This window comes from Acinetobacter shaoyimingii (assembly GCF_011578045.1).
GTDB classification, from domain to species: Bacteria; Pseudomonadota; Gammaproteobacteria; order Pseudomonadales; family Moraxellaceae; genus Acinetobacter; species Acinetobacter shaoyimingii.
On record NZ_CP049801.1, the window covers coordinates 3,517,953 to 3,571,042 of the forward strand.

The 53,090-nt window shown below is 38.6% G+C and carries 41 protein-coding genes, 2 tRNA genes and 3 rRNA genes (1 of these 46 only partly in view); 15 read left to right on the plus strand and 31 right to left on the minus strand.

Annotated features, from left to right (window positions below):
* The 10 genes from tagF to G8E00_RS16105 all read right to left on the minus strand — a co-directional run.
* Positions 1-484, minus strand: the 5' portion of a protein-coding gene (gene tagF, locus G8E00_RS16060) for a type VI secretion system-associated protein TagF (protein WP_166012526.1). It extends 476 nt beyond the left edge of the window; 484 of the gene's 960 nt are visible here — the first part of the coding sequence; it begins with the start codon at positions 482-484; its stop codon lies beyond the left edge, outside the window.
* 46 nt (positions 485-530) lie between these two features.
* Positions 531-4,382 (minus strand): type VI secretion system membrane subunit TssM, encoded by a 3,852-nt coding sequence (gene tssM / locus G8E00_RS16065; RefSeq protein WP_166226286.1) that lies wholly within the window; start codon positions 4,380-4,382, stop codon positions 531-533.
* 62 nt (positions 4,383-4,444) lie between these two features.
* Positions 4,445-5,881, minus strand: coding sequence for a hypothetical protein (locus tag G8E00_RS16070; RefSeq protein WP_166226289.1), 1,437 nt, complete (start codon positions 5,879-5,881; stop codon positions 4,445-4,447).
* 3 nt (positions 5,882-5,884) lie between these two features.
* On the minus strand, positions 5,885-6,877 hold the full coding sequence (gene tssG / locus G8E00_RS16075; RefSeq protein ID WP_166012529.1) for a type VI secretion system baseplate subunit TssG: 993 nt from the start codon (positions 6,875-6,877) through the stop codon (positions 5,885-5,887).
* A complete protein-coding gene (gene tssF / locus G8E00_RS16080; protein ID WP_166012530.1) occupies positions 6,841-8,649 on the minus strand; it encodes a type VI secretion system baseplate subunit TssF in 1,809 nt (602 codons plus the stop codon). Before tssF ends, tssG begins: the two co-directional genes overlap by 37 nt.
* 15 nt (positions 8,650-8,664) lie before the next feature.
* Positions 8,665-9,138: a type VI secretion system baseplate subunit TssE gene (gene tssE, locus G8E00_RS16085; RefSeq protein WP_166012531.1), complete on the minus strand. Its 474-nt coding sequence runs from the start codon at positions 9,136-9,138 to the stop codon at positions 8,665-8,667.
* Between the two features lie 71 nt (positions 9,139-9,209).
* The gene (locus G8E00_RS16090) at positions 9,210-9,713 is read right to left on the minus strand and encodes an Hcp family type VI secretion system effector (protein WP_166012532.1); all 504 of its coding nucleotides are present in this window, start codon (positions 9,711-9,713) and stop codon (positions 9,210-9,212) included.
* Positions 9,714-9,764: 51 nt separating this feature from the next.
* Positions 9,765-11,246, minus strand: coding sequence for a type VI secretion system contractile sheath large subunit (tssC, locus tag G8E00_RS16095; RefSeq protein WP_166012533.1), 1,482 nt, complete (start codon positions 11,244-11,246; stop codon positions 9,765-9,767).
* Entirely contained in the window at positions 11,239-11,748 is a 510-nt protein-coding gene (gene tssB, locus G8E00_RS16100) for a type VI secretion system contractile sheath small subunit (RefSeq protein WP_166012534.1), read from the minus strand. Before tssB ends, tssC begins: the two co-directional genes overlap by 8 nt.
* 30 nt (positions 11,749-11,778) lie before the next feature.
* Entirely contained in the window at positions 11,779-12,408 is a 630-nt protein-coding gene (locus G8E00_RS16105; RefSeq protein WP_166226291.1) for a hypothetical protein, read from the minus strand.
* Between the two features lie 390 nt (positions 12,409-12,798).
* Here G8E00_RS16105 and tssH point away from each other — a divergent pair, with 390 nt between their 5' ends.
* The 7 genes from tssH to G8E00_RS16140 all read left to right on the plus strand — a co-directional run bounded on the left by tssH (position 12,799) and on the right by G8E00_RS16140 (position 21,718).
* Positions 12,799-15,486 (plus strand): type VI secretion system ATPase TssH, encoded by a 2,688-nt coding sequence (gene tssH / locus G8E00_RS16110; RefSeq protein WP_166012536.1) that lies wholly within the window; start codon positions 12,799-12,801, stop codon positions 15,484-15,486.
* Between the two features lie 25 nt (positions 15,487-15,511).
* Positions 15,512-16,642: a type VI secretion system protein TssA gene (tssA, locus tag G8E00_RS16115; RefSeq protein WP_166012537.1), complete on the plus strand. Its 1,131-nt coding sequence runs from the start codon at positions 15,512-15,514 to the stop codon at positions 16,640-16,642.
* 6 nt (positions 16,643-16,648) lie between these two features.
* Positions 16,649-18,013 (plus strand): type VI secretion system baseplate subunit TssK, encoded by a 1,365-nt coding sequence (gene tssK / locus G8E00_RS16120; RefSeq protein ID WP_166012538.1) that lies wholly within the window; start codon positions 16,649-16,651, stop codon positions 18,011-18,013.
* Between the two features lie 11 nt (positions 18,014-18,024).
* The gene (icmH, locus tag G8E00_RS16125) at positions 18,025-18,828 is read left to right on the plus strand and encodes a type IVB secretion system protein IcmH/DotU (protein WP_166012539.1); all 804 of its coding nucleotides are present in this window, start codon (positions 18,025-18,027) and stop codon (positions 18,826-18,828) included.
* A gap of 11 nt (positions 18,829-18,839) precedes the next feature.
* Positions 18,840-19,592, plus strand: coding sequence for a hypothetical protein (locus G8E00_RS16130; protein ID WP_166012540.1), 753 nt, complete (start codon positions 18,840-18,842; stop codon positions 19,590-19,592).
* Positions 19,593-19,598: 6 nt separating this feature from the next.
* Positions 19,599-20,558, plus strand: coding sequence for a M15 family metallopeptidase (locus G8E00_RS16135; RefSeq protein ID WP_166012541.1), 960 nt, complete (start codon positions 19,599-19,601; stop codon positions 20,556-20,558).
* A gap of 119 nt (positions 20,559-20,677) precedes the next feature.
* Entirely contained in the window at positions 20,678-21,718 is a 1,041-nt protein-coding gene (locus G8E00_RS16140; protein ID WP_166226294.1) for a TauD/TfdA family dioxygenase, read from the plus strand.
* Positions 21,719-21,825: 107 nt separating this feature from the next.
* Here G8E00_RS16140 and rrf read toward each other — a convergent pair.
* The 7 genes from rrf to G8E00_RS16175 form a co-directional block, all read right to left on the minus strand.
* Positions 21,826-21,940, minus strand: a 5S ribosomal RNA gene (gene rrf / locus G8E00_RS16145).
* 184 nt (positions 21,941-22,124) lie between these two features.
* Positions 22,125-25,016 (minus strand): 23S ribosomal RNA (locus G8E00_RS16150).
* A 472-nt stretch (positions 25,017-25,488) separates the two neighbouring features.
* Positions 25,489-25,564 (minus strand) — tRNA-Ala (locus G8E00_RS16155).
* Positions 25,565-25,638: 74 nt separating this feature from the next.
* A tRNA-Ile gene (locus G8E00_RS16160) sits at positions 25,639-25,715 on the minus strand.
* 61 nt (positions 25,716-25,776) lie between these two features.
* A 16S ribosomal RNA gene (locus G8E00_RS16165) occupies positions 25,777-27,314 on the minus strand.
* The 16S, 23S and 5S rRNA genes sit together here with 2 tRNA genes alongside, the layout of an rRNA operon.
* A 435-nt stretch (positions 27,315-27,749) precedes the next feature.
* Entirely contained in the window at positions 27,750-28,313 is a 564-nt protein-coding gene (locus G8E00_RS16170) for a peptidylprolyl isomerase (protein ID WP_166012797.1), read from the minus strand.
* Between the two features lie 350 nt (positions 28,314-28,663).
* Entirely contained in the window at positions 28,664-29,734 is a 1,071-nt protein-coding gene (locus G8E00_RS16175; protein ID WP_166226297.1) for an alpha/beta hydrolase, read from the minus strand.
* 199 nt (positions 29,735-29,933) lie between these two features.
* On the opposite strand from G8E00_RS16175, the gene G8E00_RS16180 reads away from it, so the two are divergent.
* Complete coding sequence (locus tag G8E00_RS16180) at positions 29,934-30,206, plus strand: hypothetical protein (RefSeq protein WP_166012799.1); 273 nt, start codon at positions 29,934-29,936, stop codon at positions 30,204-30,206.
* Between the two features lie 169 nt (positions 30,207-30,375).
* Here the strand turns inward: G8E00_RS16180 and G8E00_RS16185 are convergent, their stop codons facing one another.
* Positions 30,376-30,624, minus strand: a complete 249-nt coding sequence (locus G8E00_RS16185; RefSeq protein ID WP_166012800.1) for a hypothetical protein — start codon at positions 30,622-30,624, stop codon at positions 30,376-30,378.
* 778 nt (positions 30,625-31,402) lie between these two features.
* Here G8E00_RS16185 and grpE point away from each other — a divergent pair.
* The 4 genes from grpE to G8E00_RS16205 all read left to right on the plus strand — a co-directional run bounded on the left by grpE (position 31,403) and on the right by G8E00_RS16205 (position 34,809).
* Complete coding sequence (gene grpE / locus G8E00_RS16190; RefSeq protein ID WP_166012801.1) at positions 31,403-31,948, plus strand: nucleotide exchange factor GrpE; 546 nt, start codon at positions 31,403-31,405, stop codon at positions 31,946-31,948.
* A 121-nt stretch (positions 31,949-32,069) separates the two neighbouring features.
* Positions 32,070-34,013 (plus strand): molecular chaperone DnaK, encoded by a 1,944-nt coding sequence (gene dnaK / locus G8E00_RS16195; RefSeq protein ID WP_166226300.1) that lies wholly within the window; start codon positions 32,070-32,072, stop codon positions 34,011-34,013.
* 86 nt (positions 34,014-34,099) lie between these two features.
* Positions 34,100-34,462 (plus strand): MerR family transcriptional regulator, encoded by a 363-nt coding sequence (locus G8E00_RS16200; protein WP_166012803.1) that lies wholly within the window; start codon positions 34,100-34,102, stop codon positions 34,460-34,462.
* Between the two features lie 47 nt (positions 34,463-34,509).
* Positions 34,510-34,809, plus strand: coding sequence for a putative quinol monooxygenase (locus G8E00_RS16205; RefSeq protein ID WP_166226303.1), 300 nt, complete (start codon positions 34,510-34,512; stop codon positions 34,807-34,809).
* A 28-nt stretch (positions 34,810-34,837) separates the two neighbouring features.
* Here G8E00_RS16205 and G8E00_RS16210 read toward each other — a convergent pair whose 3' ends face one another.
* The 3 genes from G8E00_RS16210 to tyrS all read right to left on the minus strand — a co-directional run bounded on the left by G8E00_RS16210 (position 34,838) and on the right by tyrS (position 39,169).
* The gene (locus G8E00_RS16210) at positions 34,838-35,689 is read right to left on the minus strand and encodes a hypothetical protein (protein ID WP_166226305.1); all 852 of its coding nucleotides are present in this window, start codon (positions 35,687-35,689) and stop codon (positions 34,838-34,840) included.
* Between the two features lie 152 nt (positions 35,690-35,841).
* On the minus strand, positions 35,842-37,779 hold the full coding sequence (locus G8E00_RS16215; RefSeq protein ID WP_166226308.1) for an ATP-binding cassette domain-containing protein: 1,938 nt from the start codon (positions 37,777-37,779) through the stop codon (positions 35,842-35,844).
* 157 nt (positions 37,780-37,936) lie between these two features.
* Positions 37,937-39,169: a tyrosine--tRNA ligase gene (tyrS, locus tag G8E00_RS16220; protein ID WP_166226311.1), complete on the minus strand. Its 1,233-nt coding sequence runs from the start codon at positions 39,167-39,169 to the stop codon at positions 37,937-37,939.
* A 63-nt stretch (positions 39,170-39,232) separates the two neighbouring features.
* Here tyrS and G8E00_RS16225 point away from each other — a divergent pair, with 63 nt between their 5' ends.
* Positions 39,233-40,360, plus strand: a complete 1,128-nt coding sequence (locus G8E00_RS16225) for an anhydro-N-acetylmuramic acid kinase (RefSeq protein ID WP_166012808.1) — start codon at positions 39,233-39,235, stop codon at positions 40,358-40,360.
* A 63-nt stretch (positions 40,361-40,423) separates the two neighbouring features.
* On the opposite strand, the gene G8E00_RS16230 is transcribed toward G8E00_RS16225, so the two are convergent.
* On the minus strand, positions 40,424-40,726 hold the full coding sequence (locus G8E00_RS16230; protein ID WP_166012809.1) for a monooxygenase: 303 nt from the start codon (positions 40,724-40,726) through the stop codon (positions 40,424-40,426).
* Between the two features lie 10 nt (positions 40,727-40,736).
* Positions 40,737-41,474 (minus strand): DsbA family protein, encoded by a 738-nt coding sequence (locus G8E00_RS16235; RefSeq protein ID WP_166226314.1) that lies wholly within the window; start codon positions 41,472-41,474, stop codon positions 40,737-40,739.
* Between the two features lie 118 nt (positions 41,475-41,592).
* Between G8E00_RS16235 and G8E00_RS16240 the strand changes: the two genes are divergently transcribed.
* Together G8E00_RS16240 and G8E00_RS16245 are read left to right on the plus strand one after the other, a co-directional pair.
* Positions 41,593-42,504 (plus strand): LysR family transcriptional regulator, encoded by a 912-nt coding sequence (locus tag G8E00_RS16240; protein ID WP_166226317.1) that lies wholly within the window; start codon positions 41,593-41,595, stop codon positions 42,502-42,504.
* Positions 42,505-42,615: 111 nt separating this feature from the next.
* Entirely contained in the window at positions 42,616-43,461 is an 846-nt protein-coding gene (locus tag G8E00_RS16245; protein ID WP_166226319.1) for an alpha/beta fold hydrolase, read from the plus strand.
* A gap of 70 nt (positions 43,462-43,531) precedes the next feature.
* Here G8E00_RS16245 and erpA read toward each other — a convergent pair whose 3' ends face one another.
* The 8 genes from erpA to dnaN form a co-directional block, all read right to left on the minus strand.
* Entirely contained in the window at positions 43,532-43,867 is a 336-nt protein-coding gene (gene erpA / locus G8E00_RS16250) for an iron-sulfur cluster insertion protein ErpA (protein ID WP_166012813.1), read from the minus strand.
* A gap of 144 nt (positions 43,868-44,011) precedes the next feature.
* Positions 44,012-45,016, minus strand: coding sequence for a putative solute-binding protein (locus G8E00_RS16255; protein ID WP_166226322.1), 1,005 nt, complete (start codon positions 45,014-45,016; stop codon positions 44,012-44,014).
* 329 nt (positions 45,017-45,345) lie between these two features.
* Entirely contained in the window at positions 45,346-46,353 is a 1,008-nt protein-coding gene (locus G8E00_RS16260; RefSeq protein WP_166012815.1) for a putative solute-binding protein, read from the minus strand.
* Between the two features lie 242 nt (positions 46,354-46,595).
* Positions 46,596-47,594 (minus strand): putative solute-binding protein, encoded by a 999-nt coding sequence (locus G8E00_RS16265; protein ID WP_406741474.1) that lies wholly within the window; start codon positions 47,592-47,594, stop codon positions 46,596-46,598.
* Positions 47,595-47,785: 191 nt separating this feature from the next.
* A complete protein-coding gene (locus tag G8E00_RS16270; RefSeq protein WP_166226327.1) occupies positions 47,786-48,124 on the minus strand; it encodes a hypothetical protein in 339 nt (112 codons plus the stop codon).
* Positions 48,125-48,305: 181 nt separating this feature from the next.
* The gene (gene gyrB / locus G8E00_RS16275) at positions 48,306-50,777 is read right to left on the minus strand and encodes a DNA topoisomerase (ATP-hydrolyzing) subunit B (protein WP_166012818.1); all 2,472 of its coding nucleotides are present in this window, start codon (positions 50,775-50,777) and stop codon (positions 48,306-48,308) included.
* Positions 50,778-50,828: 51 nt separating this feature from the next.
* Complete coding sequence (gene recF, locus G8E00_RS16280; RefSeq protein WP_166226330.1) at positions 50,829-51,911, minus strand: DNA replication/repair protein RecF; 1,083 nt, start codon at positions 51,909-51,911, stop codon at positions 50,829-50,831.
* 24 nt (positions 51,912-51,935) lie between these two features.
* Complete coding sequence (dnaN, locus tag G8E00_RS16450) at positions 51,936-53,084, minus strand: DNA polymerase III subunit beta (protein ID WP_166226333.1); 1,149 nt, start codon at positions 53,082-53,084, stop codon at positions 51,936-51,938.
* Positions 53,085-53,090: the final 6 nt, after the last annotated feature.

Genomic DNA, 53,090 nt, shown 5'->3' on the forward strand with positions numbered 1-53,090 from the left:
TATGGTTTTCAAAGAAATCCCGTGTCTCTAAAGCATCTAAAATTTGAATTTCACCACTTAGCTTAGACAGTTTATCCAACAAAAGATCTGGGTCTGTAATACTTCGAATGACACGATTTTTCTGAAATAAATCAATTAATACCGGTTTATACGTATAAGGTGCATGCAATAAATTTTGAAATGGCTGTTCAACTTCAATCAAATGACTGAGCACCATTGGAAATTGGCGACCTGAACTGTCTTCACTGGTAATTAAATTCGCAGCGAGGAACATGTTTTCTTTTGGATTGGCAATGAAGAAATCGAGTGAAGCCAATGAATGATAAGTCTGATCAAAATCAGGATCATTCATAGCATGCTCTAAAGCTTCAGTAATCCATTGATCCAACAGTTGAATCAATGAATTTTGACCTTTGGTTTTCAAAAAGTCGCCACGGGCAGGGCTTTTCCCATAGTATAACGGTGTTGTTTTTAAAACTTGCATCGTTGCACTCCCTGCACATACGTAAATAAGTTAAGACTGCGACAGATCATGGTGTAGTTCCTCCTGTCGCTTGCTGTAATGCACCTTGAGCCGTTGTATTGGTCGCTGGCGCTGCAGAAGCAGGCGCTTGTTGAGCTGAAACGACACGTACAGTCGGTTTATTGGTTGTGACCTTATCGACTAACTGTAGACCTTCATATCCACGACCTGAACCCACATTTGCCCCACCTGCCGAATTCGAATTACCACTGATTAAACGGAAATTGACTTTTACGGCTAATGACGGTTGCTGACTACTTGCCCATGTCATTTCAACCACACCATTGGTTTCACGGCGCTGTGAATTATCAATAAGTCGGTTAATTCCATACTCACCTGGTGCTTCAAAGATGGTATGGGTTTTTCCTTCCAAGTCGACAGCAGTAATACGTGCACCTGGTACCGCCCCTGCATTCGGCCAAACGAAATTCACCCATTGTTGAATGCCATTTTCATAGGTCATACGCTGCCCATCGATATCGATGGTATATGACAACAATTGTGGATTCTGCAATGGATAGAACTGGAAGTTAGATTGATTAGCAGCTGCTGGTGCTGGTGTACCTGAAGATAAGCCACCCGTTGCAACCCCATTGGCAGGCGCAACATAACGTTGGAAATTGCTAACGAATTGCGGATTTAAACTAATTCCTTGATCCTTCCAAGTCTTAGACGTCAAAGTATAACCACGACGAATCACAAGTGGGTCTAAGGTCTCTTTCACAAAGTTAGCAATACTGCCTGTTTCACCAAAGATCTGCGCAATTTCACTGCCAGTAGCCTGAATGGTTGCCGAACTATTAAACGGTACTTTCTGACTTAAATTTTGAGTAAACGGTTGATACGCCTGCATCACCCAAAGTTTGTTAATTTCATCTTGTGCTGGCGGAATTAAACTTTCAAACGCTTGCGTCAATGGACTCACAAGTAAGCGTTGAATCAATTTATTGTCCATATCATTCAGCCCTACAGACAATTTTTCATCCACCAACTTTTGTGTGGTATTAAATACAGAGTTTTGATCACTAATCGTTTGCTTAACCAAAGCCATTGCACTTGGACCAATATCACCCGCATTACGTAAATCACTATACTTACTGCGGACTTGAGACATACTCTCTAAGTACTCATCAAGCAATGATTTGTTTTGCTGATCATCACGTTTACGTACAAATTGATAGAACACTTTGAACTCTTGCGAAATTGGACCTTGTGCCTGCGTTGCAGCACGCTGAATTTCACTGGCATTGTCTTGTCTTAATACTTTGCGTTTAAACCATGCAATAAAACCAGTTTTAGGTGCAGCCAATTCAGCCTGAACCACTGGGTTATCCCAGCTGGTTTCTTTGGCAGTGCGTTCCATAAGCGTGCGAATTGGTGAATTTTGCGGTTCCCCTAGCACATCAATTGATTTCATTTGCTGAGCAAAATCAGGTTGTTTTGCATAGTAAATGCCGTTCAGGAATTTCTTCCATTCTGCAATATATTCTTTCTTATACAGATCAGTTAATTGTTTACGAATTTGATCAGGACTACCACTAAAAGTTAAGTCATCTGACTGGTTACTGTTGAGTACCCAGTCGCGAGAATCTGTTGGGCTATTTGCCGCCTCATCAATCGCTTTTTCAACATAGTCTTTCCAAGCTTTTTCAGTAAACACGCCTGGCAGTGCATAGGATCCAAGTACAATTGAACGATTCGCTTCACCCACAATTTGCGCAGTGGTGACAGCTGGGAAACGTACTGCTGCCCGCATTTTAATTTCGTTATACACACGATCACGCGCAGGCATACCTTTCATAACAGCCAATAATACTTGACGGCTTTGATCGACCAACTGCGTATCTGCAGAAACTGCAGGGAACTTTTCATCATTAGCCAATGTCATGGCATAAGACAAAACTTGTTCTGCTTTTTGGATCATTTCACCACGTGGCATTTGACCACGATTCGACTCTAACCATGAGCGCCAGAAACGAGTGACCTGATCACTTAAATGTCCAGCTTCCATATATTGCTTTGGATTGCTCATCATCAAGTAAGCTTTTAAAGCATTGTAAGCATCTTGCGGATTGGTATCTGAAGGTTCAAGATATTCTTGTGTTTTTGGTGCTGCAACTTGCTGAATTTGAACATTGACATGATTGGCTTTTAAAGTGGCTTCATTGGCTTTCACACGCTGTAAGAACTGTGCAATGTTTTGCTGTGTTGGTTCCAATACAATTTGCTCAACACCTTTTAAATATTCAGTTTTGAGCTTATCGCGTAATACATCACCTTGATATAAGCCAAAGCCAAATTTCATAGGACGCTTTTCTTCAAAGCTATCGAGCTGTTGTAAGCGCTGTTGTAAAACCAATAAGGCATCCAACTGAGTTGACAACTCTTGACCTGAAGTTTGCTCCATTTGCACAACTTTATTTAAATCTGCTTGAACATCGGCAATAAGTTGTTGGTTATTACGATATGACCAAACCCATAGTCCTAAAATCACAGATACCCCTAAAAGTGCTGCAATAAAACTCAAATATCGCTGACGCTTTTTCGAGGTATTAATATGTTGTTTAACCAGGTTCTTATCTTTCAAAATGACATTTGAAAATAGACCTTTGAGGAAGTAACCATGGTTTTGTGAGACTGAATTTTTAGGAATACCATGTTCACTATTTGGAATCTTATTCAGTCGGAATTCCTGTGCAATCTGCTCAGTCATCGGACTTTCAATCGTTCCTTCCTGTAGCGCACTGGTAAAATAAAAACCACGGAACACCGGTTTAAACTGGAACGGATTCTCTTCAAATAAAGTACCAATAAATGTCTTTAATGCTGGTTTTAAACTTTTAAATTCCAGCGGAAAGGTCATCACACTAGGCGAAATATTTTGCGCATGTCGGCGACTTAAGTGCGTAGTACTGACGCTTTTTAAACCGTCGTATAAAATATTGTAATGCTGCTCGAAAAGATCAGCTGCATTTTCAGAAGAATCAGGTTTATAAGGCAGTGTTGCCCCCCAAACTTGGTCGAATTCTTCTTGTTCATAACAATCAAAGAATTCTGTAAAGCCTGCGATCAAATCCATTTTTGAAAAGACCAAATACACAGGTGCAAAGATTTCTAAACGTTCAGTTAAGTCCTGAATACGTGCACGTAAATTTTTGGCTAACTTTAATGAACGCTCAGGACTTTGGCTGACCAGTTCAGCAATACTGACCGTCACGATCAAACCATTAATCGGTGCTTTTGAACGGTTTTTCTTGAGTAAATTTAAGAAACCAATCCACTCTGAGTGATCCTCTGAATAAACGGAATAACGACCTGCAGTATCTAACAACACCCCTTCTGTTGAAAAAAACCAATCACAGTTTCGTGTACCACTTAAACCTGAAGACACCACTTTTTGGTGCTTTTCTTCAAATGGAAATTTTAGACCTGAATTATAAATCGCTGAACTTTTACCTGCGGCTGGGTTACCAATCACCATATACCATGGCAACTCATACAATGCGGCATTGCCTTTTTTATCGCCCAGCTTAGACTTACGAATCAATTGGATTGATTCTTTCATTTGCTGATTTACAAGCTGAAGTTCTTCTTTGTCTTTTTGTTTACCGTATTCTGCTTCAGTATCTTTACCAATCGCCTCAGCAAGCTCTTCCCCTTGTTGAGCATGACGTTTGCGTTGAATAAACCAGTAGATACCATAGCCAATAAGACCTAACACATATGCTGCTGCCAAAGGCCAGAAATACTGTCTTGGAATTGTGTTATAAGCAGAGACCAACGCGACAAAAAGCGATAAGGCAATGATCGCTTTTGGGTTGGTAACGTACTGCCACACGTAGCCTAATATTGTATACATTGTATTCTCATTTTTTTCATTAAACTTTATAAACGCTTTTGATTTAAACCGTCTTATTCACATTATGCTGATGCTTGTTCTAACACCGTTTCTGGTTCCGAAAATGGTTGAATAACGCATTGCGTTCGAGGCTGATCACAACTATAAACCAAGGATAAAACCTCATCAGGCGCGTGCATTGCGATCATAAAACCAAAAATTTTCGCTAAATGTTCAGTTTGACCAACACTCTGTTTTATAAATAAATAATGGTGTTGTTCAATATTGGTTTGTTCAAAATTTTTCTCTAAGCGCTTAATGACCTTAATATCTGCAGGGTCGTCCAATTGGATCACAAATGGGTCCTCATTTTGATATTGCGGTAATTCTTTGCTGTTCAATTGCTCTAAGGTATTGAAAAGTTGATGATCATTCAAAGCAATTTTTATTGTTTTTTGTGGTGACAATTGATCAACCTGTAAGGTTGTATTGGCAACAATACAGCTACCAACAAACTCAGCAGGAATATATTGATCTGACATCCACGTCTTTTCATCTACAGTATCTTGATCTATTTCTGAATCAACCGCAATGACCAAACTTATTTGATGATCCATTTTTTGAATGTGTTCAAGTAAATCAAACCATTTCTTATAAGCTGTTTCTTTACCCCAATAATGAAACTCCACGTGGAACATCTGCGGTAAAATACCGATTTCATTGAAAAACTCAGTGAGCTTTTCTAAGGCTAAGCTTTCATCACTGGTATGCAATTGATCTTCCGCCAAGATCAAATGCACATTTAAACGATTTAACTTGCTGACTTGATGAACTGTTCTTGGTTGATCATAACTATCATCTACCTGAGCATTAGGATCGATCCAAGCTGGATGCATACGATATTCATGTGCAAGTTGTGTGTCATAAAACAATGCAGAATTTTTAAGATGTTGTGAAATCATCCAAAGTGTTTCGGCATGTTGTTGTAACTGATATTTCATGAGTGCTGAAATACGTGCCTGACGCTGACTTAAGCCACTTTGATTATCCCATTCATCTGAATCAATATCTGTAATCAAATCATCAAGATCTGCTATTCGATAACTTAAGATTGGTAAACCATATCCATTTTGCAATTTTTGGTCTAATTCTGGACTCTGAAAGTTTTTTAACCCTTCCCAAATGGCTTGGTCTTCACCTAGAGCACTATAGCTATGTGCAGAAAACACATTGAGGTTCAACCATCTGATTTCTTCTGGTTTTTCTTCGATGGTCTGTTCGTCTTGCTGATTGTTCTGACGCTCAAGTTCTTTTTGTTTCTTAATTTTATTTTCTTGATACCACTGCTTAATAAAGAATGGCATTAACAGCAACAATGAAATTGCAAAGGGAACTAAACCAAAGAATATCAGCATGTCCTGTGTATCAGGATCATAATTAATATCGCGCCAATATAAGACAACAATGGTCGAGACAAGGACCAATACTGTAATGAATACACCCAATATAATTTTTATCATTATTTATGCCACCCCTATTAACGCATAGCGAGTTTCGCGGTTATGATCTGGTGCATCTGGCTGCAGAAAAGCACCCTGACTGAGTCCCATAGACTGCTTCGAAGTTAAACAAATCGGTTTCACTTCTTGCTTATCTAAAATGAGTCGCAAATCGACTAAAAGTGTTGGACTGCACCAACTTTTTAAAATGTTTTTTAACTTTATACTCAGTTGTTGATTGGGTAAAAATTGTAAATAAGTTTCACGATTTAAAGGGCCTATTTGGATTTCAATTTTGCCATCAATTTGTTTAATCGTATCGCCACAGAATGTATTGATCCCTAGTAAACTGGGTTGATTCCCGCCAAGTTTGGTTTTTTGATCTTCCCCAAGTTTAAATTTTTCTTCAATAAATTCTTCAACAGCTATATCTTGCTTAAATACACAGCTCAACATCGTTTTCAGTGCGTGTGCTGTATTGTTTTGTCCCTGCATTAAACCGGCAAATTCAGCAAAATAATCATCCAACTCTCTTTGCTGATGTTGTTCACTCACATAGCCATTTAAAGCATGCAAAATTTTGAGGTAGTCGTTTTCTTTTTCAACTTCATAACGAATAGGTAAATGATAAGTAATACATGAATCTACATATTGTGCAGTCAATTTATGATTAAACAATCCTAAAAACTTAACCACTTCTGCACGCAAACGACGAGGAGCTTGTTTCACCTTATTGGTATAGCTATATGGCAGCGCCCCTTGCATGCCTGTAAGTCCTACCACCAAATTGGTTAAATGGACTTTATCTTCTTCAATTTCGAGTGATTCAACTTCAGTTTTAGGAAAGTTCAGCTCAAGAGAAGATTCAAACCTAAAATCATCTGCCCAATATTTTAAATTTTTTTGATACGGCGTGTGACGGAGCAATCGTGTTGTTTGCACCAAATCAAAATCTGTAGGGACTTTAAAAAGCTCATCAATTACAGAAGCTTCTTGCCACCAACGTTCTGAACGCATTGGTATAACTCCTGTTGAGAATTAAAGTCAAAAATCACCACATCTACAAAACTGTTCATTTGTACTTTTAAATTAAACACATGACTTAAAAGCTGACTAAAAATAAACAAACTATGACCACGGAACACTTGTTCATCGATATGTACAGTCACTTTCACGCCACGAACGAACATCGGAAATGGTTTTGCCTCGACCAACTTATGCGTCAAACTAAATTCAACTGTTTTAATTGCATCGATAATTAAATGATTTTCTTTGGTCTTTGGCAGGTTATAGAGCTCCAAAAGCTCTTTGACATGGCTCACAGCATCGCCTTTCATCAGCGCTAAAGTGTTCAATGAAAGATGTGAAATGATGCGCCACTGTTCTTTTTGATTCTGTTCAAATTTGAAGGGTAAGCTTGGACGCTTAAGCACCAGCGCACGTCTAGCCAAACTACTGTCATTGAGATTTAATATATTGTTGGACTGGCTCAACGCTTCATGGGGTAGATTTCGATTTGAACATAAAAGTCGCGTACTAATAAAATCTGACTTGGTATCATAAGGCTTTAAATGTTTTGAAATAATCGAGTAGCCAGTTTCAACAAATTTATTATGTAATTGAGCAGGATTTAAAGCATAAAAGAATTGCACATCTTCGTCATGATAATGACTCATTGCAAAAAATGGTAAAATAGGAAAAAACACCTGATCGGTATTGTTCTTTTCACGTACCATATTCATATCAATAATTGAATAGACCTGATAAAACTCAGGATGATGTGCATCCGTAATCAGTGGATACTCCAATTGCTTATGATTAATCTTTTGTGGTTCTGCACTTTTTTCGAACAGATTCACTGCAGGCGTTGAGAACAATTTAAAATTGGCAATATTCAGTTCTGAATAATTCCGAATCACGGCCTGATCATTCAAATTCAATTTAAAATGAATCAATATTTCAAATTGATGTTTGTCTTTAATCACCCCTTTTAAAACATTCAGATTCAAGTTTAAAAAGCTATATTTGTCAGGAAAACAAAAATATTCCATAAGCAAACGATAAGCATGATGAGTATGCTGATCGATAGGCAACAAACTTTGATTTTCATCAAAGCCCATCACCTCAAATGGATTATTAATAGGTACCGTGTAATTTCCTACTTTTATGGAAAATCCTGTACTTGATTTAAATATGCTGTCTAAGACTTGTAGTGGAAAATTAGAAATTGCATCCAAATAAATCGGTAATGTTTCATTGACTAACCAATTCTGCGCCTGATTAAAAACTTCAAATCCTAAAGTTAAAGTCGCATTTTGGTTCAAATGCATGTGCGCACTTGGATTGGTTTTAAAATTTAAATGCGTAAGCGCTATAGGCAACAACCGCACTTCTTGAGTTGTGTTGAACTCACACTGCACACCTTTAAAGCTACGTGATTTAAGGGTGGTTTGCTTTGGAATAACATGTGCTTCAGTTAATTGCTTAACCTTATTGATATCTTCGAAACTCACGACCGTCGCAGAAGGAAAATGACGCAGATACTGCGGAAACATCACTTCAAATAGTGCTCGAGTAAATACGTCATAACTGTCGGCTAATTTTTTATCGACACGTGCAGCAATGAGCGAAAAGGCTTGAATCAATCGCTCGATATGTGGGTCATCAATCTGTTCTTGATTTAAAGAAAGTCTCTGCGCAATTTTGGGATATTTCTGTGCAAACTCTCGTGATTGTTGACCAAATTCTTGTAGCTGCTTCTCGTAATACGGTAAGAGTTCTTCTATCACAATCGCCCCAATTTTTTAAGATCTTGCAGAAATGACATATTGTTGTGTTGTCGGTTTTAAAAAAGCATCAAAAACAACAGGTTCATACAGTGGATGAATATTGAGATATGCTTGAATACTGAGACAAAGCGACCCCATATTGTGTCCATCCAATAACATCTCAACTTTAATTTGAGTCAATCTCGGTTCATGTGCTGCAATTGATTGTTCAATCGATTGACAAATTTTATCTCGATCTGCAGGATTTGCCGTAGATAAGCCAACAAAGTCTATAATTCCAAATTGTAAAATTGATTTTTTAACCAGTTGAAAATCTTCTATTTGTTCTAATTTTGCCATTCGGCTATTCAGTAAATCTTCTAAATCTTGAGCAACAGATTCACGCAACTCTTGAATGGTTAAACCTTTGAGTTGTTCTTCTTTTTCTGGAATTAACCGATCAAATAAAGTTGACCTGAAACCAAATGGATATAAGTGATCTAAATTCATCTAATTCTTAAAATCATCATGAAGAATAGAGGCCAATAAAATTGGCCTCTACCCCGAACCACAATCTAATATTACGCAGCGTAAGAAGCTGTGTTATTAGACAATGACCATTTCTTAGTAACTGCACCCTTCTGAGTACCGTTAATATCTTGTTGATTATATGTCCACTCTACAGCAGCATATTTAAGACCAAACGCTTCTGTAGGAACACCTTCTTCATTTACAGTTGGTGTTACGCTAGATACAAGAACGTGTTTCAATTTGATTTGTAAGTACTTGATACGTTTGTCACCATTTGCACGGTAAAAATCGATCTGTACTTCATCAAATGTATAACCAGCAGAACATGCTTCCCAAAGTTTAGGGCTTGTTGCATCCAAATCTTTGATGAAAAGCATATCAGAATGTTCAACACGTTCCGCAGTATGACCACCTACGCTAGAAGAAGTTGCAGACTTAGGCTGGCGAATGTTGTGAGACCAAGAGTTCACCTCTAGCCAATCTTTGTGCTCAGTGTCACGTGATTCGCCATCAACCTTGTATTTTCCTCGAAATTGAACGTATATATCTTTCATTATTGAAGATTTCCTATTTTATTTAACGTTATTTATTATTTAGCCGCACTCTTAATTAGAGGACTGAGGTAACTCAGTGACAAGTCGCAAAGAAACCGACAACTCATCCAGCTGGAAATGTGGTCTTAAAAAAACGACCGATTTGTAGTGACCTGGTTGAGCCGGATCTTCCACAACTTTTACCGACGCTTCACGTAGTGGATATTGCGCTTTTGCTTCTTGAGAAGCGCCATCATCTAATAATACATATTGAGATAACCATTCATTTAAGAAGGTTTCAACATTACCAGCTGAAGCAAAGCTCCCTACCTTATCGCGCATCATGGCTTTTAAATAATGAGCAATTCGAGAAACTGCCATGATGTATTGGATTTGACTCGACAAAGCTGAATTGGCATTGGCCGTATCACTGTCGTACTTTTTCGGTTTCTGAGTAGACTGCGCACCAAAGAATGCTGCGTAATCTGTATTTTTACAATGAACTAATGGGATAAACCCTAGATCACTTAATTCTTTTTCGCGACGGTCAGTGATTGCAACTTCTGTTGGACATTTGAAGACCACTTCACCATCATTGGTTTTAAAGGTATGTACTGGCAAACCCTCTACAAGACCACCACCTTCAACACCACGAATAGCAGCACACCAACCATGCATATCAAATGCATTGGTTAAACGCGTACCAAAACCATATGCCGCATTCATCCACAAGTACTGGTCATGATTTTCACCAGTCACTTCTTCAACAAAGTTGAAGCCTTCTGTTGCCCATCCTTCTTTAGGATCATAAGGCAGACGACCCAACACTCGTGGCATGGTTAAAGCCACATAACGAGAATCATCACTTTCACGGAATGAACGCCACTGAACATATTCGGCTGTTTCAAAGATTTTAGAAACGTCACGAGGTCGATCAATTTCAGTAAAACTTTCAAGACCTAACATTGATGGACTTGCAGCAGAAATAAATGGCGCATGTGCTGCAGCAGCGACATGCGAAATCTGCTCAAGCAAATACATATCTGAAGGCGTACGATCAAATTCAAAGTCACCAATTAATGTCGCATATGGTGCGCCACCGAATGAGCCGTATTCTTCTTCATAGATTTTTTTGAATAAGGTACTTTGATCGAAATCTGTTGCAGCCTGGAAATCTTTAATCAACTCTTTCTTGGTCGTATTCATCATACGAATTTTGATCAGAGGATTCGAAGGGGTTTCCTGACAGAAATAATATAAACCACGCCAAGTCGATTCAATTTTTTGGAATTGCTCATGGTGCATAATTTTGCTGAGTTGAGCAGAAATAAGCGCATCAATTTCAGCAATACGTTTATCGATAGATACGGTCATATTATCAGAAACAGTAATTGTTCCTGCCATGACTTCTTTTGCTAGCTCCCCAATCAAACTTTTAGCACGAACATGTTCTTCGTCATTGCGTGCAATACGACTTTGCTCAACAATTGAATCTAATAAATTGACTTCTTCAGTCGAAGTATTGGATGCTGCTGCAGTTTGTAAATTACTCATTTTCACCTCCAGCTTCGACACTCAATTTACGAATCTGATCAGTGTTTTTAAGCACATCATCCAATAAATCTTCTAAGCGTTCGCTGTTTGAAATCTTATTTCTTAAGTCAGACAAACGTTCACGTGCTTCAACCAATTTGCGCAATGGATCAACTTGCTTCACTACATTTTCAGGTCGAAAATCTTCCATTGAATTAAATGTTAAATCGACCCCCATACGTCCGCCTTCTTCTGTCAAAGTATTTTCAACTTGGAAAGCCGCACGAGGAGCCAATGACTCCATTACTTCATCAATATTCTCTAAGTCAACATTGATGAATTTTTTATCTTTTAATTTTGTTTTTTCTAATTCTGAAGCAGCAGAAAAGTCACCTAATACCCCAACAACAAAAGGTAATTCTTTAATTTCTTTACCATCACCCACTTCAACATCATAAGTCAGTTGAACACGTGGAGGACGAATTCGCTGCAATTTCTTTTGTACACTTTCGCGCTTTGCCATAATTCTTATCCTAACTTATATTATTTAATTTCAAAGACCACCAAATGGGCTAACACGTCCACCACCTGTGTTTCCAGAATTTGAAGCTGGAGATTTAGTTGTGGTGGTTGTTTTTGTAGTGGTGGTGTTTGACTTCGTGTTTTTAGTCTTTGCAGGTTGCTTTTGTTTAACTGTTTTTGGTACGTATTGACGAGCTGGTGGCTCTTCTTTGACATCAATTACACTTAAAGGCCTAGCATTTTTTACAACATCCGTCAGCTTAGTGACTGCAGCATAGCTTTCTTCATTTAAATAACGAACTTCTTGATTGCGAATTTGATTAACCGCTTGATTTGCAATAGCCACTGAAGCCAAGAATTTAACATCAGTCAAAGATGAATGATTAAACCCTTGTGTGTTTAATTGATTGACCAATTGTAATGCTTTTAAATTACGACCAATTTTTTGAAATTGTTGTGCCGCTTGAACCAAATATGCATTTTTATTGCTGCTATTTTTTTTATCACAAACTTGTGCAAAAATACCGAGCAAAGTTGGGTCAGTCTCACCTGCTACAATTGGATTGTCTTTAACACATGATTTTTTTAATTCACTTGCGTGCGCTGTTGCGCCGAACAATGACGTTAACAAAAATGATGTGATTAGAATGCCTTTTTTCAAAATAAACCTCGTTATTAATATCTGTATTGTAAGATGAGATCTTGTAATACATTTGTATTTACCCACCCCAATTATGCTTTCTTTACTTTTATAACTATTATATTTGGTTAAAATTTAACTAAAAATTATTGTCTACGTCAAGCCATTTTTTGTCACTTTCATGACTCAATTAACGTTTTTAGTTACAAAATAATATGGTAATTTCATATATTGATACCAAAATGCGGTTTTGTTATCAAATACTTTTATGTAGAATAAATAAACACAAATTCTAACCAAAATTTAATAAGTTTTTGTATTTTATAGATTAAATTAATGAAGATTTAAATAATTAAATGCAATTATTTTGTAATTTAACGTAAAAAATATAACTGCATACCGAGAGATTAAATGAATAATTTGAAAATTTTAATTACAAAACTTTCTTCGACGACTCGCACGGCATTAGAAAAATCTGCTAATTTTTGTATTAATCAGCAAAATTATGAAATAGAAATAGAACATCTATTCTATGAGTTATTAAATCAAAAACAAAAAAATGATCTGCAAATTTTATTAGAGAAATACAAAATTTCGAAAGATGGCCTGATCGATGATTTGAAAGAAACCATTTCACATTTGCCTAAGGGGAATTCCAGAACACCTATTTTTGCTAAATCTATTGTTCGCTTACTTGAACAAGCTTGGCTGTTGGCATCTGCTGAACAAAATCCAGTGATTCGCAGTGGTCATTTATTGGTTGCATTTTTAACAGCACCAGATCTATATCAAATTGCGATTCGTGCTTCGAGCCTCTTTGACCTGTTCCCAATTGATACCATGAAACACAAATTCCTCGAATTGTGTAGTCAAAGTAGTGAACAACAATCTGATGAAGTCGCACAGGAAAGTACAGAAACAGAAGCCGCACAACAGAACACTGATGCTGCTGCAATAAAAACACCTGCGCTTGATCAATACACGATTAATTTAACTGAAAAAGCAAAAAAAGGTGGTATAGATCCTGTCATCGGTCGTGAGTTTGAAATTCGATTGATGCTCGATATTTTAATGCGTCGTCGTCAGAACAATCCGATTTTGACAGGTGAACCTGGTGTAGGTAAAACCGCCGTGGTTGAAGGTTTGGCCCTAAAAATTGCCAATAATGAAGTGCCAGATGCCTTAAAAAATGTGCATGTTCATGTCCTTGATATGGGCTTATTACAAGCAGGTGCAAGTGTTAAAGGTGAATTTGAAAACCGTTTAAAACAAGTGATCAAAGAAGTACAAAGCTCTGCTCATCCGATTATTATCTTTATTGATGAAGCACATACGCTGATTGGTGCTGGTGGACAAGCAGGTCAAAATGATGCAGCCAACCTGTTAAAACCAGCACTGGCTCGTGGTGAATTACGTACTATTGCTGCCACCACATGGGCTGAATATAAACAATATTTTGAAAAAGATGCTGCACTCAGTCGCCGTTTCCAAGTGGTTAAAGTTGAAGAACCGACAGAAGAAGTCGCAATCGACATGCTTCGCGCTATGATTCCAGTCATGGCCAATCATTTCAATTTGAAAATTGATGATGAAGCAATTGTTACTGCAGTACATTCATCGCATCGTTACATTACAGGTCGCCAACTGCCTGATAAAGCCATTAGTGTTTTAGATACTGCAGCAGCTCGTGTTGCTTTAACGCAAAACGCTCAGCCAGTTAAATTGGATCAGTTAAAAGCTCAACAGCATAACTTAAATCTTGAATTAAGCATTTTGGAAAATGAGCAACTGCATTTCCCAATTCATGATGAACGTTTAAAGAACTTAAAAGAAACCATTCAAAATTTAGAATCAGAAATTAAAGAAACTGAAGCGCAATGGAAAAAAGAACTGGGTCTGGTTCAAAAAATTAAAGACTTAGAAACCCAAGAACAAACTGATCAAGATAAGCAACAGCAAGCATTGACGAAAATTCGTGAAGAATTAAATGCGCTACAAGGTCAAAATCCTTTGGTTTTTGAACGTGTAAATGCACATATCATCAACGAGATTATTTCTGATTGGACTGGTATTCCAGTGGGTAAAATGGTCAATGATGAAATTAAACAGATTCTCACCTTAGAAGAAAAACTTGAACAACGCGTGATGGGGCAAGACTATGCCCTACATCAATTGGTTCAAGGCATTAAAACATCTAAGGCTAAACTTGAAGATCCGAATAAACCACAAGGTGTGTTTATGTTGGTTGGTCCAAGTGGTGTCGGTAAAACTGAAACAGCATTAGCACTAGCCAATGAGCTGTATGGTGGTGAGTCTCATCTGATCACCATCAACATGTCTGAATATCAAGAGGCTCACACCGTTTCATCTTTAAAAGGTGCACCTCCAGGTTATGTGGGCTATGGTCAAGGCGGCGTGTTGACTGAGGCTGTTCGTCGTAATCCTTATAGTGTTGTCCTTTTGGATGAAATTGAAAAAGCACATTCCGATGTTCAAGAGCTATTCTATCAAGTCTTTGACAAAGGCACTTTAGAAGATGGTGAAGGTCGTGTGATCGATTTTAAAAACACCACGATCTTGCTCACTTCAAATGCTGGTTCAAGCACCATTATGCAAGCCTGCCTTCAACATCCAGTTGAAGAATGGCCAAATGCTGAAGAATTACTTGAACAACTCAAACCAAGTTTATACAAGCAATTTAAACCTGCATTTTTAGGTCGTATGCGAATTGTTCCATACTTCCCTTTACATGATGATTTGTTGGTGCGTATTATTCACCATAAGATTGGAAAAATTACAGCTCGTCTTGAAAAACAGTATCAAACAAAAGTGGAATACACAGATGATCTGGTCGAGTTATTATTAAGTCGTTGTACGGAAGTAGACAGTGGTGCTCGTAATGTTGATAACATTCTGAATTCTTCTGTATTACCAGAATTAGCAACCCATATTTTAATGGCATTAGCTGATCACAAACTTCCAAAATTGATTAAAATTGACAGTAAAGACAACGACATTATTTATCAATTAGATCCAGATCAAAAAGCAAAAGTCACAAAAAAACGCTCTAGTAAAAAAATCAAAGAGACTGAAGCGTAATGAATAGAAGAGATAGATAACGACTATGAGTATGGAACTCGAACCATTATTACAACCCATCTCTGAAGATGAAATTTGTGGAGTTGACTTGTCATTCTCTAATGAATTTCATGAGATCAAAAAAGCCCGAACGGAAGATGATCCGTTATTAGATCTTGGGGATTGGGTTGCTGAGCCAAAACAGGCAGATTGGGGCTTTGTTGCAAGTAAATCAGCAACTTTATTGAAGGATAAAACTAAAGATATTCGTCTTTTGACGTGGATTAGTGAAGCTTGGGGAAATTTGTACGGCTTTGAAGGGATTGCTCGGGGTTTAGAGCTTTCTTGTCGTATGCTGGATCAATATTGGTTAAAAATACATCCTGAAATCGAAGATGATGATTTAGATCAACGTCTTGGATTATTACAAGGTTTAGCCAATCAAGTTCCCACTTTAATCAAAAAAGTACCATTGTTAAATGTACAACCTTTTTACTCGATCTTCGATTATGAAAAGATTTTGCATCAACAAAATGTTCGTTTAAAAAATGCTGAAGATTCAACCAGTAATATTTCGACAGAAATGGAAGAATTTGATCAAGCATTATTTAATACTTCAAAGAGTTTTCAATTTCAAAACTATCAGCATTTTATTGAAATATTGGAACATTGGGATGTTTTGAAGCAGGTATTGGATCAGCTTATGGAACTTGAAGCACCGAGTTTCGCTGCCATAGATTCACAGCTAGACAGCATCAATAAAACCTTGCGCAAAATATATAAAGCGGATGCTTTTGACTCCGCTAATGCAGCATCTTCAACATCCTCTGTAAGTTCAACACCTGTAGAAAATGCGAACTCTAAAACTCAACCTGAAATTTCACAAAATTTGGCAACTACAATGAATAATCAAAGCCAACAATCATTTCAGCCACAGCCTCAGAGTCATTTGCAAAACCGTGAACAAGCCATGAAAGTACTTCAAGAAATTGCAGATTATTTTCAAGCAAATGAACCACATAGCCCTGTGAGCTATATGTTGCAAAAAACAATCAAATGGAGCCATATGCCATTACATGAATGGTTGGCTCAAGTGATTAAAAACGATAATCCTTTGGAATCTGTTCAAGAGCTCTTGGGCGTTCAAACTTCTTCTAACGAATCAAACGACTGGTAATTATTCATGTTTAAAGCGGAAAAAATACTTTGGGGTGAAGGTTTATTTTTAAGGCCGCAACACTTTCAAATACAAGATACGTATCACGAACAGCGTTTAAATCACACCATTCGTTCGACGATTCCATTTTCTTATGGTGTGGAAAGTCTTAAATTTGATGAAACTCAATTGGGTACACACGTGCTTGCCCTTGAGCACGTCAACATGATGTGGCAAGACGGGGAAATTTATGCCGCACCATCTCGCGATTTGTTACCTGAACCTGTACAACTCGATGATTTAAATCTACGTGGTGAAATGACCATTTATTTGGCACTTCCTATTTTACAGCCCAATAAGAAAAATGTGGCTTATGAGCAAGCAACCCAGCCCAGCCGTTATCATTCGTATCTAACTGAAACACATGACTTATTTACAGATGCGACGCCTGCTGAGATTACACTATTGCGTCGTCGTGCGGAAATTAAATTAATCGAATCAGAGATTGATCCAAACCATGATTTAGATGGCTTTCTTTATTTACCTATTGGAAAAATAAAACGCCATAGCTCTGGTTCATTTGAGCTCGATCATCGCTTTATTCCACCCATTTTAAATATTGAATCCTGTGATTCTTTAATGAGTAATCTAAAAAGAACACTGAATGTGATTAAGGCAAAAATCAAAACCATTCAAACCAATAACCGTGAAAATGAACAGAAATTGATTGAGTTCCGTTCAGGAGATATTGTGTCGTTTTGGTTAGTAAATGCCTTAAATACAGCACATGCAACTCTTGGGCATTTGCTACAAAATCCTCAGATTCATCCTGAGCGCCTGTATTTTGAATTATTACGTCTAACAGGTTCATTGCTTACATTTTCCACCGCCTATGAAGTGGATCAACTACCACGGTATAACCATCACAATTTGCAAGAAAGCTTTTCTCAGCTCGATATTATTTTACGAGATCTACTCGATACGATCATTTCTAGCCGTTACATTAATATTGCATTGAAAGAAATTCGTCCTTCTTACTGGGTTGGTGGTCTTGAGTCAGACAAAATTACCCGTGAATCTCGTTTATATATTGCGATTTCAAGCAGCATTATGCCAACTCATGAGTTGATTCAAATCGTTCCGCTACGTTTCAAAGTCGGTACAACTGTCGATGTTGAGCAGCGTGTGGTATCCGCTTTACCTGCTATTCCAATACATCATTTGATGCAAGTTCCAACGGCAATTCCAGTTCGTTCAGGTGTGAGTTATTTTGAAATAGAACCCCATCACGAGTTATATCAACGCATGCTAGATTCGGAAACGATTTGTATTTATGTTCCATCAGGTTTCCAAGATATTACGATTGAACTTATCGCAGTGATGAATGCATAAAGGAGAACATGATGAATTTACCAAATGGCGCTCCTTCCCTATTTGATGATGGTCAAATTGGTACAGGATCGAAAACACAAACTTCAGGCATTTCATCCCAAGCATCGACTTTGGTTGATTTACTGCATGATGGTTTTTACATCGTATTCCTGATTCGAAACCAATATGTTCCTGAAAATGTCGATCAATTTCGTGAAAAAATTTTGGATCAACTCAATCGTTTTGAACAACAAGCGAAAAAATTACAATTCTCCGCAGATGATATTCATGATGCAAAATATGCGTACTGTGCATTATTAGATGAGACCATTGTTACTCAACAAGATCCTAGCTATTTTCACTTACAAAACTCATGGTTAATTAGCCCATTACAGTTGAGCTTATTTGGTTCCCAACTTGCAGGCTATCGTTTTTTTGACACTTTAGAGCATATTCGAAGTCGTGGCAAAGAAAGACTTGCGGCATTGGAAGTCTTTCATTATTGCTTATTACTTGGTTTCCAAGGTAAATATCGACTTGAATCTGTTGAAAGTCTGAACCATTTGGTAGCTCGTGTAGGCGATGAAATTGATTTCTTAAAAGGTAAAAAGACGGCTTTTTCACCTTTTGCAGCATTACCAGATCAAATTAAAAATATTATTCATCGAGAGCTACCATTTACTTGGATTTTATTATTCTTATTGTTATTTGCTGTACTCGCATTCTCAGGACTGCGATACATGTTGAGCCAGCAGGACAAAGCTGCTTTATCCAAATATCAGAATGTGATTAGTGCTCCTGCAGAACAAGCGCATATCACCATTCACCTACCATAAAGAATAAAAACATGGCACAAGAAAAGCAAAAAGTAATTCGTGTTTTACAGCCGAATAAAAAACCTCAAAAGCCAAAATCGAAAGTGTTTATCGGTATTTCAGCACTGGTCATCGGTGTACTTGTCATATCAGGGTTACTTTTTGCATTTTTGAACAAAAATCCAGATCAAATCATTCCACAAGAAGTGAATCAAAATATAAATGCTGAAGATAAGGAACTCCTTGCCCAAAATCAGCATAAACCAGCTGCTGAAAAGTCTGAAATTTCTAAGCACATAGATTCTGAAGAACAAGAAAATAAACCTGATGAAGACATTCATCATCCGCAGCCAAAATTAAATGAAATCACCAATATTTTTAAACATAAACAACCGACTCAAGTTGCTGTTGTAGAGAAAAAGCCCGAGTCAAGCAATCCATTTGATCACATTACCAGTGAGCAAAAGCCCAATGCGACCCAAATTGTAGATCCAAATAAAAATCCACTCATTAAAGTTGCACCAGCTAAATCCACACCAGTAGCAAAAGCAAGTACCATAAATACAACTGATGCAAAATTGCAGCAGGCTGCTATATCAGCAACAAGTACTCCAGCAGCGCAAAAAAAGCTTGAAACAAAAGACTCAAAAATTGAAGAACCGGGTCCAGAAGCAAGTGTAAAAATTCAAGTCACTAAATCAGTAAAAGAGACTAGTGTAGCTAAAGAAACCACCACACCTAAAGAGCCAGAAATCGTCAAAGAAAAAACTCAAGAAAAAGAATAATTTATTGTGATCGCATTTCTAATCATAAGTTTCATCATCATGGTGCCGATTCTAGCATTGATGATGTCTTATGAACTACGTGAAAAATGTTCTAATTTTTATAAAAATTTACTGCCTAAGAGTAAAGAAAAACTCATATCTGCACGAAAGTTTGCTTATGAAGTCAATCAAGCCGCTTCAATCGATCAAACACAATCACATTGGCATTTACAACAATGGTGGATTCTATTTGCTGGCATCCTATTGTTAAGTAGTATTTTATTCTTTGCATATAGCTTACATGTTGCGCCAACAAGAGTTGAAGCAAATTATTTAAGAGCAAATGACCCTCAAATTTATAATTTGTTAAACGGAGATCTGCTCTCTCCACCACCTCCTGTTGAGGAGTCTCTAGTACAAGCCGCAATTTTAGCTGAAATAGATCAAGATCCTACTATACCAAGTCAACCAGTCAATACGGTGTTTGATGGACAAGAAGCAGATCAAAAAAGCCATGCATTTGAAACCAATTTAATTGATAGAAAATGGGACAAGATGCATCCAAGTTATAAACAACGCTTACTCATGGTATTTAAAATCATGAAAGAACGCCATGGCTATGAAATGGTCCTTCTTGAAGGTTACCGAAGCCCTGAACGCCAAACACGCTTATCAGGCAATACAGCAACAACCTTGGCAAAAGCTTTTCAAAGTTATCACCAATTTGGTTTAGCAGCTGATGTCGCTTTTAAACGAAATGGCAAAGTCGTGATTTCAGAACGTGACCCGTGGGCAATGCGTGGCTATCAACTCTATGGTGAAACGGCTGAATCTGTTGGCTTAACGTGGGGTGGACGTTGGACACGTATTCATGACTATGGTCATACGGAATTCCGTATGCCAGGATTGCGAAAAAATAGAGAATCTGCTGAAAGATTAATTGCAGAAGCACAAAACCAAGGCTTAATGGCCAATAATATTCATTAATCATATCACTACCAATTCTTACAAAAGTGTCAGGCTTGGCTTAGCCAGTTCATGCAAAATAAAGTCATATCCAATTATTTTAATATTCTATTATTTTTAGCGTATTAAGAGAAGAGACTATGCAATTAAAAAACCAAAATATAAATGATTTTACTCAGCTTTTTTTAGCAAATCCCAACCAAAATTCATATCAAGAGCTCAGCGAGTATATTCGAAACAATAGGCAACAAATACTCAAACAATTACATGAATACGGTATTTTAATTTTTCGAGGATTTAAAATTGAAAATAAAGATAATTTTCAGAAAATTGTCGAAAATGATTTAGGGTTTTCTCCATGGAATGCATTTAATCCAAATTTACCAGGCTTTATTGCAAGTTGGATCAGAAAATATAGTGAAAATCTACTGGGTGCAGGTGATTACAGACGTTACTTAGGCCGTAATACGGTCCAATTAGGTCCTGTAGAAAACTCAGTACAAGGTCCACATGTTGAAGGAGGCATTAGATCAGAACGTTCACGTTATATTGCGTTGTTCTGCCAAGAACCTTCTCATTATTTAGCTGAAACAGGATTTAATAATTTAGAAAAAGTATGGCGCAGTTTTCCTCATCATTTAAAAGATAAATATTTACATGCTTGGAATCACTTTTATTATTTATCTGGAAGAAAAGTGAATATTTTTGATAAAGTTCTATTGAAAAAAAGCCCTTTTCAAATTGATGTTCTTCCAAATAAACGTGCCAAATTAACACTTAGTCCATCACCATTGGTGGTTATTCACCCAGAAACACAACAGCAGGTGATTCAGCCCTGGGCTTTTGCACATAATACCAATCCATATGTCTATAAAGCAGCCCAAAAGAGCTTTGCTGATCGAGGAAATATTGAAATTGATTCGACTGCAGACGGTATGCAACTTAATTGGGAAATTTTTAATGCTAATGGAAAATCCATTGAATGGACAGATACTGAAAAACAAGAATTTTTTGATGCTATGTATAAAGATGCCTTGCTTCTAGAATGGGAAAAAGGTGATTTTGCATTGGTCGATAACATTAAAATCGCACATTGGCGTATGAATGGTGAGCAAGGAAACAGGAAATTGATTCAAATACAAGCCAACTCCTTTGACGCAAACAAATATGCTGTAGGCTGAAAGCTTCATTCTTTATTTGCACATATAGAATAAATTTTCAGCAATAACTTTTCCCACGCATAAAAAAATCCCCCTCTGCTATTTGCGGAGGGGGATTTCGAATAATGAGCTGGCGATGACTTACTCTCACATGGCAAACGCCACACTACCATCAGCGCGAAGAGGTTTCACTTCTGAGTTCGGGAAGGGATCAGGTGGTTCACTCTTGCTATTGTCGCCAGCACAACTGTTTATGGATACTCGCTTAGTCTTACCTTTATGCTAAGTGTTTTTCCAAATGAGTGATTAACAGAGATACTTGAGTTTGTTTAATTCGTTCAGTTTAGCGGTTTATTTAACTAAATCAAGTTTGATCAGTTTGATTTCGAATCAATCGAGCTTTATACAACAACTGTTTGGGTGTTGTATAGTCAAGCCTCACGAGTAATTAGTATTGGTCAGCTTCACATATCACTATGCTTCCACATCCAACCTATCAACGTTGTAGTCTTCAACGGCTCTTTAGAGGACATATAGTCCTTGGGAAATCTTATCTTGAGGTAGGCTTCCCGCTTAGATGCTTTCAGCGGTTATCCCTTCCGAACATAGCTACCCGGCGATGCGACTGGCGTCACAACCGGTACACCAGAGGTTCGTCCACTCTGGTCCTCTCGTACTAGGAGCAGATCCTCTCAAATTTCCAACGCCCACGGTAGATAGGGACCGAACTGTCTCACGACGTTCTAAACCCAGCTCGCGTACCTCTTTAAATGGCGAACAGCCATACCCTTGGGACCTGCTTCAGCCCCAGGATGAGATGAGCCGACATCGAGGTGCCAAACACCGCCGTCGATATGAACTCTTGGGCGGTATCAGCCTGTTATCCCCAGAGTACCTTTTATCCGTTGAGCGATGGCCCTTCCATACAGAACCACCGGATCACTAAGACCTACTTTCGTACCTGCTCGACTTGTGGGTCTCGCAGTTAAGCGCGCTTTTGCCTTTATACTCTACGCGTGATTTCCGACCACGCTGAGCGCACCTTCGTACTCCTCCGTTACTCTTTAGGAGGAGACCGCCCCAGTCAAACTACCCACCAGACATGGTCCTCGCTCCAGATTATGGAGCAGAGTTAGAACCTCAATATTACCAGGGTGGTATTTCAAGATTGGCTCCATCGCAACTAGCGTCGCGACTTCAAAGCCTCCCACCTATCCTACACAAGTAAGATCAAAGTTCAATGTCAAGCTGCAGTAAAGGTTCACGGGGTCTTTCCGTCTAGCCGCGGGTACACCGCATCTTCACGGCGAATTCGATTTCACTGAGTCTCTGCTGGAGACAGCGCCCCCATCATTATGCCATTCGTGCAGGTCGGAACTTACCCGACAAGGAATTTCGCTACCTTAGGACCGTTATAGTTACGGCCGCCGTTTACTGGGGCTTCGATCAAGAGCTTCGCTTACGCTAACCCCATCAATTAACCTTCCAGCACCGGGCAGGCATCACACCCTATACGTCCACTTTCGTGTTTGCAGAGTGCTATGTTTTTAATAAACAGTTGCAGGGGCCTGGTTTCTGTGGCTGTCAATAGCTCATCCCGCAAGGGGAATCACCGTCGACAGCGTACCTTCTCCCGAAGTTACGGTACCATTTTGCCTAGTTCCTTCAGCAGAGTTCTCTCAAGCGCTTTGGTCTACTCGACCTGACCACCTGTGTCGGTTTCGGGTACGATTCCTGTGTAACTGAAGCTTAGAGACTTTTCCTGGAAGTATGGTATCAGCCACTTCGCTAATAAATTAGCTTGCTATCAGTTCTCAGCATAGAGTACCCCGGATTTGCCTAAGATACATGCCTACAACCTTTCACCTGGACAACCATCGCCAGGCTGACTTAACCTTCTCCGTCCTCTCATCGCATTACACAGAAGTATTGGAATATTAACCAATTTCCCATCGACTACGCCTTTCGGCCTCGCCTTAGGGGTCGACTCACCCAGCCCCGATTAACGTTGGACTGGAACCCTTGGTCTTTCAGCGAACGAGTTTTTCACTCGTTTTGTCGTTACTCACGTCAGCATTCGCACTTCTGATACCTCCAGCAGACTTCTCAATCCACCTTCATCGGCTTACAGAACGCTCCCCTACCACTTGCAATAAATTGCAAATCCGCAGCTTCGGCACATAGTTTTAGCCCCGTTACATCTTCCGCGCAGGCCGACTCGACTAGTGAGCTATTACGCTTTCTTTAAAGGGTGGCTGCTTCTAAGCCAACCTCCTAGCTGTCTATGCCTTCCCACATCGTTTCCCACTTAACTATGATTTTGGGGCCTTAGCTGGCGGTCTGGATTGTTTTCCTCTTGACTACGGACGTTAGCACCCGCAGTCTGTCTCCCGGATAGTACTCATTGGTATTCGGAGTTTGCATCGGTTTGGTAAGTCGGGATGACCCCCTAGCCGAAACAGTGCTCTACCCCCAATGGTATTCGTCCGAGGCGCTACCTAAATAGCTTTCGGGGAGAACCAGCTATCACCAGGCTTGATTAGCCTTTCACCCCTATCCACAAGTCATCCCCTGGCTTTTCAACGACAGTGGGTTCGGTCCTCCAGTTAGTGTTACCCAACCTTCAACCTGCTCATGGATAGATCGCCTGGTTTCGGGTCTACACCCAGCAACTAAACGCCCTATTAAGACTCGATTTCTCTACGGCTCCCCTATGCGGTTAACCTTGCTACTGAATGTAAGTCGCTGACCCATTATACAAAAGGTACGCAGTCACCGAACAAGTCGGCTCCCACTGCTTGTATGCATGCGGTTTCAGGATCTATTTCACTCCCCTCACAGGGGTTCTTTTCGCCTTTCCCTCACGGTACTGGTTCACTATCGGTCAGTCAGGAGTATTTAGCCTTGGAGGATGGTCCCCCCATATTCAGACAAGGTTTCACGTGCCTCGCCCTACTCGACATCATCATATCAGCCCTTTCGTGTACAGGACTATCACCTACTATGGTCGCACTTCCCAGAGCGTTCCACTAAAGCTGATATGACTTAATGGGCTTTTCCCCTTTCGCTCGCCGCTACTGAGGGAATCTCAATTGATTTCTTTTCCTAAGGGTACTGAGATGTTTCACTTCCCCTCGTTCGCCTCGTATGACTATGTATTCATCATACGATACCGACCTTATGATCGGTGGGTTTCCCCATTCAGAAATCTTCGGATCACAGGATATTTGCCGCCTCCCCGAAGCTTATCGCAGGCTATTACGTCTTTCATCGCCTCTGACTGCCAAGGCATCCACCACATGCACTTAATTACTTGACTATACAACCCCAAACAGTCGTTCATCCCTACAAGCAGGATAAGCAACAGATCAACCAATTTCTTAGTCAATCATACAGTTGGCGTCTGTGCACTTAAGCACTATACAGCTTCAATTAGATTCATATACCAAAACGCTTGATTCAGTTAATTTCGCTAGTTCTCATTCAATCACTTCAACTCCATAACTTGCGTTACTTCGTTTCCGCTTTTGTATGAGTTTGAACAAATTATTTCAACTCAAATATATTCTGTTAATGATTCACCACGTCTTCGTCAGATCGTGGTCAACTGTGATAAATCACAGAAGTTAACAAGACGCGCATATTACGCTAACTTCTTATTAAATTCTATAATCTACGACTTCGTTCGATTAAAGCCTGCGCAAAGCAGTACTTATATGATCAAACACTACGCGCAGCGTAGCTGCTTGTCTTGCGTTTCGACAAAGCGTTGCTTTGTTATTTCGAAACTCTGGTGGAGACTAGGAGAGTCGAACTCCTGACCTCCTGCGTGCAAAGCAGGCGCTCTACCAACTAAGCTAAGTCCCCAGCTTATCATCTATAGATTCGATATATCTTTACGCTCTGTTCGCCTCAGTACTTTCATACTGCGTTAGTCAGAATGGTGGGTCTGACAAGACTTGAACTTGTGACCCCACGCTTATCAAGCGTGTGCTCTAACCAACTGAGCTACAGACCCTCAGATACATCTTCATGAAGAACAACTTGTTGTGGATTCTTACCAATCGTCAATCTTTCGTTAAGGAGGTGATCCAGCCGCAGGTTCCCCTACGGCTACCTTGTTACGACTTCACCCCAGTCATCGGCCACACCGTGGTAAGCGTCCTCCTTACGGTTAGACTACCTACTTCTGGTGCAACAAACTCCCATGGTGTGACGGGCGGTGTGTACAAGGCCCGGGAACGTATTCACCGCGGCATTCTGATCCGCGATTACTAGCGATTCCGACTTCATGGAGTCGAGTTGCAGACTCCAATCCGGACTACGATCGGCTTTTTGAGATTAGCATCCTATCGCTAGGTAGCAACCCTTTGTACCGACCATTGTAGCACGTGTGTAGCCCTGGTCGTAAGGGCCATGATGACTTGACGTCGTCCCCGCCTTCCTCCAGTTTGTCACTGGCAGTATCCTTAAAGTTCCCGGCTTAACCCGCTGGCAAATAAGGAAAAGGGTTGCGCTCGTTGCGGGACTTAACCCAACATCTCACGACACGAGCTGACGACAGCCATGCAGCACCTGTATGTAAGCTCCCGAAGGCACCAATCCATCTCTGGAAAGTTCTTACTATGTCAAGACCAGGTAAGGTTCTTCGCGTTGCATCGAATTAAACCACATGCTCCACCGCTTGTGCGGGCCCCCGTCAATTCATTTGAGTTTTAGTCTTGCGACCGTACTCCCCAGGCGGTCTACTTATCGCGTTAGCTGCGCCACTAAAGCCTCAAAGGCCCCAACGGCTAGTAGACATCGTTTACGGCATGGACTACCAGGGTATCTAATCCTGTTTGCTCCCCATGCTTTCGTACCTCAGTGTCAGTATTAGGCCAGATGGCTGCCTTCGCCATCGGTATTCCTCCAGATCTCTACGCATTTCACCGCTACACCTGGAATTCTACCATCCTCTCCCATACTCTAGCCAACCAGTATCGAATGCAATTCCCAAGTTAAGCTCGGGGATTTCACATTTGACTTAATTGGCCACCTACGCACGCTTTACGCCCAGTAAATCCGATTAACGCTCGCACCCTCTGTATTACCGCGGCTGCTGGCACAGAGTTAGCCGGTGCTTATTCTGCGAGTAACGTCCACTATCTCAGAGTATTAATCCAAGTAGCCTCCTCCTCGCTTAAAGTGCTTTACAACCAAAAGGCCTTCTTCACACACGCGGCATGGCTGGATCAGGGTTCCCCCCATTGTCCAATATTCCCCACTGCTGCCTCCCGTAGGAGTCTGGGCCGTGTCTCAGTCCCAGTGTGGCGGATCATCCTCTCAGACCCGCTACAGATCGTCGCCTTGGTAGGCCTTTACCCCACCAACTAGCTAATCCGACTTAGGCTCATCTATTAGCGCAAGGTCCGAAGATCCCCTGCTTTCCCCCGTAGGGCGTATGCGGTATTAGCATCCCTTTCGAGATGTTGTCCCCCACTAATAGGCAGATTCCTAAGTATTACTCACCCGTCCGCCGCTAGGTTAGGTAGCAAGCTACCTTCCCCCGCTCGACTTGCATGTGTTAAGCCTGCCGCCAGCGTTCAATCTGAGCCATGATCAAACTCTTCAGTTTAATACTTCGTAGCGCCTTAAAGGGCGCCAATCTTGGCTCATCAATTTTCTGACATTAATTTCTCAAATAAACTTCGAGTAATTTCTACCATCAATCAATGAAAATAATTTCGATCAATCAACCAGTAAAAATCCACACAAGTTGTTCTTCATAATCTCTTAATGATCTTCTTAACACTTCGTCAGTATTAAGAGCTGGACTTCGATAAACTCAAACAACTCAGCACTTCGTGCTTCGTTCGTTTCCGTCTATCTCGTCGGTATGGGGTGCATTCTAGAGGATTTCTAAATCATTGCAAGCGCTTTTAACTCACTGTTTTACTGTGTGTTCTATTTTTATGCACCAATATGATTCATATTTATTCAAAAGTGTGCATAAGCATATAATTTAAAAGCAGAAATCTTTTTTTAAAATTTCTGCATTATTTTTAAAGGATTATTTGGTCTTTGTTGGTTTAATCGTCACACTTAAAATTTTGATTGGTTTTTTGGGAACATTTTGATGCCCACCATAGCTTCCAGTGCTTACTTTCGCAATCTGATCAACGATATTCATCCCGTTTGTGACTTTACCAAACACTGCATAACCATCATTACCAGCAGATTTGTTCAAAAAGTCATTATTTGTAAGATTAATAAAGAATTGACTGCTTGCTGAATGAGGATCACTGGTTCTTGCCATTGCTAATGTCCCTCTATCGTTCTTCAGACCATTAGAGGCTTCATTACGAATAGGAGGATTAGTTTTCTTTTCTACTAAGTTTTCATCCATGCCCCCACCCTGAATCATAAATCCTGGGATTACTCGGTGAAAAATAGTGCCATTGTAAAAATTGGTTTTAACGTAGTTCTTAAAATTCTTTACTGAGACTGGTGCTTGTTCATCAAACAATTCAATGTCTATTTTCCCGTTTGATGTAAGAATTTGCATATTGGTGTTTGCCAAGATATTTGTACTCGCAATTGCTATGACTAAGCCAAAGGCTACTTTATTTAACATATAGCTGCTCTAATGATGGGTGATGTTGTTTTCATTATAGTGAGTTGAAGCTGAATTTTAATATAGCGTTTTATTAACTGTATATCTCAGTATGAATGGGTTTCTAAAGCGTGATTATGCATTTTTCACTATCATTTTTTAATGTGTACTTTCTAGCTATAGCTTTATAGGGTCTATGATATTGTTCAGCAATCAAAGTTTCTTAGCGATTTAACAATTCTAGACATACATGTTTTCTGAAAATAAAATGAAAGTTGGTTAAAAAAGTTCCACGTGAAACCAACCTTCATTTTGAGTGATCGCAATAATATAAGAAAAGATACGAATATCTTTCTATACATAGATAGCACTTAAGATGCCTTGTCCCAGAATTTTCTGAAATCTTTGCTCATCTCAATCACAATTTTTTTCGCTTTTCTAGAAACTAATGTCAGATTAATAAAACCGTGCGTTTGATCTTCATAATCACGATAAAGCATTTTATTGCCAGCCTGACGCAATTGATTGGCATAGATCTTACCTTCATCATGTAAAACATCATGCCCTGCTGTGACTACAAAAGCTGGAGCAAGCTTTTTGAAGTTTGCATATATTGGTGAAATGATTGGATCATCCAAAGCAACTTTATGTTCTGTAGCATAATACTCTGTCACATAGTCAATATCTGTTTCGGTTAACACCAAACCATTTTTATATGCAAAGAATGAAGGATGACGACTTTTAAAATCAACTGCAGGGTAAATTAAAAACTGTGCTTGAGGTGCATAACTGGTATTCGCTGTGCGTTGAGCCACTACAGCACTGATATTACCGCCTGCACTATCCCCTGCTACAGCAATTCTATTTTTTAAAATTTTAAATTGGCGACGGTTCTGATACACCCAAGCCAATGCATCTTCACACGATTGGATGACGTGTTTTGGACCATATTCTGGCGCTAAAGGATAATCAATACTGAGCACTTGAACTTTGGCATTCACTGCAAATAATCGACAAAATTCATCATGTGTATTGATACTACCCACAACAAATCCCCCACCATGATAGAACACCACCATCGGTAATTTTTTATTGGGCGCTGGATGATAATGTCGGGCAAAGACACTACCACTTTGTAAAGGCAAACGAATATCTTCTACAAAATGAATAGGAGTTGATTTATGAGTAATCGATTGGATTTGTTCTTCAAACAAACGTCGTGATAGCTCTACATTTCCACCAATAAATCCTGATTTTCCTTGCTTGAGTTGCGCAGCCATCAATGCTTTTGTAAAACTATCTAATTCAGGGTATTGATGAGGATAACCTAATAATTTAGCCAATGATTCTTGGACGATGCTTGGCATACGGTCTAATGCACGACCTGCAGTACCTTGTCCATTTTCTAATAATTGTTGAAGCTTTTTATTTAAATCAACCATGGTATGGCCTTCCATTCTTCATAATTGCTACATGATTATTCATTTAATGACTATATTCTTATAAAAGTCTATTAATCAATATACACATCCAAAACCTATAACACGCTAATCTCACTCTATTGGTCTTGTCATTGACTGTTTATCACTAAATCAGACCTTTTTTGCAATTTCCAAGGATTAAATTATAAGAGGATTAAAGATGTCTATAAAACTATTCGCTGTTTTAGCAACAACCGCTGTGGTCAGTGTTGGCTGTATCGCATTGCCAGAAGAAGGATCATATAACTCTAATGATCGCTATTACGATCGTGATCGCGACCATCGTCACGATGACCGTGATGTAAAACAAAATCGTTGGGATAAAGAAATCCAACGTCGACATGAAGAAGCACTCAGAGACCGACCTGCATATCAAAATAGTCGTGATAGAGAAATTGAGCGTAGACACAACGAAGCGCTCAATAACAGATAATAAACATCTAAACGCAATTTTTTAAATCATAAAAAAGACAGTAGCGGCATCTTGCTACTGTCTTTTTTATTTATGGACAGTGGTCAATTGCCCCACTGCTATACATCTAAATCATTTCAATTGCTTTAGTAGCTAAAAGCAGCAAGCGAAAATCGTCTTTTTTATTGCTTTATTGCGCAGGCGCTTGTGAAGATTCTGGCACATCTAATGGAGATGCTTGAACAGGCGCTTGCTGAATAGATGAATCACTTTGCGCTGCTGGGCTACTTTGAATACTTTGATCAGTCGATGCTGATGGAGCAGTCGCATCAGGAGACTGTGTTGTTTGAGCAGATTCTGGTGATTGAGTAGAGGTACATCCCACAATTGCGAAAGTAACGCCAGCAAAAACCAAAGACACTAGACCTAAATTTTTCATAAAAAATATTCCTTTGTATTTAACAACACGAAATCTAATATTTGAGTTCGTGTGCCTATCATTCCTAATTTTTTTATTTAATGCGTTGAGTCTTAGTAAGAGTTTTAAATGGATAAAGTTGCAGTTCTGAAATTTTTGTAAAATGAATCGAACGGATAGATTAAGCTTTTTAAAATTCGAGTAAATACATATTTTTTAAATACTTTATGGATATAATTTCGATATAAATTAATCTTTTTTTAAAATGATTTTTTAGATACTCAATAACATTATTAATATTTAGAACCAATACACTTACATTGTAATTAAAACATTTAGACAAAAAAAAGCTCATCCAAGAAGATAGGATGAGCTATGAAAAAGCATATTAAAAATAAATAGAAACTACAGCGTTAGTATCTGGTTAAATATAATACAGATGTTATACAAATATATAAAAGACTTTATATCTATTATTCTAGAGATTTTACATATAAATCAAATAATTATTACTATTTAAAATATATTGTGACACGAATCACACTTTATAAATAGTCTTTATCATGTCATTTTATTGATTTGACCTCATTTAAGTTAAATCTAAAAAGCCCTTAAATGAAATTCACATTAATTCTTGAATAAATTTGTTTTTGGCTTGAATTTTTTCGAATAGCCCACATGTCTTGAATATTAATGAATTATATACTCATGGCAGTTCAGAATTAACGCCTTTGGTTTTATGCCTGATGCCGATAAAGGACTGTACATGTTTAAAAACCCATTCAAACGGAGATCTTCCATGGCAAATGAGCAAAACGATCAAAATCAAGACCTTCAACAAGAAGCTGTAGAGCAGCAAGAAGAAGCTGTTCAAGCTGAAAATGAAACAGAAGTTACTGTTGAAGACTTACAAGCTCAAATTGCAACTTTGTCTGAAAGCCTTAAATACGAAAAAGCTGTTGCTGCAAATGCAAAATACGAAGCGGAAAAAACTAAAGAACGTTTAGAACGTGAAGCAGACACTGCGAAAAAATTTGCTTTAGAAAAATTTGCGAAAGAATTATTGGATTCTGTCGACAATCTTGAACGTGCATTACAAGCTGCAGGTGAAGAGAAAACCCCTCTTTCTGAAGGTGTTGAATTGACATTGAAGTCACTACTAAACACTTTAGAAAAATTTGGTGTCGTGGCTGTTGATACTGAAAACGGTTTCAATGCAGATTTACACCAAGCCGTTGGTATTTCACCAGACGTAAAAGCGGGTGAAATTGGTGTGGTTTTACAAAAAGGGTATACCTTAGCTGGTCGTTTACTTCGCCCTGCCATGGTTATGGTTGGTCAATAAGGCAATAGATTCGAGAGTTTCTGAAATTTTTTTAAATTTTTTACTTGAAAAAAAATCATTGGCTCTCATATCGGATAACAAGCACAAACAATTGCAAAAATATTTTTGAGGAAACATCCAAATGGCGAAAATCATTGGTATTGACTTAGGTACAACAAACTCATGTGTTGCTGTACTTGAAGGCGACAAAGTTAAAGTAATCGACAACGCAGAAGGCGCGCGTACAACTCCATCTATTATTGCGTATAAAGATGGTGAAATTCTTGTAGGTCAATCTGCTAAACGTCAAGCAGTGACTAACCCTAAAAATACATTATTCGCGATCAAACGTTTGATTGGTCGTAAGTACCAAGACCAAGCGGTTCAAAAAGACATCGGTCTTGTACCATACAAAATCATCAAAGCTGACAATGGCGATGCTTGGGTTGATGTAAACGATAAAAAACTTGCTCCACAACAAATCTCTGCTGAAATCTTGAAAAAGATGAAGAAAACAGCTGAAGATTACTTAGGCGAAACAGTAACTGAAGCGGTTATTACTGTTCCTGCGTACTTCAACGATGCTCAGCGTCAAGCGACTAAAGATGCAGGTAAAATTGCTGGTTTAGAAGTTAAACGTATCATCAACGAACCTACAGCAGCGGCTTTAGCGTTCGGTATGGACAAGAAAGAAGGCGACCGTAAAGTAGCTGTATACGACTTGGGTGGTGGTACTTTTGACGTATCAATCATCGAAATCGCAGATCTTGATGGCGACCAACAAATCGAAGTATTGTCTACAAACGGTGATACATTCCTTGGTGGTGAAGACTTCGATAACGCTTTAATTGAATACTTGGTGGAAGAATTCAAGAAGGAACAAAGTGTTAACTTGAAACAAGATCCACTTGCATTACAACGTTTGAAAGAAGCTGCTGAAAAAGCAAAAATTGAGCTTTCTTCTTCGAATGCAACTGAAATCAACCTTCCATACATTACAGCAGATGCGACTGGTCCTAAGCACTTAGTGATCAACGTGACTCGCTCTAAACTTGAAGGTTTGGTTGCTGATTTAGTTGCTCGTACAATTGAGCCTTGCCGTATTGCGCTTAAAGATGCTGGTCTTTCAACAAGCGACATCTCTGACGTAATTTTGGTTGGTGGTCAGTCTCGTATGCCACTTGTACAACAAAAAGTACAAGAATTCTTCGGTCGTGAGCCACGTAAAGACGTGAACCCAGACGAAGCTGTGGCAATGGGTGCTGCGATTCAAGGTGCTGTACTTTCAGGTGACAAAACTGACGTACTTCTTCTTGACGTAACGCCACTTACGCTTGGTATTGAAACAATGGGCGGTGTGTTAACAGCAATCATTGAGAAAAACACCACGATTCCTGCGAAGAAATCTCAAGTGTTCTCAACTGCTGCGGACAACCAACCTGCTGTAGACATTTCGGTTTACCAAGGTGAACGTAAAATGGCTCAACAAAACAAATTGTTGGGTAACTTCCAATTAGGCGATATCCCACCTGCTCCACGTGGTGTGCCACAAATTGAAGTATCGTTCGACATCAACGCTGATGGTATCTTGAAAGTCTCTGCGAAAGACAAGAGCACTGGTAAAGAGCAATCAATTCAAATTAAAGCAAACTCAGGTTTGAGCGATGCTGAAATTGAAGCGATGATTAAAGATGCTGAAGCGAATGCTGAAGAAGATCGTAAGTTTGAAGAATTAGCGAAAGCACGTAACGAAGCTGATGCTCTCGTTGCTTCTGCTCAAAAAGCAGTGAAAGATCTTGGCGAACAAGTGACTGCTGATGAAAAAACTGCGATTGAAACTGCAGTTTCTGAACTTGAAGCTTCTACGAAAGAAAATGACGTAGATGCGATTAAAGCGAAAACTGAAGCGCTTCAAAACATCATCATGCCAATTAGCCAACGTGCTTATGAAGCGGCTCAAGGCGCTCAAGGTGGTGCTGAAGGTTTTGATCCTAACGCATTCCAAGGCGGTGAAGGTCAATCTCAAAAAGCAGACGATGGCGTTGTAGATGCTGAGTTCACTGAAGTTAAAGATGACAAAAAATAATTTGTCGCTTTAAATAAAAAAACCGCGCGAAAGCGCGGTTTTTTAATGCGTATATAATCAGAAGACAATAAAAATAAGGATGCTCTATGTTAATTTCTGAAGTTGTAAAAATAACTGGTCTATCAATTCATACCCTGCGTTATTATGAAAAGGAAGGTTTACTTAAAAATATTTATCGTAATCAATCAGGACGACGTGAATATGATCAACGTGATTTAGACTGGTTAATTTGGATAAAACGCCTTAAATCTACTGGAATGCCTCTGAATCAAATTAAAAAATTTTCTTCCTTAAGACAACAAGGTAATCAAACATTAAATTTGCGACAGCAAATGTTAATAGAACATTCTGAAGTTTTGAAGCAAGAAATACAGCGAATGAATGATGAATTAAATATCGTAAATTACAAAATTGAATTTTATGAGAAAAAAAAGCTTGAGCTAGAGTGAACTCTACTTGATAGCATTTTATTGACTGATCTAATGAGGAATATAAAATGCTAAAATCTGGCTTTTACATCACAGCTGAATTAAAGATTACTAATTCAAATAAAATTTCCGAAACCGTACAATGTTTAAAAAAATTATGCGAACAAACTGTCTTAGAGTCAGGATGTACGCTCTTTCAGCTACATCAGTGTTTAAATGACCCCACTCGGTTATTACTTTGGGAAAGATATAATACTGAAGCAGATTACAACTATCATTTCGAACAAGGTTATACAAAAGCGTACCTAAGCCTAAATCTAACCGAAGTCATTCAATGCTTTAAATCGAATATTATTTCTAATGATTAATAAGTTGTAATTTTAGAAATTTTAATAATCATGAATCAACCGATCTTTCACTTTGCAAAAAGTTAAAGATCGAATTCACCCAAATAAACAGAATAAAGCATCGCTCTTGGGTAAAACGATCCAAAATTGCGCCATGCAAAATGGCATTACGATCATTATTCATGGGGTAAGTGCTGTCAATTTTATAAGCATCCAGTTTTACGAAATATGGATCCATATGCTTGGCAATTAAAAGTTTTTCTTTCATGCCTTTAATGACTTTATACGGCGTAATTTTTGTATGCTGAATATAAGGTCCCATGTAAATGTCTTCATTTTTTGACTTAATCAACATTTTCTTTTCAAATAAATAATCCGTCAAAATCCCTTCAAGTTGAGCATATAACAGCGTCAAACACCCTGCGTAAAATCCTAATTCATACAGTTGAAAAGCTTCTTTCAGCACCGCTTCCCTTTGACTAAAATTTTCTCCTAACTGAATGTTGCTAAACTGAGAAAAAAATAAGTCTTTAAAATAGGCGGTCTTGATAACATCAAAAATATGAACATCATCTGGATGCTGTTCATTTTCATAAATGAGCTGAATCAGACAGGCTAAAGAGATAGTTTCATGGGCATGCGAAAAATTTTCATTGTTCTTTAAATCATGGAAAAGTTTGGTCAGGTAAGGTTCAAACTTCTGTAATTTCTCAATCCGCTCAATAAAATGCGTAAATTTTTCTGGATCAATATTTTTTAAAAGATCTTGAATTTCTGTCGCAATAGGCAAAATCACTTGGCTGAGTTTATGACCAATAACATAGACACCTAATGCAATTTTTTGGATGCCTTTATAAAATTCTGATTGATTATTAGGTTCTTTTTTTTGGAAACTTTTCATCATTCTCGACCGAATGGCTGGCTATGCAGAATATATTGATTATAAGCCTCTACTCCAAATGAGATATTTGATTTTTGCAAATCTTGAGAACTATAAAAAAGCCCAATTTACATTGGGCTTTTCAAGCGTTCTTTCAACATTTAGCTTTGCAATTAATCTTCAAATGAACTTTCTAATTCCTCAAGCTCCATCATCAGTTCAAGCATTTTTTCCTCTGCTTGTTCTAACTTAACTTTAAGCTCTGTTTGTTCATTCATCAATTTCAGCAAATCATCTTTACGCGCAGCCTCATACAGCGCTGTATCTGCCAAAGCTTCTTCAATCTGCACTAAACGAGGTTGAATCTTAGCTATTTCAGCTTCTAATTTTTCAATATTCTTACGTACAGGACGGCTCAATTCACGACGGCGTGCTGCTTCTTTACGCTGCGCTTCTTTATCGCCTTTTGAAGCAACAGGCTTGTCAACCACTTGCGATTTCACAGGAGCAGCAGGCTTTTGACCATTTTTCATCATCTCGACACGGGCTTGACGTAACCAGTCTGCATAAGCAACCAAATCACCTTCAAACTCACGACTCACACCACCATGCACCAAAATAAGTTCATCGCAGACACTTGCCACCAATTGACGTTCATGTGATACAAGAACCACTGCCCCTTCATAATCTTGCAGTGCCATGGTCAATGCATGACGCATATCTAAATCTAAATGGTTAGTTGGCTCATCCAGAATCAACACATTTGGACGTTGCCATACGATTAAAGCCAAAGCCAATCGAGCACGTTCACCACCAGAGAAGCTTTCACTTGGCGTATCCATTCGTTCACCAGAGAAGCCAAAACTGCCTAAGAATGAACGTAAACTTGCTTCACTGATTTTCTTATCTGCAATACGTGCTAACTGCAACATTGGACTAGCATTACCATCCAAAGCATCCATTTGATGCTGTGCAAAGTAACCGATATTGAGCAATTCAGAATCTTTACGCTGACCTTTTAAAAGCTTTAGATCACCCACTAACGATTTAATCAGTGTCGATTTACCTGCACCATTCATCCCCAATAAACCAATACGGCTGGTCGGTGTGATTTGTAAATTCACATTGGTGACAATCAACTTATCACCATAACCAATATCAGCATGTTCAAGCTGAAGTAATGGTGAACTCATTTTGGTCGGTTCACGGAAACTAAAGGTAAACGGCGTATCGACATGTGCAGCAGACAATTCCTGCATACGTTCAAGCTGTTTAATACGGCTTTGTGCTTGTTTGGCTTTGGTTGCTTGTGCTTTAAAACGGTCAATATATTTTTGCAAATGTGCACGTGTTTCTAATTGTTTTTCATAAGCCTGTTGTTGCTGTGCTAAACGTTCACTACGAGTGCGCTCAAAAGTAGAATAGTTGCCTGTATATAAGGTTAACTCACGATTTTCGATATGAAGAATATGATCGGTAATGGCATCTAAGAAATCACGGTCATGTGAAATCAAAATGAGTGTACCTTCGTAGGCTTTTAACCAATCTTCTAACCACAAAATTGCATCTAAGTCTAAGTGGTTGGTGGGTTCGTCAAGGAGGAGTAAATCTGAACGGCTCATCAGGGTACGTGCCAAGTTCAGACGCATACGCCAACCACCTGAGAAGCTTGAAACACTCAGTTCAGATTGATGCTCAAAGAAGCCCAAGCCCGCCATGAGCTGTGATGCTTTTGAAGCGGCTGAATAGCCATTAATTTCATCAAAACGACCATACAAATGTGCCAATTCATCATTGGACAATTGATCAGGATGATCCAGTTTATGCTGAATATCCCAATACTCTTCATCACCAGATAAAACAAAATCAATGGCTTTCATATCGAGGGCTTTGATTTCCTGCGCCATATGCGCAACCGTCCAAACCGCAGGACGTGTCAGTGAACCACCATCCGATTCCATGCCACCTAACAGCGCAGAAAATAGGGTTGATTTACCCGCACCATTGACCCCTGTTAGACCAATTTTCCAGCCTGGATGCAATTGCATAGATGCTTTTTCAAATAAAATACGTCCACTGCGTCGAATCGTAAGTTGGTCTAACTGAATCATGAATAATTAACTATTGAGACTTGGATGGCGCATTTTAAAGGATAAATACGATCAGAACCAAAAATTATCAAATTTATTAAAAAATAGTCATTTTTGGAAAAATAGAAATAAAAAAAGCCACCCGATTGGGTGGCTTTTTAAATGGCATAAGCAATGATTAGTCAGTGAATGTTACTTTAGCAATGGCTTTTTTCCCTGCTTGTACAATCACTGTTTTGTTTTCATTAATGGAGAATGATGCATCGACCACTTCCCAATCGATTTTAACGGCTCCACGTGAAACAGCATCTTTTGCTTGTGCTGCATTTTTGGTTAAACCTGCTGCACGAACAATAGAAGCAATAAACATTTCACCACCAAATTCAGCACGTGAAATGGTCACTTCTGGCGTACCTTCAGGAAGTTCACCATCAGTAATAATGTTTCCTGCGCCTTTATGTGCATGCGCCGCAGCTTCCGCACCATGGAAACGCTCTACCAACTCAAGTGCGAGAATCTTTTTCACTTCTTGAGGGTTACGCCCTTCTTCGATTTCTTTCAACAATTGCTGAATTTCTTCGATAGACTTGAAGCTTAAAAGATCGAAATAGCGTTCAATTAAACTGTCTGGCATCGAAAGAACTTTTTGGTACATTGCACCTGGTGCATCAAATACCCCAATGTAGTTACCCAAAGATTTAGACATTTTATTCACGCCGTCTAAACCTTCAAGAATTGGCACCGTAATACAAACTTGTGCTTCTTGATCATAACGACCTTGAAGAGTACGCCCCATTAACAAGTTAAAGGTTTGGTCTGTACCACCCAATTCAACATCTGCTTCTAATGCAACAGAGTCATAACCTTGAACCAATGGATATAAGAACTCGTGAATCGCAATCGGTTGCTGGTTGTTATAACGCTTGGTGAAGTCATCACGTTCGAGCATACGTGCAACTGTTTGCTGTGAAGCCAGTTGAATCAAATCCGCCGCTGTTTTTTGTGCAAACCATTCAGAGTTAAACACCACTTTGGTTTTGTTCGGATCTAAAATTTTGAATACTTGTTCTTGATAGGTTTTGGCATTTTCTAAAACTTGCTCACGAGACAATGGTGGACGTGTCGCACTCTTGCCTGTTGGGTCCCCGATCATTGCCGTGTAATCACCAATCAAGAAAAACACTTCATGACCTAGATCTTGAAAGACTTTTAGTTTATTAATTAAAACTGTATGTCCCAAATGTAAATCTGGTGCAGTCGGGTCAAAACCCGCTTTAATTTTTAGAGGACGATTCTGTTTGAGTTTCTTTAAAAGATCTTCTTCAGAAATGATCTCATGTGTGCCTCGTTGGATGAGGGCAAGTTGTTCTTCAGCTGGCAGGAAATTTGACATCACAAAACCCAAATACATCAGTTATTCAATTTGTGCGATATACTAACATTTTTTCAGCAGAATGCAGGCGAACTAAATAACATGACAACAATCTATATTGGCGTAATGACTGGAACCAGCATGGACGGCGTCGATTTTGTTGCTGCTTCATTTGATCCATTACACATTCATGCCACGCTCACACTTCCTTTCGATCCTGATCTACGGGATGAATTGATGGCACTGACCTTACCTGATGACAATGAAATCGATCGCATGGGTAAAGCAGATGTAACATTGGCACAAATGATTGGTCATGGCATTAACCAGCTCATTGCTGAAAATAATCTAGATAAATCACACATTCGAGCGATTGGTTCTCATGGACAGACGATTCGTCACCGTCCAGAACATGGTTTTACCTTACAAATTGGTGATCCCAATATTATTACCGAGATCACGCAAATTCCAGTAATTTCAGATTTTCGTCGTCGGGATATGGCGGCTGGGGGTCAAGGTGCACCATTAGTCCCTGCTTTTCACCGAGCATTATTCCAACATGAATCGATTCATCGTGTGATTTTAAACTTAGGCGGTATTGCCAATGTCAGTATGCTTCCTGCTGGCAAACCTGAAGGTGTTTATGGTTTTGATACTGGACCTGCCAATATCTTAATGGATGCTTGGTGTGAACGTTATACCGGACAACCATATGATGAAAATGGCAATTGGGCCGCTTATGGCACCCCTATTCGTCCATTATTAGATCGCTTACAAGAACATGAATTTTTCTCTAAAGAACCGCCAAAAAGCACAGGTCGTGAAGACTTTAATTTAGATTGGCTTGATGAACAAATTGCCGATTGGCGCAATGACTTACAATATGATGAGCTTGAAGACACCCCAGAAAATGTTCAAGCCACATTACTCAAATTGACCACTCGTGCCATTAAAAAAGCCATTTACCGTTCAGACATGGATACAGGTGAAGTCTACGTCTGTGGAGGTGGTGCATTTAACTCGCATTTACTCGAACAATTACGTTGGCGTTTACGTAAACACAATTGGTCGGTGCAAACCACTTCGGCACTTGGTCTAGCACCTACATGGGTTGAAGCGACTGCTTTTGCGTGGTTAGCAATGCGTTTTATCAATCAACTGAGTGGAAATTTACCTGAGGTAACAGGTGCTTCGGGTGATCGCATTTTAGGAACGATTACTGCTGTTTAATATTGAAGCAAAATAAAGGATGTATCACTCAGTACAAAAAAGTGATACATCCATATATTGTATTTAAACAGGTGCATTGGTAATTTCTGACAATTTTGAATGAATATCAAAAATTCGATACCTTAAGTCATGAAATCCATTTTTCTCTAAGCGTCTAACGTGCATATCTAAATAAGCCTCAGCATCGATTTGACGTTCAAATAAATAAATTCCACCTGCTTCTTGGCGCTCTTGATTTTCTGTCCAAATTTTCCAAATCAGCCCTTTTTCATTTGAAATAGATTCTGCCAAGGATCTGAACATTTCAAACATTTCAGCTCCCCACGGTCCAACATATGGAAAATCTATTTGTAAAATACTTGCCATCTGAATTTACCTAAGCCTTGAAGTCTTGTTTAACAGTTTCATCAATTGCTTTGGTCAGTTTGTCCAAAGTTAGACTACCTGAACCAATGACTTCCACATTATTACCTTTACGAATTGCAAAACTTGGAAAACCTCTTACGCCCCAACTACGGTTAAGTTGAAATTCTTCATAAGTTGCTTTTTGCATTTCAGATGAAGAAAAATTTTTTGCAAACAAATCAAAATCTATTTCGAATTTTTCACAGATACTTCGGTAAAATTCAATTTCATTTGGATCTTCACCATCTACATAAAATTTGTATTGAATTGCTGAAAAAAATGACAATAGCTTTTCATCATTCAAATCTTTTCCTTGCCACAAATATCTTGCAATATGAACTGCTCGTGCAGGAGGTTCAGTGTCATAATTAAAATGTTCGCGTTCTAATAATTTTTCAGTGAATGGCTGTTGTGTCATATTTTCAATATTTCTCCACTCCCTGCGTAAAAAATTTTTAAAATCTTCTGTCCATGCATCACCGCCACCTGGACGTAAACCACCTGTAATGACAGAGAAACCTATACCATTTTGAATTGCATATTCGCGAGCTTGTTTAATGGTTTTTGAAGCACCCCAACACCATGAACACATTGGGTCACCAATATAAACAAGACTTATATCAGATTCTTCATTGTTTACTGATTTTTGATCATTGTCTAATTCGGGCACTGAACATGTGCCAGTTTCTAAATCACAATTCATTGTCATTGCTATGTCCTCAATTGCCTTTATTTGAATAATCATTTTTATCTGATCGATTGACATAACTTAGCTGTTCTATAATGATGTGAATAGACAATAAAAATGAAAGGTCTTGTTCGAAAAAATGAACAGCTTACCCTACTCGATTGATGACTTATATTGGTTCGTTCTCATTGCAAATGCAGGTAGCCTATCTGCTGCAAGACGTTATGATATTGCAAAATCGACTTTATCCAATCGCCTATCTCGTCTCGAATCTGCTTTAAATATCAAACTATTAAACCGTAATACTAATGCCAGCTCTTTAACTGATGCAGGCAAAATATTTCTCAAAGAAATTTCCCCACTCTTTCATCAAATCGAAACACTCACTGGTGATCTAACCAATTTAGAAATTCACCCTAAAGGTGGAATTCGAATTGCAGCGTCAGGGACTTTTGGAAAATTGGTGGTATTGCCATTAATTTCGAAATTTTTATTGCAGTACCCGCAAATTGATATTGATATTGATTTAAATGACAAAAAAATTGATTTAATTTCTGGAGGCTATGATCTGGCAATTCGTCTAGGAGAGTTGGCTGATTCGACGCTTTATGCTCAGAAAATTGGTCAAGTTCGACGAATCCTATGTACAAGCCAGATATATGCTAACAATTATGGTGTACCCGAATTACCTGAACAGTTAGCAGATCATCATTTTATTTCACATAATCGCGAACTTTCTAAAATCACGCTTTTAAAAGAAGGCAGTATTAAGAAATTTCAAATACACACTCATTTAACTGTGACGCCTTCTGAACATGCTTTGGCAGCCGTGGAAGCCCATCTTGGTATCGCTGCTGTGGCTGAAGTTCAAGTGAATCATCTTCTAAAGAATGCTAAACTTATTCATGTATTACCCGATTGGTCATTGGTTCCTGAAGACATTTATTTGGTGACTCCTACCCGTAAATATCGAACCTTAGCTTTACGGCTTTGTTTAGATTTTCTAAAACAAGAAATCCCTATACAACTGGAAAAATTATTTTCTCAATAATATTGTCAGACAAAATTCGTCCCTTTTTAACGTCTTAATGACCCGATCAGCACTTACTAAAATTGGTCTTTTTTCCCATTATGTTTACATAACAATAGGGAAAATATATTGATGGATATTCGAAATGAAAGATTGAACGAATTTGAACATGAGAATTTAATATTCGATGTTATCGACACGGGTCCTTTGGATGCTCCATTTATCGTACTCTTGCATGGCTTCCCCGAAACGGCAAAAAGCTGGCAAGCAACATCCCAATTTTTAAATGAAAAAGGTTACCGTACTTTTGCCATTAACCAACGTGGCTATAGTTTGACAGCGCAACCCAGAGGACGACATGCCTACCGTAGTAAGGCATTAGTTGAAGATATTCACCAATTTCTTAATATCTTAAATGAACCTGTGTATCTGGTTGGTCATGATTGGGGCGCAGTTGTTGCATGGGATGTTGCCCTTGAATATCCAGAGAAAATCAAACATTTAACTGCAGTATCAGTACCGCATAAAGCCGCTTTTTTAAAATCTATGTTGTACAGTAACCAACTGCTCAAATCTTATTATATGGGTCTATTTCAACTACCAAAGGTACCTGAATTCATCTTTGAAAAACTCCCGAAATTAGGCCAAGCCTTACTTAAATCTACAGGTATGACCGAGCAACAACTTCAAGATTTTCAAACAGACATGGTCGATGGAAAAAGAATGAGTTCTGCCCTGAATTGGTATCGGGGTTTACCTTTTAGTTCAAATAAAAACTTAAACAAGAAAGTCACTGTCCCAACTTTATTTATTTGGGGCAAACATGATTCGGCAGTAGCTGCAAAAAGTATCCAGTTCAACAAAGATTATATCGACGCACCTTATACAGAAATCATCTTGGATGCGACACACTGGATTCCAGCACAAAATGCACAACAACTCTCAGAATTAATTTTGCAAGACATTGAAAAATATTAGGATCTGTTAATTTTTTGAAGCAAAAAACCCTCAAATATTGAGGGTTTTTATCTCTCGATGATTTAGAAGATTAGATCGAGAAAGAAGATCCACAACCACATGTTGTAGTCGCATTCGGATTTTGCACGATAAAACGTGATCCTTCTAAACCTTCTACATAATCAACCACTGAGCCTACTAAATATTGGTAACTTAATGAGTCTACCAACATTTTCACATCACCATTGACGAATTCAGCATCGTCTTCATTTTGACTTTCAGCAAAATTGAATCCGTAAGAAAAACCTGAGCAGCCACCACCTGTTACGTATACACGTAACATCAGATCCTGATTTCCTTCGCTATCACGAAGTTGACGAACTTTATTCGCAGCATTGTCAGTCAGCTCTAGTGCTTGGGCAGTCATGATGGATTCCTCAAAAATAGATTGGCTTCAAAAGTAAAAAGACCATAGATTAAGTATAACATACTCAATATATGGTCAGAACTCGAACTTTAAAGTTTATTCAGAGTAATTTCATCGGAATTCTTTTAAACATCACTTTTTAGATTATTTATAGTTCTCGTCTTGTAAGCTACATTCAAAATTACTTGGGGCATTTTTACAACGGAATTGCCACAATAATTTCATCATTTGCTTATTATAGATTCCCTGCTTCGTCAAGGTAATACGTGATTCACGCATCAGTTTTTGATAACCAGGTTTATCCCCCTCTGGTACTTTCATCCAATATTTAGCTGGGATATCTGCCTTCATTTTACCCAAAATAGAATTGGCGCGGGGTAGTTGTGTTTTAATCCAGTCACGTGACTTTTGACCATAGCCTTCAGGAAACTTATCTGGACGAATAATAATATTCCCAGTCACTTGTAAAATTGGATAATTTACAATTGCACCCGTTGTTCCTAACCCTTTATGTAATTCCAACGGTTTAAAGACCGCTGTTGGTGCACCAATAATGTCGACCTGACCATTATTGAACTTGCTTCCAAAGTTGGTTACATCCGCACTGACAGCTTGTGCACCCAATTGTTGAACCATGATTTTTTGCGCTTGATCGTAATCTAAAACAGCAATTTTTTTACCTGCAGCTTTGGCAACGGTATTGATACTACGATCACGTACCATTAAGTAAGCATCTCCCACAGGAACAACACCTACAACTTCATAATTGCCATTTTTCATGTATTTCGCAAAGGTAGGATTTGCCAAGCCTTGCATGACCTTAACCGCTAAATTTAAGTCAGTGATTGCACCAATGGCATCGAGTGAACCCGTAAAATTATTAAATTGGCGACCACGCATACCTGTGATACTCACTGCATCACATTTACCCGCTTTGAAGTCTTCAGCAATTACACCCTCATTTTGACCCACTTTGAGTTCAATATCTGCACCCCACTGTTTGGCCGCGAGTTGATAGTCTTTCATAAGTGCATATACATCACCGTTTTTACCGACTAAATCAAATACACACATCACTTGTTTAGCTTGGGTAAATGTCGTTGCTGCCATTAAAGCTGACGCAACTATTATTGTTTTGCTCCAATTCATTCTCTTTTCCTTGATATGAAATTATATGTGTCTAATTATTGTTGTATTGCAACAATTAGCTCCATGTTTATACTTGGCTTAATGCCTTATATATTCCTTTATATAGGATTGATGGCAGATGCTTTTATACATAATCTTTGAACGCCCTGATGATGATCATCAAGATTGAATGACGTTGTAAATCATGAAGCTAAGCCATAAACCCCCCCCTATTCTTTATTTTTAATTAAGAATAAAGTGTTCTAGTTATTGTTCAATGGCTGAAATGACAAAGCTTAGATAAAAAAAATCCTAGAATCGATCTAGGATTTTTTCTTTATAGATCAAGATTATTCACCGCCGAGTGAACACTCGAAGTTAGCCTTATCTACTGAACAACGTGCTTTTTTCAGTACTGACATCATTGCTGGATCATAAATACCTTGTTTAGTCAGTTCTAAACGACCATCACGTAATAGTTTTTGGTATTTAAGTTTGTCTTCAGGTGTTAAATTCATTTTGTATTTCGCAGGAATACCAGATTCCAAACGATTGATCATATTAAAACTTTTCGGTAAGTTTTTGACAAACCAGTCACGAGATTTTTGACCAAATTCTTGTGGGAATTTTTCAGGACGTAGCACTAGATCTGCCGTGATTTGAAGTACTGGGAAGTTAAACATTGCCCCGTTGTTTCCTAAACCTTTATATATCTCTAATGGTTTATACGCATAAGCTGGCGCACCAACCATATCGACTTGACCATTATTAAACTTTGCAACAAAGTTTGAAATATCCGAAGGAACGGCTTGAGCACCGACACGTTGCACCATAATTTTTTGTGCATTGTCATGGCTCAACACTGCAAATTTCTTACCTGCAGCTTTTTCAATAGAATCAATTTTTTTATCACGTACGAAAATAAATGCTGAACCTAATGGTGCAATACCACCAATTTCATATTTTTTACCACCGAGATTGGTGATCATTTTTCCTGCATTACGTTTATCTAAAGCAAAAGTAATGGCTTTTTGTGCAATTGAATTGCTTGGAACACCACCAAGTGAATCAATTGAACCGACAAATTTGTTGTATTGACGCGCACGCATTGCTGTCATAAATACAGCATCACATTTTCCAGCTTTAAAATCATTATCTGCAACCGCTTCATCTTGACGCGGCACTAAATTAACTTCAGCACCCCAGCCTTTTGCAGCCAAAGCCCATTCCTGAGCCATTTGGAAAGACTCACCAGATTTACCGAGTAAATCAAATACACATACATTCACTTTTTCTGCTTGAGCAGATGCCGCGATCATCATTGATGCAGCACCAAGTGTGAGTATTATTTTTTTCATTTCAAGATCCTTTCGACATCTAATTATTGTAGAAAAATTTTAAACTTCTCTTTTTAAATATTAATTGGCATGTTTGTAAATAAATAGAGTAATTACTCTATTGTTTTGTTTCAAAAAAAGTGATTTACTTTTAATATTTTATTATATTTAAAGAATATCTTTTTTTTTCAAAAAATTGAAAGCGGTTTTTTAACTTTTCTTACCTATTTTAATCTTGCATCTTGAATGGCTTAGCACTTCTTTTACTCATCCATCATTGAACACTCAAAATTACTTTGCTCAACAATACAGCGTGATTTTTTTAACACTCGCATCATATGTTGATCATACACCCCTTTCTTGGTGAGCTCGATTCGTACTTCTCTTAACAGCTTTTGGTAACGTACAGCATCATCGTGTGCAATTTTCATTTTATATTTTGCAGGAATCTCATTTTCCATCCGTCGAATCATAGCAATATTTTTTGGCAGTTGTTTGATAAACCAAGCGCGTGAAGAGACTGAAAAACTCTTGGGGAATTTATCCTGACGAATAATTAAATCTGCAGTAATGTTGACCACTGGAAAAGTAAACATTGCACCATTTTGACCAAGGCCTTTTTGAATTTCTAAAGGTTTATAGGCATAAGCAGGTGATGCAATAATATCAACTTCTTTTTTATTGAATCTTTTGACGAAGTTACTGATGTCAGATGGCACACTGATCGCACCGAATTTTTCAATCGCAATTTTTTGTGCTTCATCATAATGTAAATAGGCAAACTTTTTACCAATCATATGTTCGATTGTATTTTGAGTTCGATCGTGTACAAAAATATAAGCAATCCCAATCGGGCTAATCCCTGCAACTTCGTATTTTTGACCGCGTCGCTCTGTAACCAGTCGCTTCGCATTGCGTTCATCGAGTACATATTTGATGGCTTTTCTGGAAATATCATTTGAGGTGACACCACCCAAGGCATCAATTGAACCCGCAAATTTATTGTATTCACGTGAACGCATGGTGGTCATAACCACACCATCGCACTTTCCATCCTTAAAGGCTTGCGCTGCCTGATCCTCTTTTTGAAAGGCAATCAGCTTGACATCTGCGCCCCATTTTTTTGCTTCTAATGCCCATTCTTCAATCAGTTTATACGATTCACCAGCACGACCTAACAGATCAAATACACAGACATTTTGATTTGCATAAGCAGCATTCGAGCAGAATAAAGCACCGACCAGTCCTAGCCATTTTCTTATTGTTATCATTATTTAATATTCCTAATTTTACTTGTAATACAAAATACATGATGATCATAAACTTAATTGGCATTTTTGATGAGTGCAATTGGTCTGGTATTTGTTGTTATTTTTTTAAAAAAGTTTGAATGGGTTTTCATTATTTAAGCATTCAAAAAATTTGTTATTTAAATAATGAATTAACCAGTAACTTAAACATTTAAAGCTAAAATTTTCCAAGATGCTTCAAAAGTCCATAATTCTTCTAAAATTAATCTTCCATTTGCGGACTTCATAGAGATTTTGCAACGGGTATTTTGCTCATTATATTCAAACTCTTCTATGTCGATATCATACTTTTTGGGTTTCCATACTCCATTTTGAATGGCATGCCGAATACGCTCATAACGATCTAATTGAGTTTCTATAATCCCAGAATCTCTAAACAATACCTTTAAATGTGGATGTTCATATTTTTTTAAAATGTCGATTTTCCCTAAATAATAAGCATTCATCCAAGTATCGTGTGATTGTTCTAATGAATAAGTCATTTACATTGCTCTCATCCTTTATTGATAAAAGAATTGTGCAATATGAATATTTCATTTGTATAAAATGTGGCAAAACATCAAACCATAGACATAAAAAAGCACCTAAGCCACCAAGTAATTTTCATTACTAAAGGCTTAGAAGCTCTTTCAATATAAAGAATTAATGCATTAATTGAAAATATTAAGCATCAATATCCGCATTTAACGCATTTTCTTCAATGAATGCACGACGTGGTTCAACGTCATCACCCATTAAACAAGAGAACATACGATCTGCTTCAATCGCATCATCAATGGTCACTTGTAGCATGTTACGGTTTTCAGGATCCATAGTGGTTTCCCAAAGTTGATCCGCATTCATCTCACCCAAACCTTTATAGCGTTGGATCATCATGCCACGACGCGAGTCAGCTAAAATGTGTTGCCAAACTTCATGGAACGTTGCCACTTGAATTTTGCGATCACCTTTTTGTAAGAAAGCACCCGCTTCAAGCAAGGTAAACCAGCTCTTCGAGTTCTGTAACAAGCGTTTGTATTCACCTGAAGCAAGTAAGCCTTGATCCAATAGATACTGATGCGGCAAGTTATGCACGTAAACAGTCACACGTGGGAAGTAATGCGTTTCTTTCACGCCATCTGCATTTTCTTTTTCAAATGCTTCAAGTGTAATTTCTGGACGCAAACTTGGTTGTTGCTTTTCAATCGCTGCACGAAGTTGTTCAGCCCAATCTGCAACATAAGATTGTTCTTGATTTTGATCAAGTTTAAACGCTTCAAGACTCAATAAACCATCAAGTAAAGTTGCTGGATAACGAACGGTTAAACGATGCAAACTCTTTTGAGACGTTTGGTAATCTGCAATCACACGTGCTAATGCTTCACCACGAATGGCTGGCGCTTCACCACTGATATGCAATTCAAGCTCATCAATTGCATTTGAAATAAGGTAAGTTTCCAATGCATCATTGTCTTTGATGTATTGTTCTTGCTTGCCTTTTTTCAATTTATACAATGGTGGCTGTGCAATATAAATATATCCACGTTCCACAAGCTCAGGCATTTGACGGAAGAAGAAAGTCAACAGTAGCGTACGAATGTGCGAACCATCGACGTCGGCATCGGTCATGATGATGATTTTGTGATAACGCAATTTGTCAGGATTGTATTCTTCTCGACCAATACCACAACCAAGTGCTGTAATGAGCGTACCCACTTCTTGAGATGAAATCATCTTATCAAAGCGCGCACGTTCAACGTTTAGGATTTTACCTTTTAGCGGTAAAATCGCTTGCATCTTACGGTTACGACCTTGTTTCGCAGAACCACCCGCAGAGTCACCCTCGACTAAGTAAAGTTCAGACAATGCTGGATCTTTCTCTTGGCAATCTGCCAATTTACCTGGAAGACCGGCAATATCAAGGGCACTTTTACGACGGGTCATTTCACGAGCTTTACGAGCAGCATCACGTGCGCGTGCAGCATCAATAATTTTACCTGCAATCGATTTTGCTGCTTGAGGATTTTCCAACAAATATTCAGAGAATGATTTGTTCATCGCCTGCTCTACTGCAGGTTTAACTTCACTCGATACCAATTTTTCTTTGGTTTGCGAAGAAAATTTTGGATCAGGCACTTTCACTGAAACAATGGCGGTTAAACCTTCACGCGCATCATCGCCTGTAACAGCAACTTTTTCTTTTTTCAGTATGTTTTCACTGTCTAAATACTGGTTTAGACCACGTGTTAAGGCTGCACGGAAACCAGCTAAATGCGTACCACCATCTTTTTGTGGAATGTTGTTGGTAAAGCAACGAACATTTTCTTGATAGGTATCATTCCACTGCAATGCCACTTCGACAGTAATACCCGTTTCAGGTACTTCACTGGTGAAATGGAAGATATCGTTTAGATGTGTTTTACCTTGGTTAATGTATTTTACAAACTCAGATAAACCACCTTCATAATCAAATACATGTTCAGATGCAATACGTTCATCACGTAGAACAATACGAACACCAGCATTTAAGAATGAAAGCTCACGTAAACGACGTGCCAAAATATCAACGTTAAAAATCGTTTGACTAAAGGTTTCAGAACTTGGCCAGAAACGTACAATTGTACCTGTCGTGTTTGTATCACCAACCACTTTAAGTGGATATACAGGATCACCGTGTTTATATTCTTGTTGATGAATATGACCGGCACGATGAATCGTCAATTCTAATTTGCTTGATAAAGCGTTTACAACAGATACACCAACACCGTGCAAACCACCTGAGACTTTATAACTGTTGTCATCGAATTTACCGCCTGCATGCAGAATGGTTAAAATCACTTCTGCTGCTGACACACCTTCTTCAGGGTGAATATCGGTAGGAATACCACGGCCATTATCAGACACACTGACAGATTCATCTTCATGAATGGTCACTAAAATTTCATCACAGTGTCCAGCAAGTGCTTCATCGATTGCGTTATCGACAACCTCAAACACCATATGATGCAGGCCTGAACCATCATCAGTATCACCAATGTACATACCTGGACGCTTACGAACTGCATCTAATCCACGCAATACTTTAATGCTAGAGGAGTCATAAGTATTTTCATTGGTTAGTTCTGTTTGAGAAGCAGTTTGATCTTCTGAACTCATGGTTTCTCCCTAGTCAAAAAGGTCTATCCAAAGATGGGTAACAATCTAAAATCATTGCGCAACGACTTGAACTTGCCCGTTTTCAACATTGAATAATTGGTAGGATATAGACAAATCATGTAAATGTTTTTTCACTGATTCATGGTCTAGTGTGGTAATAAAAACTTGACTACCAAGTTGGCTCAATCGCTCAATTAAACGTCGTTGTGCAGTTAAATCTAATTCTGCTGTCACATCATCTAATAATACCACAGTTTCCTTATTACAAGCATGTAGCATTGCAATCTGCGATAGTTTTAACGCCATGATCAACAACTTTTTTTGCCCACGTGATAACACGACATCAGCATCTCCAGTTGGCGTTTTTAAACGGAGGTCAGCTCGATGTGGACCATATTCGGTATAGCGTCGATCTACGTCTTTTTGATGAAACTGAATGAGGTCGCTGGCTAAACCTTGATCAACATGATAACCCGCTTGATATTCCATTTCTATGTGCAAGTCGGGTAGCAGTTGCTGCAAATCATGTTGCAAATATTGTTTCCATTGCTCAACGATTTCAACCCGCTGTGAATGTAAAATTTCACCATAATCGCTGAGCATCTTATTCCAAGGTTCTAAATCTTGAAGTGTTAAATTTCGCCGAGACTTGAGTAAACTATTTCTTTGTTTCAATGCGCGTGAATAATATTGCCATGCATGATAAAACTCTGGTTCCACGTGAAACATGAGCCAATCTAACAATTGACGGCGAGGTTTAGCCCCATGATCAATAATATCTGTACTGAGTGGATCAATCAGTTGTAAAGGGAGTATTTTCGCCAATTGCCCTTGTGTTGCAACTGTATCCCCATTCACCTTAATCATTTGCTCACCCGAAATGAGCTTTTGCATGCCAATTTTTTCTGTTGCAGATTGAGCAAAGACTAGGGCGTCATCACAATCATGTTGAATGTAATGTTTTGGAATATGCGTTCGAAACGAGCGACCTGAAGCAAGCAAATGAATTGACTCCAAAATCGATGTTTTGCCAGATCCATTTTGCCCATAAAAAACATTAAACGGTTGCAACTCTGCGAGTGCAACCGTTTTTAAATTTCGAACTCGCTGTATATTTAAGCGTGTTATATGCATAGCGAATCTAATTGACGATGCTGTTTAGACACGCATTGGCATCACAACATAGGTTTGATCTTGATGCGCTGGATCTTGAACCAAAACAGATTGATTGGCTTCAGTCATGGTCATGAGTACGTCATCACCATCCAATACACCTAAAACATCAATAATATATTGCGCATTAAATGACATTTCTAATGATGTGTTTGCATACTGAATCGCTAAATCTTCAACAGCTTCATCTTGTTCAGGGTTATTGGCACGAAGTTGCAAAGTATCTGTACTGAAATTTAAGAATACACCACGTAATTTTTCATTACTTAAAATGGCCACACGTTGCAAAGATTGTTTAAATACATCGTGAGGAATCGTTACGATTTTATCGCCACCACGTGGAATCACACGACGATAATCAGGGAATTTACCATCAATGAGTTTCGTCGTGAAACGAACGGTAATATCACCCTGCTCTTTATCACGTGTTGGTGCTTGAATCGTTACATTTAACAATTCGCGACCAATAAGCAACGTTAATTGATTGTCTTCAATACTGAGTAAACGTTGTAATTCACCCACCGCTTTACGAGGAACAATCGCTTGAACCAATTGTGCAGCATTTGATGAAGCATTGGTTTCACACAACGCTAAACGGTGTCCATCAGTAGTCACTGCACGAAGATGATTTTGATCAATCTCAAGCAAAGTTCCAGTTAAATAAAAACGTACATCTTGAACTGCCATAGCAAAAGATGTTTTTTCAAATAAACGTTTTAATTCACGTTCAGTGACTTGAACTTGTGTCCCTTGACTGTTTTCAGTGGCAAGTAATGGATAGTCTTCAGCGGGTAATGTTCCTAGAACAAATCGGCTATTGCCTGATTTTAAAATACAACGTTGATCTTCTGTAATGTGAAGATCAATCAATGCTGCTGTCGGTAAAGATTTACAAATATCAACCAATTTACGTGCTGGAACTGTCGTTTCACCCGCTTGAATACATGCACCCTCTGCCAGAACAGTACTTGCAACCAATTCAACTTCTAAATCTGAACCAATAATTGTTAATGCTTGCTCTGTTACTTGAACTTTGACGTTTGAAAGAATGTTCAATGTGTGACGACGCTCTACAGCACCCACAACATGAGATAATACATTGAGTAAGCTTTCTTTCGCGATTTTCAAACGCACGATGGA

Excerpts from the sequence above, each read along its gene's own strand:
- tssM (WP_166226286.1), bottom strand. The coding sequence starts at position 4,382 with ATGTATACAATATTAGGCTACGTGTGGCAGTACGTTACCAACCCAAAA.
- G8E00_RS16070 (WP_166226289.1), bottom strand. The coding sequence starts at position 5,881 with ATGATAAAAATTATATTGGGTGTATTCATTACAGTATTGGTCCTTGTC.
- tssG (WP_166012529.1), bottom strand. The coding sequence starts at position 6,877 with ATGCGTTCAGAACGTTGGTGGCAAGAAGCTTCTGTAATTGATGAGCTT.
- tssE (WP_166012531.1), bottom strand. The coding sequence starts at position 9,138 with ATGAATTTAGATCACTTATATCCATTTGGTTTCAGGTCAACTTTATTT.
- G8E00_RS16090 (WP_166012532.1), bottom strand. The coding sequence starts at position 9,713 with ATGAAAGATATATACGTTCAATTTCGAGGAAAATACAAGGTTGATGGC.
- tssC (WP_166012533.1), bottom strand. The coding sequence starts at position 11,246 with ATGAGTAATTTACAAACTGCAGCAGCATCCAATACTTCGACTGAAGAA.
- tssB (WP_166012534.1), bottom strand. The coding sequence starts at position 11,748 with ATGGCAAAGCGCGAAAGTGTACAAAAGAAATTGCAGCGAATTCGTCCT.
- tssH (WP_166012536.1), top strand. The coding sequence starts at position 12,799 with ATGAATAATTTGAAAATTTTAATTACAAAACTTTCTTCGACGACTCGC.
- tssA (WP_166012537.1), top strand. The coding sequence starts at position 15,512 with ATGAGTATGGAACTCGAACCATTATTACAACCCATCTCTGAAGATGAA.
- tssK (WP_166012538.1), top strand. The coding sequence starts at position 16,649 with ATGTTTAAAGCGGAAAAAATACTTTGGGGTGAAGGTTTATTTTTAAGG.
- icmH (WP_166012539.1), top strand. The coding sequence starts at position 18,025 with ATGAATTTACCAAATGGCGCTCCTTCCCTATTTGATGATGGTCAAATT.
- G8E00_RS16130 (WP_166012540.1), top strand. The coding sequence starts at position 18,840 with ATGGCACAAGAAAAGCAAAAAGTAATTCGTGTTTTACAGCCGAATAAA.
- G8E00_RS16140 (WP_166226294.1), top strand. The coding sequence starts at position 20,678 with ATGCAATTAAAAAACCAAAATATAAATGATTTTACTCAGCTTTTTTTA.
- G8E00_RS16170 (WP_166012797.1), bottom strand. The coding sequence starts at position 28,313 with ATGTTAAATAAAGTAGCCTTTGGCTTAGTCATAGCAATTGCGAGTACA.
- G8E00_RS16175 (WP_166226297.1), bottom strand. The coding sequence starts at position 29,734 with ATGGTTGATTTAAATAAAAAGCTTCAACAATTATTAGAAAATGGACAA.
- G8E00_RS16180 (WP_166012799.1), top strand. The coding sequence starts at position 29,934 with ATGTCTATAAAACTATTCGCTGTTTTAGCAACAACCGCTGTGGTCAGT.
- G8E00_RS16185 (WP_166012800.1), bottom strand. The coding sequence starts at position 30,624 with ATGAAAAATTTAGGTCTAGTGTCTTTGGTTTTTGCTGGCGTTACTTTC.
- grpE (WP_166012801.1), top strand. The coding sequence starts at position 31,403 with ATGGCAAATGAGCAAAACGATCAAAATCAAGACCTTCAACAAGAAGCT.
- dnaK (WP_166226300.1), top strand. The coding sequence starts at position 32,070 with ATGGCGAAAATCATTGGTATTGACTTAGGTACAACAAACTCATGTGTT.
- G8E00_RS16200 (WP_166012803.1), top strand. The coding sequence starts at position 34,100 with ATGTTAATTTCTGAAGTTGTAAAAATAACTGGTCTATCAATTCATACC.
- G8E00_RS16205 (WP_166226303.1), top strand. The coding sequence starts at position 34,510 with ATGCTAAAATCTGGCTTTTACATCACAGCTGAATTAAAGATTACTAAT.
- G8E00_RS16210 (WP_166226305.1), bottom strand. The coding sequence starts at position 35,689 with ATGAAAAGTTTCCAAAAAAAAGAACCTAATAATCAATCAGAATTTTAT.
- G8E00_RS16215 (WP_166226308.1), bottom strand. The coding sequence starts at position 37,779 with ATGATTCAGTTAGACCAACTTACGATTCGACGCAGTGGACGTATTTTA.
- tyrS (WP_166226311.1), bottom strand. The coding sequence starts at position 39,169 with ATGTATTTGGGTTTTGTGATGTCAAATTTCCTGCCAGCTGAAGAACAA.
- G8E00_RS16225 (WP_166012808.1), top strand. The coding sequence starts at position 39,233 with ATGACAACAATCTATATTGGCGTAATGACTGGAACCAGCATGGACGGC.
- G8E00_RS16230 (WP_166012809.1), bottom strand. The coding sequence starts at position 40,726 with ATGGCAAGTATTTTACAAATAGATTTTCCATATGTTGGACCGTGGGGA.
- G8E00_RS16235 (WP_166226314.1), bottom strand. The coding sequence starts at position 41,474 with ATGACAATGAATTGTGATTTAGAAACTGGCACATGTTCAGTGCCCGAA.
- G8E00_RS16240 (WP_166226317.1), top strand. The coding sequence starts at position 41,593 with ATGAACAGCTTACCCTACTCGATTGATGACTTATATTGGTTCGTTCTC.
- G8E00_RS16245 (WP_166226319.1), top strand. The coding sequence starts at position 42,616 with ATGGATATTCGAAATGAAAGATTGAACGAATTTGAACATGAGAATTTA.
- erpA (WP_166012813.1), bottom strand. The coding sequence starts at position 43,867 with ATGACTGCCCAAGCACTAGAGCTGACTGACAATGCTGCGAATAAAGTT.
- G8E00_RS16255 (WP_166226322.1), bottom strand. The coding sequence starts at position 45,016 with ATGAATTGGAGCAAAACAATAATAGTTGCGTCAGCTTTAATGGCAGCA.
- G8E00_RS16260 (WP_166012815.1), bottom strand. The coding sequence starts at position 46,353 with ATGAAAAAAATAATACTCACACTTGGTGCTGCATCAATGATGATCGCG.
- G8E00_RS16270 (WP_166226327.1), bottom strand. The coding sequence starts at position 48,124 with ATGACTTATTCATTAGAACAATCACACGATACTTGGATGAATGCTTAT.
- gyrB (WP_166012818.1), bottom strand. The coding sequence starts at position 50,777 with ATGAGTTCAGAAGATCAAACTGCTTCTCAAACAGAACTAACCAATGAA.
- recF (WP_166226330.1), bottom strand. The coding sequence starts at position 51,911 with ATGCATATAACACGCTTAAATATACAGCGAGTTCGAAATTTAAAAACG.